Annotated in this window: 40 protein-coding genes, 1 tRNA gene and 4 pseudogenes; 13 read left to right on the top strand and 32 right to left on the bottom strand. The window is 50.1% G+C overall.

Annotated features, from left to right (window positions below):
• The 19 genes from ENTHG_RS25710 to ENTHG_RS15650 form a co-directional block, all read right to left on the bottom strand.
• A partial coding sequence (locus ENTHG_RS25710; RefSeq protein ID WP_044181643.1) for a hypothetical protein occupies positions 1-661 on the bottom strand: 661 nt, incomplete at its 3' end.
• Positions 648-3,191 (bottom strand): TcfC E-set like domain-containing protein, encoded by a 2,544-nt coding sequence (locus ENTHG_RS15735; protein ID WP_044181640.1) that lies wholly within the window; start codon positions 3,189-3,191, stop codon positions 648-650. The genes ENTHG_RS25710 and ENTHG_RS15735, both read right to left, overlap by 14 nt.
• A 17-nt stretch (positions 3,192-3,208) precedes the next feature.
• Complete coding sequence (locus ENTHG_RS15730; RefSeq protein WP_044181637.1) at positions 3,209-3,724, bottom strand: hypothetical protein; 516 nt, start codon at positions 3,722-3,724, stop codon at positions 3,209-3,211.
• A gap of 41 nt (positions 3,725-3,765) precedes the next feature.
• A complete protein-coding gene (locus tag ENTHG_RS15725) occupies positions 3,766-4,308 on the bottom strand; it encodes a hypothetical protein (RefSeq protein ID WP_044181633.1) in 543 nt (180 codons plus the stop codon).
• A 302-nt stretch (positions 4,309-4,610) separates the two neighbouring features.
• Positions 4,611-5,861: a TadE/TadG family type IV pilus assembly protein gene (locus ENTHG_RS15720; protein ID WP_044181631.1), complete on the bottom strand. Its 1,251-nt coding sequence runs from the start codon at positions 5,859-5,861 to the stop codon at positions 4,611-4,613.
• Positions 5,837-6,199 carry a hypothetical protein gene (locus tag ENTHG_RS15715; RefSeq protein WP_052332725.1) on the bottom strand — a complete coding sequence of 121 codons (363 nt, stop codon included), beginning with the start codon at positions 6,197-6,199 and terminating at the stop codon, positions 5,837-5,839. The genes ENTHG_RS15720 and ENTHG_RS15715 overlap by 25 nt, the downstream gene beginning before the upstream one ends.
• A gap of 3 nt (positions 6,200-6,202) precedes the next feature.
• A complete protein-coding gene (gene tadF / locus ENTHG_RS15710) occupies positions 6,203-6,781 on the bottom strand; it encodes a tight adherence pilus pseudopilin TadF (RefSeq protein ID WP_081653638.1) in 579 nt (192 codons plus the stop codon).
• Complete coding sequence (locus ENTHG_RS15705) at positions 6,756-7,247, bottom strand: TadE/TadG family type IV pilus assembly protein (RefSeq protein WP_044181625.1); 492 nt, start codon at positions 7,245-7,247, stop codon at positions 6,756-6,758. Before ENTHG_RS15705 ends, tadF begins: the two co-directional genes overlap by 26 nt.
• Positions 7,244-7,984, bottom strand: coding sequence for a tetratricopeptide repeat protein (locus ENTHG_RS15700; RefSeq protein ID WP_044181623.1), 741 nt, complete (start codon positions 7,982-7,984; stop codon positions 7,244-7,246). Before ENTHG_RS15700 ends, ENTHG_RS15705 begins: the two co-directional genes overlap by 4 nt.
• The gene (locus ENTHG_RS15695; protein ID WP_044181620.1) at positions 7,971-8,810 is read right to left on the bottom strand and encodes a type II secretion system F family protein; all 840 of its coding nucleotides are present in this window, start codon (positions 8,808-8,810) and stop codon (positions 7,971-7,973) included. The genes ENTHG_RS15700 and ENTHG_RS15695 overlap by 14 nt, the downstream gene beginning before the upstream one ends.
• On the bottom strand, positions 8,810-9,682 hold the full coding sequence (locus tag ENTHG_RS15690) for a type II secretion system F family protein (protein ID WP_044181617.1): 873 nt from the start codon (positions 9,680-9,682) through the stop codon (positions 8,810-8,812). The genes ENTHG_RS15695 and ENTHG_RS15690 overlap by 1 nt, the downstream gene beginning before the upstream one ends.
• Positions 9,683-9,684: 2 nt before the next feature.
• Positions 9,685-10,965 carry a TadA family conjugal transfer-associated ATPase gene (locus tag ENTHG_RS15685; RefSeq protein ID WP_044181614.1) on the bottom strand — a complete coding sequence of 427 codons (1,281 nt, stop codon included), beginning with the start codon at positions 10,963-10,965 and terminating at the stop codon, positions 9,685-9,687.
• Entirely contained in the window at positions 10,966-12,072 is a 1,107-nt protein-coding gene (locus ENTHG_RS15680; RefSeq protein ID WP_044181612.1) for a CpaE/TadZ family protein, read from the bottom strand. It abuts the gene before it with no gap.
• Positions 12,073-12,083: 11 nt separating this feature from the next.
• A complete protein-coding gene (locus ENTHG_RS15675; protein ID WP_044181610.1) occupies positions 12,084-12,560 on the bottom strand; it encodes a hypothetical protein in 477 nt (158 codons plus the stop codon).
• Complete coding sequence (locus ENTHG_RS15670) at positions 12,557-13,876, bottom strand: type II and III secretion system protein family protein (RefSeq protein WP_275404611.1); 1,320 nt, start codon at positions 13,874-13,876, stop codon at positions 12,557-12,559. The genes ENTHG_RS15675 and ENTHG_RS15670 overlap by 4 nt, the downstream gene beginning before the upstream one ends.
• Positions 13,877-13,920: 44 nt before the next feature.
• Complete coding sequence (locus ENTHG_RS15665; protein WP_044181604.1) at positions 13,921-14,745, bottom strand: hypothetical protein; 825 nt, start codon at positions 14,743-14,745, stop codon at positions 13,921-13,923.
• 7 nt (positions 14,746-14,752) lie between these two features.
• Positions 14,753-15,181 carry an A24 family peptidase gene (locus ENTHG_RS15660; RefSeq protein ID WP_044182509.1) on the bottom strand — a complete coding sequence of 143 codons (429 nt, stop codon included), beginning with the start codon at positions 15,179-15,181 and terminating at the stop codon, positions 14,753-14,755.
• Positions 15,182-15,264: 83 nt separating this feature from the next.
• The gene (locus ENTHG_RS15655) at positions 15,265-15,495 is read right to left on the bottom strand and encodes a Flp family type IVb pilin (RefSeq protein WP_044181601.1); all 231 of its coding nucleotides are present in this window, start codon (positions 15,493-15,495) and stop codon (positions 15,265-15,267) included.
• Positions 15,496-15,629: 134 nt separating this feature from the next.
• Positions 15,630-16,229: a transcriptional regulator gene (locus ENTHG_RS15650; protein WP_044181598.1), complete on the bottom strand. Its 600-nt coding sequence runs from the start codon at positions 16,227-16,229 to the stop codon at positions 15,630-15,632.
• Between the two features lie 668 nt (positions 16,230-16,897).
• Between ENTHG_RS15650 and ENTHG_RS15645 the strand changes: the two genes are divergently transcribed.
• From ENTHG_RS15645 to ENTHG_RS15625, 5 genes are all read left to right on the top strand, one after another.
• Positions 16,898-17,290, top strand: a complete 393-nt coding sequence (locus ENTHG_RS15645; protein ID WP_044181595.1) for a VOC family protein — start codon at positions 16,898-16,900, stop codon at positions 17,288-17,290.
• Between the two features lie 282 nt (positions 17,291-17,572).
• Positions 17,573-17,830 (top strand): YjhX family toxin, encoded by a 258-nt coding sequence (locus tag ENTHG_RS15640; protein WP_044181592.1) that lies wholly within the window; start codon positions 17,573-17,575, stop codon positions 17,828-17,830.
• Positions 17,831-17,840: 10 nt separating this feature from the next.
• Positions 17,841-18,728: a class I SAM-dependent methyltransferase gene (locus ENTHG_RS15635; RefSeq protein WP_044181589.1), complete on the top strand. Its 888-nt coding sequence runs from the start codon at positions 17,841-17,843 to the stop codon at positions 18,726-18,728.
• Complete coding sequence (locus ENTHG_RS15630; protein ID WP_044181586.1) at positions 18,728-19,474, top strand: SAM-dependent methyltransferase; 747 nt, start codon at positions 18,728-18,730, stop codon at positions 19,472-19,474. Before ENTHG_RS15635 ends, ENTHG_RS15630 begins: the two co-directional genes overlap by 1 nt.
• 146 nt (positions 19,475-19,620) lie before the next feature.
• A complete protein-coding gene (locus ENTHG_RS15625) occupies positions 19,621-20,724 on the top strand; it encodes a DUF8606 domain-containing protein (RefSeq protein ID WP_044181583.1) in 1,104 nt (367 codons plus the stop codon).
• A 179-nt stretch (positions 20,725-20,903) separates the two neighbouring features.
• On the opposite strand, the pseudogene ENTHG_RS26085 reads toward ENTHG_RS15625, so the two are convergent.
• Positions 20,904-21,048, bottom strand: a pseudogene (locus ENTHG_RS26085) (cell surface composition regulator GlgS); the annotation flags it as partial.
• Between the two features lie 458 nt (positions 21,049-21,506).
• Positions 21,507-21,890, bottom strand: a pseudogene (locus ENTHG_RS15620) (restriction endonuclease); the annotation flags it as partial.
• Between the two features lie 74 nt (positions 21,891-21,964).
• On the opposite strand from ENTHG_RS15620, the gene ENTHG_RS15610 reads away from it, so the two are divergent.
• A protein-coding gene (locus tag ENTHG_RS15610) for an IS3 family transposase (protein ID WP_106403288.1) occupies positions 21,965-23,127 on the top strand; the annotation gives its coding sequence in 2 pieces (ribosomal slippage) (positions 21,965-22,223 and positions 22,223-23,127; 1,164 coding nt in all).
• A gap of 152 nt (positions 23,128-23,279) precedes the next feature.
• On the opposite strand, the gene ENTHG_RS24370 is transcribed toward ENTHG_RS15610, so the two are convergent.
• On the bottom strand, positions 23,280-26,795 hold the full coding sequence (locus ENTHG_RS24370) for an AAA domain-containing protein (protein ID WP_071825886.1): 3,516 nt from the start codon (positions 26,793-26,795) through the stop codon (positions 23,280-23,282).
• Between the two features lie 544 nt (positions 26,796-27,339).
• Here ENTHG_RS24370 and dgt point away from each other — a divergent pair.
• From dgt to ENTHG_RS25490, 3 genes are all read left to right on the top strand, one after another.
• On the top strand, positions 27,340-27,984 hold the full coding sequence (dgt, locus tag ENTHG_RS25865) for a dGTP triphosphohydrolase (RefSeq protein WP_202595305.1): 645 nt from the start codon (positions 27,340-27,342) through the stop codon (positions 27,982-27,984).
• Between the two features lie 53 nt (positions 27,985-28,037).
• A complete protein-coding gene (locus ENTHG_RS25860) occupies positions 28,038-28,850 on the top strand; it encodes a hypothetical protein (protein ID WP_202595304.1) in 813 nt (270 codons plus the stop codon).
• Positions 28,851-29,075: 225 nt separating this feature from the next.
• Positions 29,076-29,519 (top strand): primase 1D-like protein, encoded by a 444-nt coding sequence (locus ENTHG_RS25490; protein WP_145973674.1) that lies wholly within the window; start codon positions 29,076-29,078, stop codon positions 29,517-29,519.
• A 287-nt stretch (positions 29,520-29,806) separates the two neighbouring features.
• Here ENTHG_RS25490 and ENTHG_RS15595 read toward each other — a convergent pair whose 3' ends face one another.
• From ENTHG_RS15595 to ENTHG_RS15565, 7 genes and pseudogenes are all read right to left on the bottom strand, one after another.
• Positions 29,807-32,869 (bottom strand): type I restriction endonuclease subunit R, encoded by a 3,063-nt coding sequence (locus ENTHG_RS15595; protein ID WP_044181576.1) that lies wholly within the window; start codon positions 32,867-32,869, stop codon positions 29,807-29,809.
• Positions 32,870-32,871: 2 nt separating this feature from the next.
• A complete protein-coding gene (locus ENTHG_RS23765) occupies positions 32,872-34,056 on the bottom strand; it encodes a restriction endonuclease subunit S (protein ID WP_052332721.1) in 1,185 nt (394 codons plus the stop codon).
• A pseudogene (locus ENTHG_RS15585) lies at positions 34,049-35,532 on the bottom strand (type I restriction-modification system subunit M). The gene ENTHG_RS23765 and the pseudogene ENTHG_RS15585 overlap by 8 nt, the downstream one beginning before the upstream one ends.
• On the bottom strand, positions 35,529-37,028 hold the full coding sequence (locus ENTHG_RS15580) for a type I restriction-modification system subunit M (RefSeq protein ID WP_044181573.1): 1,500 nt from the start codon (positions 37,026-37,028) through the stop codon (positions 35,529-35,531). Before ENTHG_RS15580 ends, ENTHG_RS15585 begins: the two are co-directional and overlap by 4 nt.
• Positions 37,028-37,255 carry a helix-turn-helix domain-containing protein gene (locus tag ENTHG_RS15575; RefSeq protein ID WP_001608810.1) on the bottom strand — a complete coding sequence of 76 codons (228 nt, stop codon included), beginning with the start codon at positions 37,253-37,255 and terminating at the stop codon, positions 37,028-37,030. The genes ENTHG_RS15580 and ENTHG_RS15575 overlap by 1 nt, the downstream gene beginning before the upstream one ends.
• Positions 37,256-37,502: 247 nt before the next feature.
• Positions 37,503-38,748, bottom strand: a pseudogene (locus tag ENTHG_RS15570) (tyrosine-type recombinase/integrase).
• A 201-nt stretch (positions 38,749-38,949) separates the two neighbouring features.
• Positions 38,950-39,034, bottom strand: a tRNA-Leu gene (locus tag ENTHG_RS15565).
• 244 nt (positions 39,035-39,278) lie between these two features.
• On the opposite strand from ENTHG_RS15565, the gene ENTHG_RS15560 reads away from it, so the two are divergent.
• The 3 genes from ENTHG_RS15560 to ahr are packed head-to-tail and all read left to right on the top strand — an operon-like array spanning position 39,279 to position 41,947.
• Entirely contained in the window at positions 39,279-40,292 is a 1,014-nt protein-coding gene (locus tag ENTHG_RS15560; protein ID WP_044181569.1) for an HNH endonuclease, read from the top strand.
• Positions 40,292-40,870 carry a class I SAM-dependent methyltransferase gene (locus tag ENTHG_RS15555; protein ID WP_044181566.1) on the top strand — a complete coding sequence of 193 codons (579 nt, stop codon included), beginning with the start codon at positions 40,292-40,294 and terminating at the stop codon, positions 40,868-40,870. The genes ENTHG_RS15560 and ENTHG_RS15555 overlap by 1 nt, the downstream gene beginning before the upstream one ends.
• A 57-nt stretch (positions 40,871-40,927) precedes the next feature.
• Positions 40,928-41,947 carry an NADPH-dependent aldehyde reductase Ahr gene (gene ahr / locus ENTHG_RS15550; protein WP_044181563.1) on the top strand — a complete coding sequence of 340 codons (1,020 nt, stop codon included), beginning with the start codon at positions 40,928-40,930 and terminating at the stop codon, positions 41,945-41,947.
• Between the two features lie 56 nt (positions 41,948-42,003).
• On the opposite strand, the gene ENTHG_RS15545 is transcribed toward ahr, so the two are convergent.
• The 3 genes from ENTHG_RS15545 to lptF all read right to left on the bottom strand — a co-directional run bounded on the left by ENTHG_RS15545 (position 42,004) and on the right by lptF (position 45,983).
• Positions 42,004-43,644 (bottom strand): dihydroxyacetone kinase subunit DhaK, encoded by a 1,641-nt coding sequence (locus tag ENTHG_RS15545; RefSeq protein WP_044181560.1) that lies wholly within the window; start codon positions 43,642-43,644, stop codon positions 42,004-42,006.
• Between the two features lie 156 nt (positions 43,645-43,800).
• Entirely contained in the window at positions 43,801-44,883 is a 1,083-nt protein-coding gene (gene lptG, locus ENTHG_RS15540; RefSeq protein WP_044181558.1) for an LPS export ABC transporter permease LptG, read from the bottom strand.
• Positions 44,883-45,983, bottom strand: coding sequence for an LPS export ABC transporter permease LptF (gene lptF, locus ENTHG_RS15535; protein WP_044181555.1), 1,101 nt, complete (start codon positions 45,981-45,983; stop codon positions 44,883-44,885). Before lptF ends, lptG begins: the two co-directional genes overlap by 1 nt.
• Positions 45,984-46,251: 268 nt before the next feature.
• Here lptF and pepA point away from each other — a divergent pair, with 268 nt between their 5' ends.
• The gene (gene pepA, locus ENTHG_RS15530; RefSeq protein ID WP_044181552.1) at positions 46,252-47,763 is read left to right on the top strand and encodes a leucyl aminopeptidase; all 1,512 of its coding nucleotides are present in this window, start codon (positions 46,252-46,254) and stop codon (positions 47,761-47,763) included.
• The last annotated feature ends 74 nt before the right edge of the window (positions 47,764-47,837 follow it).

The raw sequence follows: 47,837 nt of genomic DNA, 5'->3' as shown, positions 1-47,837 counted from the left end.
AGGAGAGCCGCTTGTTGACCGTCAGGGTGCGGGTGTTTGTCGGATAGACGTTGAACCGCTGGAGCGCAGGACGCCCGTCCACCACCAGATTGCGTAACTCACTGCGCACATTGCCGGTCGCCTTCAGCGTCCACTGGTTGTTTTGACAGCTCAGCGCAATTCCCTGGGTATGTTTCTCCGAGGGCAGATAACGCAGCAGCACGTCGTAACCCACGGCAAAACGCACCTTGCCTTTCTCCAGCTCCTGCTCCGGATAACTTGGCCGCACGCGTAGCCGGTAGACCTGCTCCTTATCAACGGGCTTAAGCGGCATAATTCGCACCTTTCGCTCTTCGCCATAGGGAATCACTAATTTTGTCGGCGAAAAAACCAGCGTCGGATCGCTTGCCCCTAATTCTTTAATTCTTTCCTCTTTTTGATCGCCCGGATTCGGGACGTGATAAAGTTCCAGCGTGACAAACTCATAAATTTGCTTGCGAGAATCTGTTTCTTCCGACGCAGCATCCTTTCGATACATCGATTTCACGGTAATATAATTTTCACGCGGCGTGTTTTCGCGGATTTCTTTTACCACCGGAAAAACTTCGATTGCGTATGTCTTGCAGGTTGAAAATAATCCCACCGCACAGAGCGACAGCACTCTCCATTTACTGAGCTTCACAATTAACCTCACGTATTTGCATTATTCCCTGGGTCAGTTTGACGTTCTCTTCCAGTAACGGACAAACGTATGCATTCCCCTCTTTTTTTACCGTCAACATCGTCAAACGCTCGTTGGTTTTAAGCGAGAAATCCCCGACAAATAGCCCTTCATCGTCAGACATGGCGTTGCCGCCGACTACCCTGGCATTGGCCAGCGGCGCGCCGTCCAGATAAAGCCGCCCGGTCACCGTCTGGTTTTTGGTCGCGGCGACTTTTACGGTATAAACCTGCCCCGGCGTTGCCCATCCGTTAGACACGGAGGTGCTCAGCTCGTAAAACGCATCCGTTTTGCCGGTGAAAACCTGCTCTATCTGCGGTTCCACTCTCTGGTACGGCGTGACGGTTAAGGTGGTTTTCTTGCCCCCTTTCACCACGACCGGCTCCATATTCTGGTTCCGCGCTTCAAAGTACTGGTCTTCCGGCAGGTCCGTGGCATCAATAATCATTGCCGCCGTGTTGTCGACTTTGCCCCAGGAGAAATCGCCATCGCCGATAGCAAAGCCGCCGCGCTGCGAGAGGTAGTGCTGGCGGTACTCGGAGTCATCCAGCGACTGGGTGATCCCCGCGGAGGTGTAACCGGTCGCGTTATCCATCACCACGCCCATGCTGCCGTTTTTCGAGTCGTTCGGGCCGTGGTTGAGGCTGGCGTTAACCAGATATTTGCCGCCGCGGTCGAATTCCGGGTTATCCACGGTGAGCGAATAGTCGGCGCTATAAATATTGTCGTCGCTGCTGCCGTCGTTAATGCGCGAGCGCAGATATAAAGACTGATAATGGTTATAGCTGCGCTCACGCATGCCTAATGAGAACTGGGCATAGAAACGGTCTTCGTTGCTGCTTTGGCTTGAAGAGTGATAGTCGTAAGTATTCAGGCCATGGTGATAGCCAAGGTCAACCCGCAAATTGAGACTATCGCTGAGCGTAAAATCGCGGTTCAGCGTGATATCCCAGCTTTCAGATTCATTTTTATTATTACGGCCATAATCCTGGTAGAGGGTATTGATGCCATACGTCACCCCCAGACCGACATTCCACGGTAGATAGGTATTGGCGCTAAACTGGAGCGTTGAATAATCATAAGAGGGCACAATCCCGTACTGGCGAAAGCCGTCTTCATCGCCGCGATAGCGGTTATCGCGGTAGTTCAGGTTGAAGCCCAGGCGCTCGTAGTTTTTATTGACCCCCAGCTGATAGCCCATGCTGTCGTCATTGCCGATAAGGCCATCGACGTGCAGCCGCTCAAGCAGCCAGCTGTTAAAGGGAATGTCCATACTCGCCGTCGCGTACAGCGCGCCGTTATCCGTCATCGCGCCGCTGCCAAGCGACAGCGCCGATTCGGTGGTATAGCCAAAAGCGAGTTCGGCAAAATTATTATCGCCGTAGTTTCGCTCGTCGACGCACTGGCTACAGCTACGGGACGACATCTCTCCCTGGAGACGATCGTAGCGACCCAATTGAATGCTGTACTCAATATCCCCCGCGCGAAACTGGCCGCTACGCTTGAAAAAGGGGACGATCTTCTCTTCCTGGCTGCCGTTTGCCAGTTTGGAAACCAGCAGCACGTCATAGCCGCCGCTGGGCCAGCTTGCGGTGTTAAGAGTCTGCATGCCCGCCGGGAACTGCTGAATGTCAATCATCCGGCCATTGCGATAGATCTCGACGGTGCCCGCCTGCGGCAAATAGAGCGAGACCGGCGATGCGGCACCGTCGACGCTACTACGATAGTGATCCGTCATGTAGCCCAGCGAGACGCCATCAAAACTGACGGAATTAAAGAAGCTGTAAGAGGCGGATGGCGTACTGCTAATCAGGTTATCGCTCAGGCGCTGACGCCCCAATTTAAAGCGTGTGGTATCTTTTTCCAGATAAAGCGCCAGTTCGTCGAGGCTAAAATCGATCTCTTTTGCGTAGCTCCACCCCCCCTTGATATAACTGTTGCCCGTCAGGCTCATCGTCTCGGTGGAGGTGACGCTCAGGCTATCGCCCCAGCTGTCGGAAAGATAATTCAGGTTATGGTAATGCACGAACCCTGACTGATTACGCTGAGTAATAAAAGCCCGCTCGTTCGTTTTCTCATTGGCGTCATACATCGACTCGGGGAAAATCAGCCGGATGGTACTGTCAGACTCGATCACGTTGACAATAATGTCATCGCCCGCGAAGCCCTGGCCGTCATTACGACGCAGCGGCTGCGACAGTTTTTGCAAAAGCGCCTGCTGCGTGAGCGACAGTTTCGGCATCCCCGGCGCCATCACCTGCTCGGTAATCAGAGCCGGCGAGACAAACAGAATGTCCTTGTTGTCGTACTCCACCGCCACAGAGCCAATAGACTGGTCAATATAAATAATGTTGAAAATGCCATTCTGCCTGGCTTCAAAAATATCCTCGAATCCCTTCGGCAAAGGAATATTTGCCGCCAGTGAAGGGTGTCCACCAGCGATCAGCGCAACGCCAGATAACAACACCCAGATTTTCTTGTTATTTTTCATTATTCCAGTCCCTGATATCAAATCACCGGCGTCACAATAAGCGTGAAGACGTTGCCATATCTGCCTTTGGTGTAATGTCCGGCAGTAAACTCCGTGGCAAATTTAATTTTTAAACCATTCACCGCCCGGGCCTGTGAGATATCGTCCAGTACCGGCACCTGTAGCGTCTGGCGCGAATCTGTTACCGCGCCCTGGAAAATAAAGCTGCCGATAAGCGGCATTTTGGTATTACCGCCATAGACCTGAGGCAAAACGAATTCGCTGTCTTCAAAGACAAGATCGGCCCGATCGACATTGCCCACCAAAAAGAAGTTCGATGAGGTTTGCTCAATTTTTTGTGATATTCCGTTGACGACTAATGGGAAATCGAGCCCATCAGAGGAGACCGGAATCCCCCTATAATAAAGTGTAACCCTTGCCACCGATTCAGCGGAAATATCAACTGAAAGCTGTGAATTTGGAATACCGTAGCTAAGTGGGCTCCACAAACAGAGCGTGAAGCAGATACAGGTAAAAAGGTTTCTGTTTATCATAAGCAATATGGGGTAGCCCGAAGGCTACCCCTTATCAGTAATTACGGATTTGCAACTACGTTTGCGTAAACAACGCCGGTGTAGTTACCCTGGCCCAGTGCGTCATAGGCTTTGTCAGAGACAAATTTGAAGACGACCGGCATTTCGCCGTGGGTACCGTTTGCGGTCAGAGCGTAGTCTTTAGAGTCGCCAGATTTAGCGAACTGCTGAGAACCCGCAGAGGTGATGGTGCTGATTTTGTAAGTCATGGAGTTCAGGGTACCGCCCTGAGTGCTGTACAGGGTGAAAGCATCGCCTGTTGCAGACTGGCTGTCATCCATCACCAGAGAAACGTCCAGTTTGGTAACATCGTTATTCCACAGCTTCAGCGTGTCGGTCTGTGCTTCCATATAGCCGGAAGCAGCCGGAACCAGCACAACGTCAACGTCGGTTACCGGCTTGCCGCTCGGATCAACGATCATCGCGCTGTCAGGTACGTTAGCGCTGACGTTAAAACGGGTGTCGTAGCTCTGAGGAGTAGCCGCCAGTGCGGAAGCAGACATAACCAGGCCAGCCAGAACTGACAATGCAACTTTAGTTTTCATAAAATAAATCCTTGGATACTAAAAATAGAACACAAATAAAGATATTTGTGTTTCCTTGTTTAAAAACAAACGTGCAATAACAATCGTGTAATAACGGATTCAACATCACATATTACGCAAACAAGGCTAAAGGAAAATTTAAGGTAATACCTGAAACGTTCCCTTAGTTAATCTCAAAAAATTTCACCCATCGGGGCGCGATTATAAAATAAGAAATTTAAAATGCCCGGGTGCAGCGATGCATTGCCGGGCAAAAGACGGTAAAAAGACATTAAAAAACGTGGTGATATCTCAGCGGTGACTTAGTCTTTAAGAATATTATGCCCAACCTCTTCAAAGACCGCGCGGCGTAAATCATCCTCAAGTTCTTTAATATTCTGCGGCAGATAAAAGTTCTTTTCCCCAACACACTGCTTCCAGTCCACGGTAGGCGCATACTTGATACCGATAAAAGCAATCTTACCCACCGATTCATCCGTTGAAATGACCCGACGAATCTTATCGCACATCCCGGCGTTGAGAAGACGCGGTGTCAGCTTAATACGATCCGGGTTGTCAGTTCCGTCGGAAACGATCACCATCACCTTACGCGAAGCGGTACCCGCGGCCAGATAAGGAACGCCGAGCAGTACGCCGGAACTCACCAATGTTCCCCCCTTCGCCGTCATATTCTTAATTTGACTGACCGCAGACATCGAAGAGGTCAAAGGGACTTTCCAGGAGTAACTGGCTATCAGGCACGTTTGCACGTCGTCTACATGATCCAGGGGAATGCGGATATCGTTCACCCTGCGAGGAATAGCCGCAATTGTCGCAGGTACATTCACAATCGCTTCCAGATCTTGCACATTGTCCATATTGAGAGTGTCATTAGGATAAGGGCCATTCGCCACAAACGGGAAATCACAGTACCCCCCTTCTTTCCCTCCCCAGCTGAAAGGAATAAAACCTACCTTATTGTTTATATTGTAGGAAAACAGCTCCCCGGAAAGCTGCAAAACAATCCTTTTTAGCTCATCAAGTTTTGTACTGCCGTCGAAGGGGTCATTCATTGAGCCGGAAAAGTCGGTAACAAAAATAACGTCCATGTTGGAACGATATTTCCGCGCCGCCCCGTTGTCACCCACGATGACTTCCTTATCGAAGCCAGGAAACAGCGAGGAAGAGAACCAGGACTCCTGTAAGGTTTGACCGCTGACCCGGTACTCTACGTAACTCATATTAGCGTTAGTCGCCGAACCGCCGCGCTTGACCACCACCTTTGGGGTGAAGACGTCGATCTCGCGGCGCATATAGGCGCGAAAGTAGTCTTTCGCCAGTGAATAATTTCGCGCGGCCCCTTCGCCATTGTCTTCCGCGGTCAGCGCCAGCGCGGCCTGTTCCATGGCGTCAGACAGCCTGGCGCGCTCGCTGACGAAGCGCGCTCCGTCCAGCCCCAGCGATGCCATCCCCAGTAAAAAACCGGCAAGCATCACAAAACTTATTGCATAAACCCCACGTTCATCCGCGGAGAAACGCTTTAGCAGCGTTAACATCCTTGCGCGCACAGACATAGTTGCTCCTTCTCTTCCAGTTGCATCCTCAGCTTTTCTTCTCGTCCATCGAGGCAAATAAGAAAAGGTAAAACCGGCGGGCGGTATTGCGAGACCCGATTTCCCCCTCGATCCCGGACGTAATTCAACCCGCCGGAGAATCCGGGCCCCTCGCTGTTGATGTCAAAAATTTCGACCTCCAGCAGCGAACGCAGCGTTGGGCTATAAAACAGCATCTCATTGATCGCTTCGGCCAGCCGGGACTGCGAGGCCTCGGCGGAATCAATAAACACCACCGCTTTCGGCTGCGCCATCACCGCCCACGGGCAAAACAAGAGGGCACACAGCATTCGCTTCATGCTCTACCTCGCCATCACGATGGCAAATGACGACAGCTGCGGGTTTTCCGTTGAAGAGGTCGTCAGCCAGGTGTACCAGCTGGTGGTTGGCAGGCAAATCGTCACCTGGTAGAGCGGCACCCAGCGCCCATAGCTCCCCTTCGGCGCCAGCTGCGTCAGCTGGTTCAGCGCCTGCGGCGGCGTACAGCCACCCGCCGATCCGCTCTGCCAGCGGCGATAGAGGTCAATGTCTTTTCGGGTCGACCCGATGCTGGTGATATCTTCAAAGTGCAGCTCTTCAACGACCAGCTGCAGTTTAGAAAGGTCAGCGTCAAGATCCATGTCCGTCAGCATGCGGGCGGCGAGCTTAGCTATCTGATCGACATCGCCCTGATTCAGTTTTTCCCGCGCGTCATACAGCTGGACACGTTCTCGCACTATTCCGGCGACGGAATAGGCAACGCGATCCAGCCGCCCCGTGGTCGCATTGCGGACCACAAGGTCGGTCAGGAAGAACATAAAGACAATCAGCAGCACCGAGATCACCGCAAACTCAACGGCGACGGAGCCGCGCCGGTTAGTACATAAAGCGAGAACGCTCATATTCCTGAACAAAAATCACCTCGCGAGTCAGTAAGTTGTTAGCCCAGAAGCCGGGGAAAGGGAAAAACATCGGATGGTACTGATAGGCCAGCTGATACCGCGCCAGGGGCCGTTGTGAAGCGCGGCCGCCGCCGCCGCTGTCGATCATCTCTTTGATTGTTTCGGCGTAGGAGATGGTGACCTTCACCGCGTCGGCCCGCGTTAGAAAGCCCCACAGCGCGCCACCCTGATCGGTTAGCCGACGCTGAAAGCGGCTTTGATAACCGCCGTCCAGGTCAGATGGCGCATTTTTCGCCTCTTTGGCCGCTTCGGAAACCGCCAGGTCGAGCACCGACGAGACATAGGCCAGCCGCGCGATTTCTGCGACGAACAGCACCATAATGATAAAGACGATCACGGTGATGGAAAATTCGACCGTCGCTACACCCCGCTGGTCGTTACCCAGCTGCCGTGCTGCACGCTTCATTTATGCCCCCCCTTCGCCCGTGGCGAAATCGCCGCCAGCGCGTCAATCAGCTCATCCGGTTTATTCGACAGGTTTTCGCTTTCGATAATATTTTTTGCGTAGCGACGGTCGCCAACCTTCACCAGCGACAGCACCAGATTGTGTAAGATTTGCGACTGCTTCTTGCCGCGCAAATACTGCGGCAGCAGCAGCCCGACGGCATCCTGATAGCGATAATCCAGCATCGCGATCATCGCCAGATTATTGATGGCGACGTCATCGGCGATAAACAGCTGGCGCGACTTATCAATCGCCTGCTGGCCTTCTGCCGCTTTACCGGACAGCGCAAGCGCGACGCCGCGTAAATTCCAGGCTTCGGCATTATTCCCATCCTGCTGCAGCATCTTGTCGGTGACCCTGATCGCCGGGCCGTAATCACCCAGCGCAATCATGTTTTGCGCCTGCAGGATAGAGACCCGAACATCGTTTTTCATATTCAGCGGCTGCAGATAATAAAGCGAAGATTTATAGTCGCCCGCCAGGTAGTAATAGCGTGAGAGTTTGATTCTCGAATCCGCAGTATCATTGTTCTTAAGCCAGCTACGGTACATCGTAATCAGCCCATTATAATTTTTGGCCTTGAGTAAAATATCTTCCTGATAATTGACTTCGGCTTCCGTCTTTGCCGGTCGGTTCGCACACCCTGCCAGCACGACAGAACAGAATGCCAGCAACACGATTTTTTTAGAACAACGCATTTTTTAATATCCTTAAAATACCTGGCGCAGCAATTAATATGGTAATGGGAAACATAATAAACAGAATTAACGGAACGCTCATTTTGGCAGAGAGCTTGCCGATTTTCTCTTCGGAATCGAGTAACTGTAATTCCCTGATATCTTTTGAGAGTTCCATAAGATTTTCATAAAGCGATGTGCCGTAATGCACGCTCTGCTGCAGCGTGGAACAGAACATACGCATCTCGGTCATATCCATCGAGCGGTACAATTCAAGCAGGCCCTCTTCAAGGCCGCTCATCTCGGCGCGCCGAATAAGATATTTCATCAGCGTGGCGAGGTTGTTATCCAACTCATCGGCGTGTTGCGCAATAAATTTAATTGCGCTCTCCACCGTCATACCGGACTGGACGCAAACGGCGATTAAATCGATGAAATAGGGCAACGCATCCATCATCAGCTTAACGCGCGTGGTAATCATCGGTTTTATCATGATGGCGGGCAGAACAATGACGACCACCAGGACAAGCAGCATGCACATCGCCAGCCCTTTCATCTCCATGGTGATAAAGCCCAAAAACCGGCAGAGCAGCAGCACGCCGCCGCATCCCAGCCAGATGCGGATCTTTAGATCAAGGCTGGTTTCAATTTTTTGCAGCAGGCGCAATACATTATTATTTTCGATGATCACCGTTTTATAGTCGAAAATACCGACGGCGCTGTTTTGCAATCCGCTCTCGTTAGCGCTGATGATCTTTCGTTTTTTGCTCCAGTAAAAATTACTGTGGAGAAAAAAGAGGCACATGCCGATGCCAAGGGAGAAAATACCCCAGAAGAAAAATTCCATTACGTCGCCTTTTTCAGCAGGATCCAGATAATAATCATGCCAATGGTTTCGCTTGCGATTACGTAATAAAGCACAAGCTGCCCGGTTGGATCGTGGACAATAAAGTTAAAGTTCTCCGGGCTGAAATATTTCATGCCGCAGAAGAACATTAAAGGGATCGCCGCGACGATCTTGGCCGACGTGCGCGCTTCCGAGGTCATTGCGGCTTTACGTCTGGCCATATTTTTACTGTTGATGATGATGCGCGATAAACGGCCGATAAGTACCCGTAGCTGCCCGCCGCGTTCCAGACTCACCAGCATCACGATCGCGAAGAAGTAAAATTCGCGATAAGGGTACTCTTGCCAGGCGTCCTTAAATACCCGCTCCGGCTCCTCGCCCAAATTGAGCCGACGATCGATGCGTTGAAACGTGCCGCCCAGGCTCCCGTCAACGTTTTCGCCGCAGCGATGCAGCGCCTGGTGAATACTGTTACCGGCGGACACCGCCGCGTTCACCACCGACAGGATCTCCGGAAAGCGGTTCTCAAAATCCCTGCGCAGCAGCGTGCGGCCAATGCGGAGCTGGGCGAAAAAGAGCCCCAAAAGCACTGCCGGAATAAAGACGCTCCACGCTATCTCCAGCCAGTTGAGGTTCAGAAAAAGCAGTACGGCAAACACCACGCCAGCCATAATGAGCCCCTTTGCCCCTTTGACGCTGCCATCGCCCAGCGCATGCCGCCGCCACTCGTCCCACAGTGATAACAACCCGGCGACAGGGGGATATGTCCGGTGCGTTATCGGTTCCTGACTTATCGTTAGCTTAATTTTTTTCCAGCGATACAGGTTAATAAGCAAAATCGCCACGCCGACGATCACTATCCAATAAGACATTTTCACTCCATATTGAATATTTGTTTTAGCTCTGACTCTAAATTAAACATGACGGCATTTTTCATCACCGCCGAGCGCACCAGCATGCCGTGGTTAATAAATTCGCCGGTGATCCTGCCGTTGGTATCGCGCTCGTTGTTGCTTTTAAATGAGAAAATATCCTGCAAAATCACCCGATCGCCCTCAATCCCCATCACTTCACTAATGTTCATGATTTTTCTCGAGCCATCGTTAAGCCTTGAGACCTGAATAATCAGGTTTATCGCGGAGACGATATTGCGACGGATTGATTCAATGGGAATATTCATGCCGGCCATCATGACCATATTCTCAAGACGCGATATGGCATCGCGCGGGCTGTTGGCATGCAGGGTAGACATAGAGCCATCATGACCGGTGTTCATTGCCTGCAGCATTTCAAAGCTCTCTTCGCCGCGGCACTCCCCGACGATAATCCGGTCGGGGCGCATCCTCAGGGAGTTGATTAACAGCGCGCGCATGGTCACAACGCCGGTATTTTCCACCCCGGCCAGCCGCGTCTCCATGCGCAGCACGTGCGGCTGCATCAGACGCAGCTCCGCCGCATCCTCCATGGTGATAATGCGTTCATCAGAGCCAATGTATTTAGACAGGGCATTCAGCAGCGTGGTTTTCCCTGAGCCGGTCCCCCCGGAGATGATAATGTTCATCCGGCAACGCGCGGCGATAATCAGGAAATTGGCCATCTGTCCGTTCATGGCGTCAAAGCGGATCAGATCCGCCAGTTCAATATTACTTTTGCCAAACTTACGAATGGAGATAGAGGTGCCGTCCAGGGCAATGGGCTGCATGGCGACATTGAGTCGACTGCCGTCCGGCAGTCGCGCATCCACCAGCGGCTGCGCGGCGTCGAGACGCCGCCCCACCCGCTGGACAAGCCGCTTGGCGATATCGGTCAACTGCGCGTTATTAATGAAACGACAGTCGGTTAGCTCGAGTTTTCCCCGGCGTTCTACGTAAATTTGCCCGGGACCGTTAACCAGGATATCGCTCACCGTCTCATCTTCCAGCAGCGGACGCAGCGGGCCAAACCCCATGATCTCATCGACCATCATTTCCGCAACGCTGTGCAGCCCCTGGCTATTGAGATAGATATCCTGTTGTTCCGTGACCCTTTCCAGCAGCCGGCTCATCTCCTGCAGCAATTGCCCACGATCGTTGACGAGATGCTCAATCTTATTGATCTCAATATTCTTCAGCACCCCTTCACGCAGTTTTTCCAGGGTTTCAATAGCAATATTCATTTATATTTCTCCTGTTCTCCCGGTTTTAAAGCGTAATTTGAAACTGCGGGTGTTCTCAGGCGCGCCCAGTACGCGTTGGGTTAACGTATCTATCGGCGTGACTTTCTGCTTTAGAGGGAACAAAGAGGCGCGAAGCTGGCTCTTTTGCCAGGGAAATACCACGTCGATTTTGCGATCGATAAGCGACTGCACATCCTTTACGCTAAGCATATCGCCGCTGACCGGCCTGCTGTCGCTGACGCAAACCAGCAACCGGCGCGGCACGCGCTGGGCACGATTAATGGATTCATTAATTTCAATCATCTGCCTGGCGACGCGAATGGAGGACATGGAACGGTCGAGGGTCAATATCAGACAGGAGGAGTGCTCAATAATCTGACGCAGCTGCTCCTTATCCGCGGAGTTCGCCGTTTCCTCATAGATGACGAAATTGTATTTTTCCGTGGTCTCATATTTTAGCTGCGGCAGGGAGCCGTCCTGAGGGCACATCAGGTCCAGATGCTTATTAACAGGCATCAGCTCTTGGTTCATCCGCTTATCAAACAGCAAATCCAGATCGTGCGAGCCGGATTTTCCCTGAATAAAGAGCGTGGGCATCTGGCGTAACTGAATAATTTTATTCACCAGATGATAGGCGATTGTTGTATTGCCCACCCCGCCCTTGCAGCCCAGTACGCTAATATTGACCGCGCGACGGCTCTTTTTAATCGGGTTGCCGGCGGCCACGACCTGAATAAACTCGTCTTCTTCTGCGTCAATATAAAAGTAATGGAGCCCATGGCGGGCATAGGCCTGCGCTAAGGTGATAGCGTCTTTATCACCCACCACGCAGCACCAGATGCCACGGGGCACCAGGGTTTTGATCGCCAGAATCATCTCCTGGGGATCAAGGCTATTGCCAACGTCAATAACAATGCCGCGGGCCTGTGCCGCGAGCGGCAGCGTCTTGATACCTTTTAGCGACTTTGAAATCGGTTCTACGTGGGTAAACCCCGCCAGCCGCAGCATCTGCCCTAGCTTCCCGATGACAGATTCACGCTCTGACAGGATGTAGAAGATTTGCTCGGTGCCGGTTGCTTTCTCATCTTTCTGCGGAAATAACAACATATTCATTTTCCTCAGAAAACATAGTCATTCAGGTTGATGATGGACGAGTTCCGGGCGTTATTCAGCGCACAGCCCTGCGTTTCGTTGTCGCGGAAGCGGTAGTTTTGCGCGGCATAATCGCACTCGGGCATGCGCATCACGATTTGACGGATCCAGACCTCAATGCCCGTCACGGCGTTGCTTTTGTAGCCCCCGCTTTTCGGCGTTAATAGCACCCGCTCAGGCGCAATACCTTTGCCAATTAAGGCTGAGCGCAAAAGTCTGGCGGTCTCGGAGAAGGTGTCGTCAGCCCATACCAGACGAATGGTGCCGCTGAAGTTATCGCCAGCCTGGTTAATAATCTGGTTGACCATGATTTCCAGCGCTACCGGCCCGGTGTTTTTCAACGTCATCTGTTTCTCATCGACCTTGGGTAATCCCCATGTTTCAGCCTGTGAGCAGGGTGTAAGCAATAACATCGTCAGCAGGATCCATACTCGGCCTTTCATTTAATAAACCCTCCCTTTTCAATAAACTCCTCAGCCATTTTGCGATCGCGGCTGTTCAAAATACCGTCAAGTTTAAAGAAACGCGCCCAGGTTGAGGTGCGCTGAAAATCGGGTAATACGACGCGATTCTGGCCAATAGGTTTTACAAGGTTCACCGTGGCGACGACCATCAGCTCGCTGCGGGTGCGCGACGTGGAGGCGTTGCGAAAGAGCGCGCCAAGGATGGGCACGTCGCCGATAAAAGGAACGCGGGCCAGCGCTTCCCGTTCGTTGTTGCTGATCAGCCCGCCGAGCAGAAAACTTTCGCCATCCGCCAGCTCAACCGTTGTGCGCGCTCGCCGCGTTTGCAGCGCCGGGAAGCTATCGCCCCCTTTCGTGCTGTAGGTGCTGTCAATATTGCTGACCTCTTCACCGAGGGTGATGCGGATACGTTTGCTGTTGCTGACCCTGGCGCCCACATTGAGCTTGATGCCGAACTCTTTGTACTGGACGTTAGTACCGTTGTTTGCCGACGTTGTAACGAGGGGAACTTCTCCGCCGACCAGGAACTCGGCCGTCTCGCCGGAGAGTACCGACAGGTTAGGCTCGGCCAGCACGCGGGCGACCGAATCATTGCTGATGGCGTGCACCAGGCTGGTCAGCGTATCCGCGTCGAACTTCACAAAACGAAACGTCCCGGGCGTCGCGCCCGCCGAACTCCAGTCAATCCCGACGTTGTCGGTAAATTCTTTCGTGACCTCGACAACCGACAGCTTCACATTCACCTGGTTTGTGCTTGGGATCTCCAGCTTATTAATCACGCCGATGTAACGTACTTCATCAAGCCAGCTGCTTTCGCTTTCGCTATTGTTGTTGTCTCCGGTAGTGGCGACCTCTTTTTTCGACACTTCACGCTGCGCGCCGACGCCTTCACCCACAATCTGGTAAATTCTGTCGCGGCCCTCTTCCGTGGCGACCGTGCCGCTAATGACATAGCTTTTACCCAGCTTGTCAATTTTCACGACGCTGTCCGGGGCGATTTGTGAAATCTTTTTCTGTATTTCACTGAGTAAGGCATCGACCACTAAGGTACTTTTTGTTATCTCATCGCCGTTTTTATCAAAGATAATAAGATCGGCGCGCCCCTGCGATTTGGCGTAAACCATGACGCTGCGATCGCCAATAATCTCGTAATCCGCCACTTCCGGCGACGAGATAAAAACAGTATCTATATTATCCTGAACCTGAATAACCTGTGAGTCACCCGGTTCCATATACACATCACGCGCGTGTGCATAAGATGTAGTGAGAAATAATAGAAAAACACTGCATGCCATCACAGCTACTCTGTACGCACGCTGCGACATCCTTGTAAGATGTATCACTTACCACCTCGTAATTCTTTGATTGCCCGGAACTGAGGCAATACTTCATCCATTTCAATTTTCTTATTGCTCTGACTACCTTCGGCAGGAAAGAGAATAATTTCCCCGGCTTTTTCTACGACTCTGAGTTCGGCAAGCTGTTGCTGATTCATGCGTAAAACAAGTTTCCCTACCGGTGTATCAGGATCCGTTGTGTAACCTTTTTCTTCTTTCTTTTCCCGCTGCACGTCGAGAATAGTCAAGCCCCCCAGCACGGGTGAGAGCGCATATTTCTTTAACGCCTTACTTGAGTTTTGTTGCCCCTCTTCAACATAATTCACTTCACTTTTTTTCCCTTTTTCGACTTCGGCCACCCGGATAAAAAGAGACACCTTATCGCCAACATTTAGTGATGATAAAAGATACTCCTCCCGGGGCTTCACCATATAGCCATACGGCAGCTCATTCCCTCGTAGACTGTGCATGGCAAATGTCTTACTGGTGGGCGACTCAATTAGCGAAGGGATGATAGCACTTCCCTTAGCGATATTGTTACGAACCAAATAACCATTGAGATTCATTGAGGATAAAGAAGATAAATCACGACCATCATTCCCTTCCTTAGGAGCCTCTACAGTCCTTATTATATAGTCCTTAGCCTCCAGCACGTCGAAAGGTCTCAGTTCCCGGGTAGCCTCAGCGATGGTGATAATCTTCTTATCGGTTGAGATTACGTTCACCATCGGCGTGGTTGATGGAGCCTGGTTACGCTGGATAAAAATGCCGATTATCCCGACAGCAATAACAGTAATTGAGAGAAAAAAAAGCGTTCTGTGATTCATAACGGCCTCAGATCAGCGGTGTGTAGATAAAAATGTAAGCGCAGGAAATTGCCACGCCATAAGGGATACCACGTGTTTTGGTTGTTTTGCGAAAAAAAATCAGACCGATAATGCCAATAGCACCATCGATAAATGCAGTGAGTAAAAGGAAGTCAACGAGCTGCAGCCAGGAGAGGGATAATGACAATACGGCAATCATCTTGACATCGCCCCCGCCAATAATATTGCAGACGAACAGGGGGAAGAAAACCGCAATGACTGCCAGCGCCGCGACAAGATGAGGAAATTGCCATTTTACGGCCAGCAGAGCGACGATCAGGCACAACAGTACCATCAGGCTCTTATTTGAAATGATTCTGAACCGCGAATCTTGCCAGGATATAAATACTAACAGGCCGGCGATTATTAAAAAAATCGTCCAGCCTAACCATTCCATCAGCGATTCCACAAGCAATCTCCGGTTTGCCCGTACTCATTACAGCAAGCAACCTTGCAGCAATGAGTACGGGTATACAAATTTTAAGATTTAGAGATTGTGACGCTCTGAATTGCCTCAGCAATCTTATCAAAGGTATCTTTCAGGGCACCCAGGAAGCCAGAGTTCTGATCGCCAAGAATATATGCTAACAGCGTCGCCATCGCTACGCCAATCAGGGCGTATTCGATCGCCGTTACACCTTTTTGGTCATGGGCGAATTGCTCAAGGCGCAGCTGGGCTTTAACGTAGCATTTAGTAATAAAATTATTCATTAGTAGTTTTCCCGTAGTAATTGTTTTCGTTGTTAACGCAAGGTTGTTTGTTCACACCAGTAAACACCGCTTACTCTAATGATTCGGGTCTCAGGAGTCCTGAACATATTCGTATTATTTTTCAAATTAATTTACTATAAAATAAATAAGAAAACGGCAACGGCTAAGGTAGAGAGCCAACACACGGCCATCACTGCCATAATAGTAATCAAGATGTTCCAGTGTCTGGAATTCATCCACGCTGGCACCGCCGTTTTATGGCTGACGCTTTGGGGGGTTTCCTGAGGAATAACGGCCACTGGATATGTGGGGGGTGGATAATTATCCGGCTGTTCTGTTAGTTCATCTGGCTGGGGTTGTGGCGGGGTGCTCTCGGAGAGATCCTGGACGATCTCAACCTTCCCCATATATTTGACGCCGCGTCTTGGTAACGTTTTAATCACCGAACTGGAAATTCCGACCAAATCCAACGTCTTTCTTAATGAGTAAATCTGCCCATAGTAACTGCTGTCACTTACCGAACCTCTCTGCTCATGCCAGACCTGATTTATAATATTTTGTTTGTCGGTCTCTCCCTTTAACAGCAGCGTCAAAAAACGATAACTGTTTTCTGAAAGGTTGATAACTACCCCAGAATCATCAGAGATACATCTTCTTTCGGGGAAAAATTTCACCCCGTTATCCAGAATGAAAATTATTGAGTCGCTATCATAATTATAGCAATTTTCGTCCATTTGCTGTAACGCCTCCTTCGTAATTAACGTTAGGACCCATCCTAAAATAGTTAGTAAAACATAATTTGTTGCATTTAATAAGTATCATTAATACACATACCCCGTCAAGAGTCTCATTATTTCTCATAAATAACTAATGAGATAATTTAAGATTCCCAGGAAATGCACGCTCTGAGCAGAGCTTGCATAACCGAAGGTTATAACTTAAAGCTTCTGACTCCACTAAATTAATCGTAATTTAAATAAGGATTAAAGATGTCGTTTGATAATCCACAATTGACAACAGTGATACCACACGTAAAAAAAATGCCACCCGGAGGTGGCATAAATAGCTGTAGAGGGGGTGGTACTATCCGGAACCACAGGGTCTGCAGTATTTCGCTCCGTTTTTATTTGTAGCCATATTACCCCCTCGCCCTCCCGATGGACAGATTACAACCCTTTATTATTTTCATTAGTTTTTATGCGCAGAACGAAGAATAACAGTGTACCACGACTGTTAATGATTCATGTCATAATAACGGACGGCGGCATATCCCCGTCGGTACACCGTTCTTCTTTCCCTCATCAGCGCCTGTAAATTCAATTTTCTATTTATGGTTCATATGCTAAAAAAGAGCCTCTCATCCTGACTCAATGAGAGTATTGATAGAGAGTAAGGAGTATTTATGTTTTCTTACGTAATGCTGGGTACTAACGATCTGCAGCGAGCCATCAGGTTCTACGACCCGTTGATGGAATTGCTTGGGCATCCAAAGGCGGGTCGAAATGAAGAAGGCGCATCCTGGGGGACGTTCAGCGATAACCATACCACCGGGTTGTGTGTTGGCAGGCCTTTTGACAGGCAGCGTGCCGGTGTAGGAAATGGCACGATGGTGGCGCTGAATGCCCGCTCGTTTGAACACATCCAGCAGTTGCACGCCCTTGCGCTCAGCCTGGGCGGCACGGATGAAGGCGCGCCGGGGCACAGGCCGCAGTACGGACAGGAATTTTATAGCGCTTACGTACGCGATCCGGACGGGAATAAGCTCGCGTTTGTCTATTACGATTTCGGCAGCTGAGGCAGGCATTTCCCGCCACGTCAATGAGGGAGCCTTCCAGGCTCCCATCAGGATCACACTTTTCACCCTTCGCTATTCACTTACAAAAACCAGGTGTTATTATTCACCTCGTAAATACCTTTCAACTCAACCCGAGGCTTTGATGCTGGAGAATGTCATCATCTGATAATCAGTCCCCCGACCTTTCTCAGGCCGGACTGATTATCAATGCGCCGAAATCGAATGCGGACACCGCAGTGTGTTTGCACGTTTTGCACATGATGATTACACAGGTTTTCCAGTATGAATTTATCCCGTCAGGAACAGCGTACCTTACACGTTCTCGCTAAAGGTGGCCGTATCGTGCACGTCCGCGATGCCTCTGGCCGCGTGACTGCCGTTGAATGCTACAGCCGCGAAGGGCTGCTGCTCACCGACTGCACCCTCGCCGTCTTCAAAAAACTCAAAACCAAAAAGCTGATCAAATCCGTCAACGGTCAGCCCTACCGCATCAATACTACCGGGCTGAATAACGTTCGCGCCCAGCCTGATAATCGTTAAGGAGAAGATAATGGATATTCGCACCCTTATTTTTGCCACCGGCGGCATACAACTGTTACCGGATGAAGACAAAATCCCCTGGAACGAACCCGCTTTCAGCCAGCGGATGCTGGACAACCATCTGTCCCAGGAGCACGACTGGGCCAGCCGCAGGCTGACCGTGATTGAACAGCAGGTGGGCTGGATCGCCCACCAGTTACCGGCAGACGCACGCATTCTGGATCTCGGCTGTGGACCGGGCTTTTATACCCGCCTGCTGGCGGAGCGCGGATATCGCTGCACGGGCGTGGATTTCTCGCCTGCCTCTATTGAGTGGGCCCGCCAGCAGGCTGCAACCGCTGGCCTGCACATTGATTACATTCAGCAGGATGTCCGCACTTACTGCCCGGCCACGCCGTTCGATTTCATCATGATGACGTTCGGCGAACTGAACGTTTTCAGTGCCACCGATGCCCAGGCTCTTATTAACCGCTGCGCGCAGTGGCTGACGCCTGGGGGAAGGCTGCTGATTGAAGTGCATACGTTCGATGAAATCAGGCGTCAGGGCATGGCCCCCGCAAGCTGGCAACGCTGCCCGCAAGGGCTGTTCCTTGCGACGCCTCACCTGCTGCTCACGGAAAACGGTTGGGATGAAGCAACCCAAACCAGCTCAACACGCTTCTGGGCGATAGAAGAGAACGGCCACACGACCCGCTTCGGCAGCCAGATGACCGCCTGGCATGATGACGAGTATGCCAGCCTGCTTAGCAATGCCGGCCTCACCCTACTGCCGCAGCCGGGCAGTAGCGAATGGCCGGTCAGCGAGACGTTTGAGGGCAAGCTTTTCGTTCTGCTGGCTGAAAAATCACTCTCCTCAAAAAGCCCACTGAGTACGTCATTAAAAGGAGACATTAACTAATGGATATCCCACGCATTTTTACTATTAGTGAAAGCGAACACCGTATTCATAACCCGTTCACGCCGGAGAAGTATGCCACGCTGGGCCGCGTGCTGCGCATGAAGCCGGGCGCCCATATTCTCGATCTCGGCAGCGGTTCGGGGGAGATGCTTTGCACCTGGGCGCGCGACCACGGCATTACCGGCACCGGCATCGACATGAGCCCCCTCTTCACCGCGCAGGCCAGGCGGCGGGCAGAGGAGCTTGGCGTCAACGACCAGGTTCATTTCATTCATAACGACGCCGCCGGATACGTGGCAGAAGAAAAATGCGATGTAGCCGCCTGCGTCGGCGCGACCTGGATTGCGGGAGGCGTCGCCGGAACGATGGCTCTGCTGGCAAAAAGCCTTAAACCCGGCGGTATGATGCTCATCGGCGAACCGTACTGGCGCCAGGTTCCGGCAACGGAGGAGATAGCCCAGGCCTGCGGCGTCTCATCCGTGGCAGATTTCCTCACCCTCCCCGACCTTGTCGCCTCTTTTGACGACCGGGGCTATGACCTGTTGGAGATGGTTTTAGCCGATCAGGAAGGCTGGGACCGGTATGAGGCCGCAAAATGGATGACCTTGCGCCGCTGGCTGGAGGAGAACCCCGACGATGACTTTGCGCAGGAGGTGCGGGCGGAGCTGACGGCTGCGCCCAAACGCCATGTCACTTACGCGCGGGAATACTTTGGCTGGGGAGTGTTTGTGTTGATGGGGCGGTGAATGGGGACGGGGGTATAGCAGGGAGGGCTGTGCCTCCGTTGAGGAGTATTAGGCAGGCGAATGCGGTACACTCGATGGCATTCATAGGGGCGATCCTCATCAGGCGGATGCGCTCACAGACACAGCATGCAACTAAGGAACAGATGATGCCGGTTCACCATGCAATCTGGCGGGTTGGGGAAAATCCTCAGCCGCTGGCCATCAGCAAATTGTCCAGCGAGCAGCTGCTGGAGAAGATGATCTTAAATGATCCTACTATCCTTTCTGACCAGTGGATGATCATCGGTCATCAGGAAAACACGCTAGATAAAGGGCGGATCGATCTGCTGGCTATCGCGCCGGATGCTTCGCTGATCCTCATTGAACTAAAACGCGACCGTACGCCGCGTGAAGTGGTAGCGCAGGCGCTGGACTACGCCTCGTGGGTAGATGATTTAACCGCCGATCGCCTGTCTCAGATTTATGAAAAATTCTCCAACGGCGGAAACCTGGGCGAGGCATTCAGACAACGCTTTAATATCGAGCTGGAAGAGGAGTCCCTCAACCAGTCGCATCAGATTATTATCGTGGCGGCAGAACTGGATCCCTCCACCGAGCGGATTGTGGACTATCTGAGCAAGAATGGCATTTCAATAAACGTATTGTTCTTTAAGGTGTTCCAGCACGGTGAAGAGCAGTTCTTAAGCCGCGCCTGGCTTCTCGACCCGAGCGAGACGCAGACCAATGCCGCACAGGCTACAGCCGGAACAAGCGCCAGTGCGAAGGAGCCCTGGAACGGCGAGTTTTATGTCTCGTTCGGCGACCCGCGCAGCCGCAACTGGGAAGAGGCAAGGCGTTATGGGTTTATCAGTGCCGGAGGCGGAAGCTGGTACAGCCAGACCTTAAAGTTGCTGCAGCCTGGCGACAGGGTATGGGTAAAAATCCCGGCCACTGGATACGTCGGCGTCGGGATTGTTCAGAGCGCCGTTGAACCTGCCAACAGCTTCACGATCAACACGGACGACGGTGAAAAGCTGGCGATGGACGTACTTAAGCACGGCGATCTGTATCGCCAGAATGCAGACGATCCGGAGAAGTCAGAGTATTTCGTCCCGGTAAAATGGCTGGAAACCCGTGCCGAACACGAAGCGGTAAACGAGGTGGGTTTCTTCGGTAATCAAAATACGGTCTGCAAGCCAACGGCTGCGAAATGGCGATATACGGTGGATAAACTGAAGCGTTATTTTGGGGATTGGGATAGAGGGCAGTAAAACTGAATTATTGGACATTTAGCGTAAGTTTTACGGCTAACAGCAGACAATGAGACATATTGTCATTGCTTTATACGGACCTGAGTGACCATATTCTTTGTTGAATCAGGCAACGGGCCATCAGGCCGGCTGCCTGTATAGGAGAATGAACACAGTTCAATTACACTCGCCCGCTCAGCCTGCTTTCGGTAGTGTCTGCATCGCTCCCGGAACCATGCTTTCTGTTCATCATTCATGTTGCCGGTGACGGCGTCAATGTCTACTTTCAAAACTGCGCGCCAGAAAATCAAAGGTTTTTTGTACGTGTAAATCCTGTCGGTTCATTAGCATATCCCTCCAGTTATCATTAATGTTCAAGGTGATATGCTTTCTGGGTTCGGTATCAGACTGGAAAAGATTATTTTTTGAGTAGGAAGTGCGTTGGTGGGAGGCGTGTGTTGGGGAGATGGAGTTTGTCACCCCGGAGGAAGATTAATACAAGAAAGTAAAGCGAATGTGTGGTTAAGTTTACGAAGCCTTTTGTTGTAATGGTCGCATCTGTCGTTTTTTTAAAAAGGGTGGTAGGTGATTTTGGCTTGCAAGGATCAGATAGTTTTCAATTGGTGCGAAGGCCGGACTCGAATTTCTTACCTAATAGACTGATATCAATGATGTTTATAAACAGTAATAAATAGTTATACCCGCACTTGTACCCACAGGTTAAAATCCGTACAAAAAATAGACACTACGAGTGGGTATAAAGCCATACCAGTAGAACACCGATATGGCTATCAAAGCAAGATTCAGGCAGGCAGGAACGTTTTCTTCAGAGGTACCAAAAGTTTGGTCTCAATATCCACTTGCTCATAGTTCTCAATAAGCGCACGGACGAGATCATCAAGCGTCCAGAGCGTTAGTGGTATCGTCGAACGGTCGGCTTCATATCGAGCATCTTTCGTAAAACCCCCTGTACTGACATAAAGCCCGCGATCGTCTTTATGGCGACCGCCGATAAAGCTGCGGATCTGTTGGCTTCCCATTTGCTCCCTGCGATGTTTTACCTCAACGATAATACGTGGATTTTCAAAACCGAATCCATCAGGTGAAGCAATGATATCTTTACCCCGATCGGCTCCCGCAGGCGAGACCTGCGTTTTATAGCCCATACTGCGTAAAACTCCGGCAACTGTAGTGGTTTAATGAATTTGGCCACCTGAATAGAGGTGATATCATCGCCTCATAGTCAAAAACAGGTGACATTATGACCGGACGTAACAGACGCAATTTTAGCCCTGAGTTTCGCCTTGAAGCTGCCCAGCTGGTACTCGACCAGCATTACACCGTTGCCGCTGCTGCCACTGCAATGAATGTCGGCAAATCCACGATGGATAAGTGGGTCCGCCAGTTGAAAGAAGAACGAGCGGGAAAATCACCCATAGCTTCACCCATGACACCTGAGCAGATTGAAATACGCGAGTTAAAGAAAAGGCTTCAACGTGTTGAAATGGAAAGAGATATATTAAAAAAGGCTACCGCGCTCTTGATGTCAGACTCCCTGAACAGTTCTCATTAGTTGAGAAACTCAGGGCGCGGTTTCCCGTTGCCGTTGTGTGCAATGTGTTTGGAGTTCATCGCAGCAGCTATAAATACTGGCGGCAACCAAAGAAGCCTGATGCCACACGCGTGGCATTACTCAGTCTTGTTCGTGAAAGTAATGGTTCCGCAGGCGCACGTAATATTGCCGCGATGGTCACAACCAAAGGCATAAAACTGAGTCGCTGGCGGGCAACAAAGCTGATGAAAGAACTTAATCTCATCAGTTGTCAGCAGCCTGGCCATCGATATAAGAAGGCGTCCAGGGAACACGTGGAGATCCCCAATTATCTTGAGCGCCAGTTTGCAGTAACAGAGCCTAATCAGGTCTGGTGTGGCGATGTGACTTATATCTGGACGGGTAAACGCTGGGCTTATTTAGCCGTTGTGCTTGATCTGTTTTCCCGTAAACCGGTTGGCTGGGCGATGTCATTTTTCCCGGATTCAGCACTGACAACGAAAGCGCTGTCCATGGCCTGGGAAGCGCGAGGAAAGCCCGATAATTTACTGTATCATTCGGATCAGGGTAGCCACTATACCAGCAGAAATTTCAGACAGTTACTGTGGAGATATCAGATAAAGCAAAGCCTGAGTCGCCGGGGAAATTGCTGGGATAACAGCCCGATGGAACGTTTTTTCAGAAGCCTGAAAACGGAATGGGTGCCTGTTAATGGATACGCTAATTTTAGCGAGGCCAGTGCAGCGATAACGAACTACATCACGGGATATTACAGCCAGCTCAGACCCCATCAATATAATGGTGGCTTGACGCCGAATGAATCAGAACGATTGTTCTGGAAAAACTCTAAAGCCGTGGCCAGTTTTTGTTGACCACTACATGGTACTATCTAACCTTCTTAAGTGCTGAGCAATTGTAGTCCTATAGCTACAAAATACTGCAGTAAGTAACCACCAAGTAGCATCCCTAAAGCGATATTACCTGGTAGTGTCTCGGCAGTTAACCTAGAAACGATAATTGAGAATTACAACTGACGTTGTTCCAGGCTAGAATATATCGTTTTAATTTCGCTTTTTAAACTTTCGCCACGGTATACCATCGACGTATCGTATCGTTGATATCTCTCATCGCGCGTAGCGCTAAACCAGTTAAAGGAACCGACGCAGAGCAGCCCCTCATCACCAATCACAATCTTACTGTGAACACGATTAACCAGCTTCGTCGTGACGCCCATTTCATTCAACCTTTCCACTGCTTCATTTAGGCGCTGATGTTTTTCTTTGCGCTTTTCAAAATCTGCATGCTCTGTATTAAACGTTTTATCCGTTACTACAGTGATATCAATACCACGGGTGCGCGCCTGAGACATCGATGCCAGAAAACCTGTTTGTTCCAGCTTTTGCCAGGTGAGCCATGGAGAAACGATAGTAATGCTCTGGTTAATGGCGTCAAAAGTCTGATTCAGAAACGCATCATGTTGCTCCACCCCGTGTAGGGTTGAAATCTGCGTTTGTGAGGTACTTAAATCCTGACGCTCCTGAAACTCAAACTGCAATGCATTATCAGTGGAAGCAAACAGGTATTTCGCCAGCAATCCCCGAGGTGACAATCCGGGTTGGATCTCAAACAGATCCATATCACCAAAGACCAGGAAGCTGTCTTTAGCTCGTGAAACGGCGACGTTCAGCATGCTACTGTCGCTGTCAATAAAACTGCCATCTTCATGCTTCGAATATACAGGAGAGAAAAGCACAATCGCCCTTTCCGCCCCCTGCAATAAATGGACAGTACCGACTGTCAGCGAATTTTCATCGCCACTACAATTAATATCCAGCTGACGTAATGACGATTTAATGGTACTGACTTGTGCCGAAAATGGGGTAACAACCCCCACTACTTTATGTAGAGGTTCGCCATAATGGTGCTCGATGTCCTCTTTGTGCGCCGCAAGCCACGCAGCTATCGTCTCAGCTTCAAAGGCGTTATAACGGCTTCCCCCATTGGCCTGCATACCTTTACCATCAATATGCAAATATCCCATTGCTGGAAATATTGTCTCTTTTTCTTCCCCTCGTTTGGGCTGCAACTTACCGTGATAGCAGAGGGTGTTACAGTAGCCAATAATGTTATCGAAGCAACGACGGTGTTCATAAAGGTACATCCCTCTCGCCAGATCCGGATCGTACTGGTAGCGGGAATTAAACTGTGCAACCTTCATAACGCTGCCAGATGCAGCACTTTTTCCAGAGTCACACACCAGGGCATAAGCTTCAGTAAGTTCTTCCTGCGTACCTCCCGGAAGAATGTTCTCCTCAACCATATTGCCGATATCAATACCGGGCAAGCTATTCCAGATAGGCGCAATCTGTTCTGTGTCACCAATCACCAGGGCTTTCTTCGCCAGTGCAAAAGAAGCTGCCGCAACCTCAGGCAACACCTGCCCCGCTTCATCGACAATCAGCAAATCGGCAAAGTTATATAAATAGCCATCATCAAACTTCTTGCCGCCAACATGCTCCCTGATGAGCATATGGTGAGGAAGCATAAAGCAGGTCATCACGACACAAGGGGTTAGTTTCATTCTACGCAGCCAGCGCGCTTTAATGGCCTTCGCCCCTTTAAGACCTTTTTCTTTTTGAAGGTTATCGATAGCAGCCATATCCATCAGCCACCGGCCTTCCCAGTAATGCGTCGCCAGCAGAAACGCCGGGAAACGGAGCTGTGTATCTGCAAGCTCATCGGCTTCATGCAGACTCAACTCTGTTTCGCCCGGATTTCCCAGTGAGTGAGTAATATCGTGCCAGCGTATAGCTGCTTCGCTTTCACGTCGGGAAATGTCCTCAGCAAGATCAATTTGCTGTTGATACCCAGCCTGCTCTTTATGAGCTTGTTCAATCAATCCATCGATAAAGGCGTCAATTCCATCAGGCTGAGATCCCTGGAATGCTGTCATTCTTTCGCCAAACGTAGCCTCCAAAAACAGCTTCATTTTATAGTGACGCTTAGTACGCACGGCAGGAAGCCAGGAGAAGAGAGCGTACATGATCGACTCACCGGCTCGATATTGCTCCCACTGTTTTTTGCCTTGCGTTAATAGCGAGATTTCATTTGTGCTATTGAGCAGTAACGTTCTCTTATCCTGAATATACTGTTCGAGATCGTCACTGATGGCATGCCGCTCCTGACGAATTGCGTTGAGGTCATCCCACGCAGGCTCGATTTGCTCAAGCTCTGCAGAGATTTCAACCAAACGCTGATGCAAGAGATCCACAACCTGTTCAGGTGAATGACATTCCTTACTCGGAAAAGCTGCCCTTGCCTTTTCAAGGAAGAAGCACCGGGCATCTTCAACATATTCAAGGGATTCAACACGGTTAAAAAAATCTTCCGTCTGGTATTTTTTTACCGCCTCGGCTTTTCGGCTTGAAGAAGGGAAGTGAGCACCAAAGCTTTTTACATCAGGTAACCAACGCCCGGCCATAGGCCCAGTGCCGGTAGCAAAATCTTTTCCGAAGGCCTCAATAATATTGGTAACGGCCTGATTGTTGGTTGATGTCGCAATCACCACTGGCGGTTCAGTTTTGTTTACAGCCGCTCTCACCCACTCCGTAGCAATGATGGAGAGTACTAGAGTAGTTTTTCCTGTTCCCGGAGGACCGTTCACGGCAAGAATATCGCCCGGCTGTTGAGTGAGATAATGGCTAAGGGCATCGCGCTGCGCCACAGCCAGCGGAAATTTATCACCGGAATGCCCCAGACGCTCACTGAACATGGCATTACTGGCAAGGAGCTGCTCAACAGGAAACTTATCTTTCGAGGCAAAGCGCGCCAGCAATGGCACCTCTTTTTTGCACGACAGCAGATGATCGTACATAGGCAGGATATGGAGGCTGGCCCCTCCAGGCTGGTTGGCTTTAATAATGTAGCCATATCCAGCTGGTTCATATTGCTCAGGTGATGCGAGCCATCTGCCAGCAACATTTTTTAAAAGTTCATCAGTGTCTTTAAGGTACTTTTGCCACAACTGCTGATAACGAGCATATCGTTCCGTTCGTTTTTCGTCAGTCTCCTCATGCAGCTCATCTTCATTACCGGGACTAAAAGTGATCGAATCATGCGTGGTTTTGTATTTGTCATATTCCGCCATTTCACCAATAGAAAAGGTACCTTTAGGGAGAGGTTCGAGCAGGTCACGGGGAATGGTGGCAGGAGATTTGGGGAACAAAAAGCCTTCACGGTTCAACAGTGCGGAAGTCACCAGAGGCGTAATTATACCTGGTGCGCCTGCCGTACGTTCCTTGCCATGCTTTAACAGGCGGATCCAAACTTGTGGCCGTAGTAGTACCTCAACGGTCTTAACCTGCTCGTCTTCGCCCTCGAAGAACGATTGCACGATATCTTCACCCAACCTTCCCTGTTCAACGTTCATCCATTGCGTGAATGAATCTTCTTCTTTGCGCTCAAATGCCCCTTTTCCAGACTCGGTATCAGCTAAGGTATTACGCCAGTATGAAGTGAATCCTTGAGTATTGCTGTCCATTCCCCGTCCCGTGACTTAAATAAAACTATTGATTTCGTTGATATAAAACCCTCATGGTTAAACATTGTCCACGATGCGAGTACGATCGCAAGGATTTGTTTGTGTTGGGAAATTTTAGTGCATTATGGAAACTGTTGATGGCGATTGGCATCAGCCATTTGCAAGTCAGAATGATATCCTAGATAGCATGACCGCTTACCTTTAAGCGTTTCCTCACAATAAACGAACGCACTGTACCAATATCGTTAAAGCCTAGTGTAGAATCTGAACCAGTCGTGATTAACATATTGATTATGAGTAATATTAGGCAATATTTGATACCCAGCTACTGGCAGGGAACGTTAAAATGCAATTGTCATGTGGTGAGCCCCACATGCAGTTAAAGCAGCCGAGTGGTATCAACGAGCTAAGAGTACAGCATCCTGCATATGATTCGAGGATGAACCTTCAGTACGGCTAGATAAACCTGCGGCGTGTTGGCGTTTTAACGAATGAGTGAAAACGGTTATCGTAGAATAAATATTCTTTTGCTAAGAGGACAAAAATGGAAACCTTAATTTCAACTTCTCGCCACCGAAAATCTAGTGCAAAGCATGACACCATCTTGGCATCTACACAAAGTGATCGTGCAAGATTGATCTACTCTGCTGCGTTCAGAAGATTGCAACAAAAAGCACAGGTTTTTTCCTTAGAAAGTAATTCAGCAGTACGATCTAGACTGACTCACTCTATAGAGGTTTCGCACATTGGTCGCTATATTGTTGCAGCAATTATTGAGAAAATAGCTGAAAGTTCTGATATAGATAATGAAATTAAAGAGTTTTGGCAAAAGAATAGCTTGTCTGTATCAAATATAGTTGAGACTGCATGTCTAATGCATGATATTGGAAACCCACCTTTTGGTCATTTTGGGGAGGCAGCAATTGTTGAGTGGAGTAAATCAGACTCAGTTGAAAACGCATTGAAAACTGCACTTGCTGAAACTTTTTCAAAAAAAATATGTCAAAACTTACTTTCTGATTTTATACATTTTGATGGCAACCCACAGGGTTTAAGAATAATAACAAAATTACAAGGTGATGATGGATATTTCGGACTTAATTTAACCTACACCCAACTTACCGCATTTATAAAATATACTTTTTGCCCAGATGAATTAGATTCAAAAAAACCATTTAGTAAAAAATAGGTTATTTCTCAACTGAAAAAGACGTAATGGAAAGTGCATGGAACACCTTGAAGATGAAGAAAAATTCTCGTCATCCTCTTGGCTTTTTAATGGAGGCATCTGACGATATCTCATATTGCATCAGTGATATAGAGGATGGTATTGAAAAAGGAATAATCACTGTAAAACACTTTAGTGACTTCACATGCAGCCGAATTGAACAACTAAAAATAAACCACAAAGATTTCGAAATCGAATGTGATGAATTAATATCATGCTTAACAAATAATAACCCTGTACCTGTCAGTAATTTTCTTTTCTTTAAAACTTCTTTATCTAATTTTTTAGTGAAAAGAGTTGCAGAAATTTTTGTTAAAGATTACCACCAACTTATAAAGCAAGAACGAAAAGAAGAGATAATATCAAAAGGAAGTTTTGAATATGATCTTTTAGATATTTTAAAAGACTATACGTCAAACTACCTTTTTACATCAGCAGAAGCAGAGTGTATGGAATTGTCCGGCTTTGCTATAATAAAAGGAATACTTGACGAGTATACATCTTTAATAAAATTACCAAAAGATAAATTTTTATCTTTAATTTTAAAGAATAATAAAAAAATTCGCAATAATCATTTGCACATTGAAAGAAGATTATTTAATCGACTGCCAGGAAAACATTTAAAATCATACTCTACCGCAATAGTTGGTATACCGTATAATCACAATGATTATAGCGATGATTTGTTTGTTGAAAAATTTGAGAGTATTTCTCGCGAAAAAGAACTATCGTTAAGAATGCATTTAATTGTTGACTTTGTTTCAGGTATGACTGATCAGTTCTCGATGGAAATGTATCAACTTCTCAAAGGTATCAAGGTGAAGTAATATGGATAAATTCCAGCAGTTTTATACCCATATACAAAAACATCCATTTAGTTTGGTAAAACATCTTATTGGTTTAAGCATCAAAAAAATGAGCTACCACAAGATATTTCGCTGCAATTAAGTAAGTATAGATATACACCGCAGTCTTTTATAGACGATCGTTCAGGCTTAACGCTACCATTCAAACAATTTAATGAAAAAACACTATATGACATAATTGAAGATATGAATGGAAATGAAGAATTGGCATTTCATTCATTAGTCAATAGTTTCGGTAGCTCTTATCATTTTCCATTAATTGATTTTGGTAAAGTTGACAGAGGAGTTATTGATGCAAATCCTTTACGAGAATTATCAGAGCACTGGCAAATGTCATTTTTCGTCTACAATAGCGGAAGATCTTTCCATGCATATGGTAATAGATTAATAAAATCTTCAGATTGGATTGCATTTATGGGGAGTCTGCTTCTGTTGAATAAGCCAAGCGGTTTCAAATTAATTGATGAAAGGTGGATAGGACATCGTTTGATGGCCGGTTATGGGGCACTTAGATGGACTAATAATAGTTCACACTATAAAAAGAACCCAACATTTGTCGGTTACTTAAGTTCTTCCGGATTAGAATGGATGCAACCAGATAAAATATCTTCTTTGTTACCACAATATTGAATCTGATGGTAACAAAAACTCCATCCTCAGGTTTATGATTGAGTAAAATGATTCTTTTATATTAATAATAGAATCATTTTACCCCTCAAAAAGTTCGACTTTTTTAATAAAAGGAAAATTGTAATATAAAACAAAATAAAAATCCTATTAAATTAACCATAAAAAACATAAACCAACATTATTATAGAGATACAGTATCTTTATTCTTTCTATAAACAGGAAAATGAGTGGAAGAGCAACCAATAGCTCTTCCATATAAATTAAAAAATAAATTTATTAAGAAAATTTCAGTAATGCTCTTCTATATACCCATACGCTTTCCGGAATAACTCTTTATCTTTCCCTAGTCCAAACTGAGCCAGAGTCAACAAAAGCGCCTTTTGGATTTCACGCGGGCCACTGTTGGAATTTTGCCAGCCATCAAAGCGGGTAGCTTTCACGATTTTATCAATTTGCTCTACAACATCACCGATTAACTTAGGGGTAGTTTCTGGGCGTGTTTCGAGGAAAAGCTTGGTCAAAGCCTGTTTATTATCAGCTTCAGTTACTGGGCGCTCGCCCGTTTCGCGCTCGGCTTGTACGGTATCTTTCGCAGCATCCAACAGGCCTTTCAACCAGTCGATAGCCTTGATAACACCAGCTTCATAGTCCTGTCGCAGTTTTTCTAAACGCTCGCCCAAAGCCACAAATTTAGGATCATGACTGCCGCGCAAACGCCCCATAAGATCAATCTCCAGGCGTTTGGCGCGTTGTTCCTGCTCTTTAGCGGTCAGGGTAAAAATAGCGTGCTCGTCCATGACCAACTCGTCAATATCATCGCGGATACGATTGATATCAGTATGCTCATGGATCATCTTGATTGTTTCGGGGCCAAGCGCAGCCCAAACAAGCGCACCAGTCTGCCCCACCGGACGCACCGATTCATAAATTTGCGCCAGCCATTTATAGTCTTGACGATAAGGGGTCAAAAAAGGGTCTGGGTTGATAGCTGACCATAACTTGGATAACACACCAAAGCTGGCAGCAAATTCATCACGCTTCTCGTTAGTTGGCAGACATTCTTGCGCGGCCATAATACCTTCAAAACCTTCTATGGAACGATCTATACTAGGGAAGAAGGCCAGACATTTATTCAGTTGTAACGGCAATAGCTCTTTAAATGCCTCAATTCCCTCTACAACCCCTTCAATTTCTTCAGGGTTGTAGGCCAGAGCGGTACGCAGGTTTTCGAAAACGCCAAGGTAGTCGATAATTAATCCCATGTCCTTGCGTACAGCATCGGTTTCGTACAACCGGTTGGTTCGGCACATGGCCTGAAGAAGAGTATGATCGCGTAGAGGCTTATCGAGGTACATGCAGTAGCAAATTGGCGCATCAAAGCCCGTAAGCAGCTTGGCGGTAACGATGATAAGCTGTAACGGATGTTCAGGATCTTTAAAGCATTCAATCAGATCCTTCTGTACCTGCTCTTCCGCATCAATGTGCTGCCAGCGTTCGAAATCGGCTTGTTTAACAGGTAGCTCCAATTCGTCATGCCATTTGAGCCAGTCCTTATTGAGCTTATCTTTTTTGCCACCCTCTTCAACTTTAACCGGAGCCTGGTCAACGTTCATAACCACTTCAACCGCATCAAAACCGAGCTTTTCACCGAGCAAATAATACATCTGCACACAGGCTTCGCGATCGTATACCACAACCATGCCTTTCATCTTTTTCGGCATAACATGGCTGGTAAAATGCTCAACAATGTCATTACTCACCGCAGCCATGCGTCTGGGGGATTTCAGCATGATAGCCAACTTGCCGGCACGTCTGGACAATGCTGCTTTTTCTTCTTCATCCAGATTGTTTTCATTAACGAGTTGCTCGAACTCTTCGTTGATGGCATCACGATCCACTCGGAGTTCCGCCAGCCGAGGTTCGAACTTCACTGGGTTAGTCGCGCCATCACGGATCGATTGCTTATAGCTATAGCGGCTCATATAGCGACCCGGGTCCTCTTCGGCACCGAACAACTTGAATGTATTACGATCAATGCCAGAAATCGGTGTGCCAGTCAGGCCATAGAAGTGGGCGTTGGGCAATGCCCAGCGCATTTTCTCGCCTAACCCACCTTCCTGGGTACGGTGAGCTTCGTCAACCAACACAATGATGTTGTCACGATTGTTCAAGCCATTAGGGTTGCTATCGTCAATTTCGATATCTTTAAATTTAAAGATGGTGGTGATTAAAATGCCACGGCTGTCTTGCTCAATGTATTCGCCCAACTTTTTGCAGCTTTGCACTTTAATCAGATTCTTAACGTCGGCTCCACCAAAGGTCTCGTTAATTTGGCTGTCCAGATCTCGCCGGTCCACAACGATAAGCACTGTCGGGTTTTTTAACGCATTATCGGCACGCAGCATTTTGGCGGCGTAAAGCATCAACAAGGATTTACCTGATCCCTGGAAATGCCAAATAAGACCTTTTTTTGGATAGCCTCTGCGAACACGTTCAACGATTTGTTTTGCTGCTTCAAATTGCGGGTAGCGCGGCAGAATTTTAACGCGTTTAGGTGGAGTATTTTTGCCCGTTTTGACGGTTGAAAATAATGCAAAAGATTCCAGTAACTGCAATAAGGTTTGCGGATTTAACAAACTCTCGCAGCTGTTGAGTACCGATGCTAATCCCGGCAGAATCTCATCACGAAGCTCAGTATTATGCCAGGGCCCCCAGTCTTTAACTCGGGCATTAATTGCGCCATAGGCAAAGGTTTTTCCTTCGCTGGCAAAGCACAGCAAGTTAGGTACAAAGAAAGATTCAACATTTTTCCAATAGTACTTCTTGCCCCCCATGAAGTCGGCGGCGCCGTCTTGCCAGGTCACGCTGGGGCGTGTTGCGGTTTTAACTTCGCCCACTACTAGCGGTATGCCGTTCACATAAAGAACAATATCAAAATAGACTTCAGTGGCCGCGATATAGTGAACCTGCTGCGCCACCACAAAGTGGTTGTTCTCTATATTGTCAAAATCAATCAGATTGATGGTGATATGGTCGCCATTCTCGCCAAAAGGCAAGGTTTTGTCGGCCATCAACCATTCCTGGAAGTTTTCATTAGCCTTTACCAAACCGGTATGGCGGGCTTCTAAAACCACTCCTCGCAACTTGTAGATGACCTCATCGGCATAGTCTGGCTGTCTGCCGATATCAGGGTTTAACGAACAAATCGCGTCTTTTAGCCACTCATCAACAAAGATATCCCGCACTTGTTTAGGCAGGTCTTCGCCATGGCAGAAGGTCCACTTGACTCCGCTTAAACCTTTCAAACGGTCGATAATTCCATTTTCAGTGACGGTTTGTTCGTTAAACATTTTTATCCCATTAGATGATTTAGTACTGATTTGTGTATCTTCCGGTCAAAGCTAATGCCCTCAACCATCGTCAATAAATCCAAAAATTTACGCTGTTTTTCTAAACAAGGCAGATATACGACTAATTTTCTGAAGTCTGCTAAAGTGAGCTTTGGTCTAGTTTGCCCAGCAGTTATCATTCGAACTTGTTGTCGAAAAAAACGTGAATTAACAATATAGGAAAGATATTCAGGCTCAACCAGTTCTAAATTTGGTCTCAGCCTGATAATATCGGCCGTTATAATTCCATCATTGAAATTCTGAGGATATACAGCTGAAATACCAGGAGGCAATCCCATTTTTGTAAATATCACATCACCAGCTTCAACTTTATGAGCGGCTAATTTTTCGAACTTAGCATCACTCACGAAGGTGTTGCTTACCCAATCCAGTCTATTTGGCTTTATATCTCTTACAAAAATGACAGGATGTCCGCTATTTTTAAAATCGCTAACTACTAAATCGCTACCAAATGGCCCAATTACAAAGCTATTCTTAGTGTTTACCGCCAAATCTGACAGAGTATATTGAGACCACCCTTGGGGAACTTCAATTTCTCTTGCTTGCTTTAAACTACGAATTTCGTGATTAGACTGTGTATTGTGGAGGACCAACATATCGAGCAATCTAGACAATGATTTTTTGCACAATACAGACATATTTTCTATTTCAAAAGATTTATTAAGTAAATTCTCTTGTTCTATCTGTACCGATTCATCTACTAGCTCGAATCCATAGTCTGCTAAAGATTTAAACTTTGTCCGAGGTGACAAAGAACCAGAAGATGTTCTAATTGCCCACTCCCAGAAAGAATCAGATTGTATTAAGTAAGAAAGCAATCCTTTTCTTATCCCTTTTTTATTTTCGAGAACAATAATATCTCCGGAACATACCCCATCAAACTCAGCAATTGCAGCTTTTTTAAGATAAGGACGTCGTTTACCAAATAAGATATGCCCTTTTTTGAAAACACGTGTAAAACTAGGATTATCCTCTTTGATAATTCCCCAGCGTTTTATCTTTAACGATCCTGAATCTAAATGCTCTAAACCAATATACCGTTCATAGCCATCAGAAAGTGGATCTTTAGTACTAATTTTTACCTCTCGGCAAATATCACCAAATTTAATAGATTGCTTATTAGTCATTATCTTCCACCTCATAACCCAACTGCGTGAGGCTATTGAATAATTTCTTTGTTTGTTTCTTTAATTGTAAACGGCTGACTTTCCATGCCTCAATAGCATGCTGAATGTCCTCAGCTTCGCCATTACTTTGTGTTTTTACATACAGCGGAATTGACAGGTTAAAGAGATTATCTTTAATGGCATCGATATCCACTAATGCAGTTATATCGCTTTGTTTTTCAGGTGTAACATAAGCCTCATACAACACCGTTAAATCGATATCCGATAAGCGACTATAGGCGCGTTCGCGGGTAACATGTTCCACACCGTTAATAAACAAGACTTTATTTTTCGCCCAGCATGCTTATTGCAATTAAGCACCACCACACAAGACTCCATCGGAGAGTTGTAAAAAAGGTTAGGCCCCAAACCAATCACCGCTTCAATAATGTCAGATTCAATCACCTGTCTACGAATGGTCTGCTCAGAATCGCGGAACAGCACACCATGTGGCCAGAGCATGGCGGCGCGACCAGTCTCAGGCTTCAGGCTTTTAATGATATGGGTGTAAAATGCATAATCGGCACAGCCCTGCGGTGGCACGCCATAAAGATTACGACCATATGGATCGGCAGCAAATTTGTCACGATTCCATTTTTTGATGGAGTAAGGCGGATTAGCAAAAATTACATCAAACTGCTTGAGCCGATCGTTTTCAATAAACTTTGGTTCGGCCAGAGTATCGCCACGCAGCACATCAAACTCTTCGATATCGTGCAGAAACATATTCATACGAGCAATGGCGGAGGTAAGCAGATTCACTTCCTGTCCATAAAGGTGCACAGAGCGCCACTCTTCACCTCTTGCACGAAGATCCATTACTGCATTTAGCAACATCCCACCAGTACCGCACGTTGGATCATAGGCTGTTTCCCCCGGTTTTAAGTCCATAATACGCGTCATTAAATGCACGACTGTTCGGTTGGTGTAGAACTCCGCTGCCGTATGACCGGAATCATCAGCGAACTTTTTAATCAGGTATTCGTAGGCTTCACCAAGATCATCCTGGGCAACAGATTTAATGCCCAGCGGAATTTTACTGAAATGTTCAATCAGATCAGTCAGCAGGTGATCGGGCAGGCGCTCTTTATTAGTCCACTGTGCATCACCGAAGACACCATGTAAACGCGGGTTATTGGCCTCAACTAGTCGAAGCGCATTCTGGATCGCTTCACCAATGTTTTTACTGGTATTGCGTACCTTTTCCCAAGCTGCCTCAGAGGGAATGTTGAAACGGTGAAACATCGGCATGGCGGCGTATTCAGCATCACCTTCATGGAGTTCCAGCGCTTCGTTATATTCTTCCAGATAGACATCTGACAGGCGTTTATAAAACAGCAAAGGGAAGACATACTGCTTGTAGTCTGATGCGTCGATTTGGCCACGAAGAAACTCAGCAGCTCCCCAGAGCAATTCTTCCAGCTTTTTATTACTCATACCTCGAACCCTTTTTTGATAAGCAGGGCTTCCAGCTCCTCTTCTGCTTTTTCCAGCTCAGCCAGCTTCCGTTGAAAATCCTTGAGCGCTTCTTCCACAGTGATGGTTTCTTCTTCGAGAGATTTTTGCACATAACGAGCAATATTAAGATTGAAGTCATTCTCTTCAATCTCCTTCAGAGGAACCCAGCGCGCAACGCCTTCAATTTCTTTTGCATCTGGCCCCAGTTGCGCCTGGTTATGATAGATTTGGTATATGTCATCAGCCTGCTTGTTGGACAGCGTATTCTGCGCACGCCCCTTGGTATAGATTTCTTCAGCATTGATGATCAATACATGATCTTTATGCGTTGCCGGACGTGATTTTCGCAGCACCAAAATACACGCAGGAATCCCAGTCCCATAGAACAGGTTGGAAGCGACACCAATAATCGCAACAATGCGATTTTCTTGCAGCAATTTGGTTCGAATTACTCCCTCAGCTCCGCCACGAAATAGCACACCATGAGGTAACACGACAGCCATACGCCCATTGTCGTTAAGTGAGGCAAACATATGCTGTACCCAGGCAAAATCACCGTTTGTTTTAGGCGCCAAGCCATATTGCTTACGGCCATAGGGATCGTTCGACCACAGATCGTATCCCCATTCCTTCAAGCTAAATGGTGGGTTGGCAACAACGCAGTCGAAAGTTTCTAAACGGTCGCTTTGCAAAAACTTAGGTTCACGCAGCGTATCCCCGCGAACAATATCAAAATCCTCCTGACCATGCAGGAACAGGTTCATTCGCGCAATGGCTTCGGTGGTCAGGTTTTTTTCCTGACCTTTAATTTTTAGCAAGCGCGGATCACCACCGTTTTCTTTTACATGGTGGATAGTCTCAAGCAGCATACCACCAGTACCACAGGCGGGATCGTAAACGCTCTCACCGGCTTTTGGATCAAGAATATTAACCATCAAGCGAACAATAGTTCTTGGGGTGTAGAACTCACCAGCTTTCTTGTTAGCTTTATCAGCAAAACGTTTGATCAGGTACTCGTATGCGCGCCCCATGTCATCGTCACGGACACTGGCAACGCCGAGATTCACCTTGTTGAAATGATTAAGTAACGTAGCCAGTAACTCATCAGAAAGGCGTTCTTTATTGATCCAGCTGGCATCGCCAAAAATACCATGCAGTTTAGAGTTTGCCAGTTCTATACCACGGAAGGAGTCTTTTAAGGCCTGACCGATGTCTTTGGTCTCAGCGAAAACATCGCGCCAATGACAATTCTCTGGTATCTGAATGCGGTGAAACATCTTACCCTTGGCAAGCTCTGCATCCCCAACGCTCTCCATCGCATCGGCAAATTCTTCGTCATATACGTCACAAATGCGCTTGAAGAACAGGATTGGGAATATGTACGTTTTGTAATCTGACGCATCAATAGGCCCAGTGATAATATGGGCTGCATGCCAAAGATGGGCCTCGAGATCCTTTAGGTTAATCAGTGTCATTAATTTTTCTCTGTACGATTCTGCGAAGCAGGAACCTTTTGCAGTAAATCGTGTATTTCACAGTCAAAAAGCACGCAAAGCCTTTCTAATGTATCCAGGTCAACCTTCTGAGCCGTCTCTTTGTAAAGCAAAGTGATAGTGTTGCGACTCAGGCCAGTTTCCCTGACAACATCGGCTATTCGCATCTTATGTTCGCCCATGAGCCGAGCAAGATGGCAACGGATCATAATGGTCCTTATCGTTGTGCTTAACGATGCAAATCGTATCCCAAAATGCGAAAAAAACAAAAAAATTCAAGCTGAAATGAAATTACATCAGTTGGGAAAACATTGAACGTATGGACAGTAAAACATGCATATTCAACATGTTTAAATTCAGGATACATGTCGGTCATAAATACCCGACATAGGTTCCAGTGAGGTCATATGCCAATTAGCGACACTTTGGCCTGCAGGAACTTATAACTAATCATTGCTATCGTTTTTTGTCTTTAGAGTAATCAAAAGGACTTATCCCCTTCTCCCGATTGGCATCAAGATAATCAGCCCACCACTGCAGCATCAGCCTACGCTCACCCAGATGCTCCGCCTTATGGATGTAAGCTGCCCGAACAGAACTACGCTCCTGATGGCTCATCTGCCTCTCTACCGCATCCCTCGACCACAATCCTGATTCAATCAAAGAACTACACGCCATTGTCCTGAACCCATGTCCACAAACTTCCGTTTTCGTGTCATAGCCCATCACTCGCAGAGCTTTATTCACTGTGTTCTCACTCATTGGTTTACGGGGATCATGATCGCCTACAAAAATCAGTTCTCGATTCCCGCTCATTCTTTTGATCTTTTTCAGAATGGCGAGAGCCTGCCGCGATAAGGGTACAAGATGGGGAGTTCGCATCTTCGAACCTCGCTGAGAATGTTTAACACCTTCCAGTGGCTCACGCTCGCCCGGAATCGTCCACATAGCCGTTTCAAAATCCACTTCTGTCCAGCGAGCAAAACGTAACTCGCTCGAACAGATGAAAACCAGTAACGTCAAATCCACAGCTAACCGCGTTAATGGTCTGCCGGTGTAGTTGTCAATACGATGGAGTAACTCAGGAATGCGGTTGAGATCTAGCGCAGCGCGATGCTTTCGTTTAGCTGTTGCGATCGCACCAGCGATCTCTTGTGCAGGATTGTAATCAATTAAGCCGTTCTGTACCGCAAAGCGCATTATTGCCGTTGTTCGCTGTTGAAGACGCGCAGCCACTTCAAGGCGTCCTGACTTTTCCACTGCTTTAATTGGGACCAGTAAGTCACGAGTACCAATATCTTTGATATTTCGCTTCCCAACTGAAGCAAATAAATTGTCTTCGAGGCTTTTCAATACACGAGCTCTATGCGATGCAGACCACTTCTGATTGCTGGCGTGCCAGTCTCTGGCAACCACTTCAAACGTTATCGCATCTTGTTCCTGCTCTACTTTAACGGCTTTCTTGTTCTCACTGGGATCGACGCTGTTTGCTAACAGCTTACGGGCTTCATCCCGGCGTGCCCTGGCATCCGCCAGCGAGACTTCGGGGTATTTCCCCAGCGCCAGCATCTTCTCTTTGCCACCAAACCGATAACGCAGTCGCCAATATTTTGAACCGTTAGGGTGACCATGCCTTCACAGTCAGTTTATAGGCTTTTGCTTCAGGCTTAGCCGAACGAACCTTCACATCACTCAGAGCCATGATGAGTATCCTTTCAAGGGTTCTGTGTGGATACAAACCTTATCGAACCGGGATATACCCGCAGATGTACCTGCATCAGTAAGTTGATGTGGATTGAATCAGGTTAACTTAGGTTGAGCGAAAAATCGTGGAAAACCTTGCGGATACTGAATTCCAGACACAAAAAAAGCCGCCCTCAGGCGACTTCATTTTTGCATCTTTTGGTGCCGAAGGCCGGACTCGAACCGGCACGTATTTCTACGGTTGATTTTGAATCAACTGCGTCTACCGATTTCGCCACTCCGGCACGGAAGGGGATGCAGATAGCGGGTTGCATTATACCTGTTGCAGATCCCCACGCAAGGTTTCAGCCTCCCTCCTTCTGCTGAATGCCGAAAAAACAACACCCTCTCCCTGCCCTCGCGGCAAATCTGGAAGGCTCCTCGCAAAACGCTGCAACGTGACGGCGGCGGTTTACATTTATCGCGTCTTGTTATCTGATCCTGTTACGGGTTCTACCCATTCCCCATCTCTCTAAATCAGGACAAGACATGCGTTTCTACCAGGTTGAGCCCACGCTGGAGAACTACTGGCGCGGCATAATCCTCTTTGGCAAAAATGTCGCTTCCTATAAATTCGCGCTGGCTCACGCGTTGTACGAGGTGAAGCGCGACGGCAGCGACCTGATCCTGCTGGAAGATCTCGCGGTGCCGTTCAGCCAGCACCTTTGCCGCCATATGGCGCAGGCACCGAAGCAAATCACCTCCGCCAGAAGCCAGTACCTTGACGCCTGCCGCGGGTTTAATGCGCATGAGATCGATCAGGATGCGCTAACGGCCGCCACGGTGCGCTTTGGCTTTAACAACGTGATCGACGCCTTTCACAACGTCAATCAGGGCGAAATCGAAAAACGCTTTTTTATCGACGAGCGCAAAACCCACAAAGGCATCCGCCTCACCTCGCACTTTTACCAGCTTACCGAGCGCGAACAGTATCAGAACCTGATGTTCGAAACGGACGCGCGCTGGAACCTGGTCGAGCAAGGCTGGGCGATGGGCGTATCGCGCAACCTCATCGCCGTGGAGCATGACGAGCAGAACAACATGCTGTTCAGCATCCAGAATAACCGCCGCATCACCATCACCAGCTGCCGCGACAGCCTCAACGGCTATCAGAAAGGACGCTGCTTTTACTGCTTCGCGCCCATCAGCGTAGAGCCGGGAGACGCGAGGCTTGCGGATGTTGACCACTTTATTCCCTGGCGGCTGCGCGACCAGGTGCAGAACGTCAACGGCGTCTGGAACCTAGTGCTGGCCTGTAAAAGTTGCAACCGGGGCAAACAGGGAAAATTTGCTCACGTCCCCTCACTGAAACTGCTACAGCGTCTGCACGATCGTAACGAGTACTTCATTACCAGCCACCTCCCGCTGCGTGAAACCCTGATCCGCCAGACCGGCGGCAGCACCGCAAAACGGCATGATTTTCTGGCAAATGTCTGGAACACTGCTCACGTAACCTTACTTCACCAATGGGAGCCGAAGGCCGCCGGGCCGGATATTTTCTGATGACCATTAACTACTACCAAAACCACGCGCAGCGCTTTTTTGCCGACACCATCAACGTTGACATGGCGTCGCTGTACGCCCCTTTTATTGCCCATCTTCCCCCTGGGGCGCGGGTGCTGGACGCGGGCTGCGGCTCCGGGCGCGACGCCCGTGCGTTTGCTGAAATGGGCTATCAGGTCGAGGCATTCGACGCCTCATCCGAGATGGTCAGGCTGGCGACGCAGCACAGCGGGCTGGCGGTAAAACAGATGACGTTCAGCGATGTTGATGCCACAGATCGCTACGACGGCATCTGGTGCTGCGCCTCGCTGCTGCACGTGGAGGCGCACGCCCTGCCGCAGGCGATGCGCACGCTGGCGCAGGCGCTTAAACCCGGCGGTATCTGGTACGTGTCGTTTAAATATGGCGAGCAGGAGCGGGAAAAAGAGGGGCGGCACTTTAGTGATTTCACCGAATCCACATTAACCGCGCTGGTCAACGGGCTGGCGAACGTGCAGGTGGCGTCGATGTGGACAACGCAGGATAAACGCCCGGATCGTGACGAAACCTGGCTTAATGCCTTGTTACGCAAAGTCTGAGTAGCTCGCTTTTACTATCTTCTACACTCAAATCTCACACCATCATGAGGAAAGGCGATGTCGACAATCAAAAGCTATGCCGCGAAAGAAGCCGGGGCCGACCTGGAGCTGTACGAGTACGATGCGGGAGAGTTGGGTCAGGAAGATGTGGAAGTACAGGTGGATTACTGTGGCATCTGCCACTCCGACCTGTCGATGATCGACAACGAATGGGGCTTCTCGCAGTATCCGCTGGTCGCCGGGCATGAAGTGATTGGCCGCGTGGTGGCGCTGGGCGCTGCGGCGCAGGATAAAGGGCTGAAAGTGGGCCAGCGGGTTGGCATCGGCTGGACGGCGAAAAGCTGTGGCCACTGCGACGCCTGTATCAACGGCGACCACATTAACTGCCACGAGGGCGCGGTGCCGACCATCCTCAACCGCGGCGGCTTTGCCGACAAGATCCGCGCGGGCTGGCAATGGGTGATCCCCCTGCCGGACAGCATCGATATCGAAACCGCCGGGCCGCTGCTCTGCGGCGGCATCACCGTCTTCAAACCGCTGCTGATGCACCATATCACCGCCACCAGCCGCGTTGGGGTAATCGGCATTGGCGGGCTGGGCCATATCGCCATCAAACTGCTGCGGGCGATGGGCTGCGAGGTAACGGCATTCAGCTCAAACCCGGCGAAAGAGGCCGAAGTGCGGCTAATGGGCGCGGATTATGTGGTGAACAGCCGCGATCCCGAGGCCTTAAAAGCGCTGGCGGGCCAGTTCGATCTGATTATCAACACCGTCAACGTCGATTTGCAGTGGCAGCCCTACTTTGAGGCGCTGGCCCACGGCGGCGCGTTCCACACCGTCGGCGCGGTGCTGAAACCGCTGGAAGTCCCCGCCTTTACCCTGATTGGCGGCGACAGAAGCATCGCCGGTTCCGCGACCGGTACGCCGTTCGAACTGCGTAAGCTGATGAAGTTTGCCGGGCGGGCTAAGGTTGCGCCGACCACCGAAATGTTCCCGATGTCGCAGATTAACGAGGCGTTGCAGCATGTGCGTGACGGCAAGGCCCGCTACCGCGTGGTGCTGAAAGCCGATTTCTGATGTGTCCCTCTCCCTTTCGGGGAGAGGGAAAACCGCCCCTCACCTTGTGAGGGGTATTACCCCTTCGCTATTGCCGCAAACACTTCCGCAATCGCCACCGCGCCGGGGTCTGTCACCCCTTCCAGGTTCTGGCTGTTCACATAAGAGGAACGCCCCGCCCCCGCTTTTTGCATCGTAGCGGTATCCGCCGCCCCTTTCTTCGCGGCAGCAACGGCAGCCTCCAGCCCCTGTGCCTGCAACGCCTCCAGCGCCGGTTGCAGCGCGTCGATCAGCGTCCGGTCGCCCAAGTCAGCGCCACCGTAGTGTTTCATCTGCTTAAGACCGCGCAGCAGCGCGTCCGGCAGCGGCTTGCCGTCATGCACCGCCTGGCCTGCCACGGTGAAGAAGATGGACATCAGCACGCCGCTGGAGCCGCCCATCACCGTGGCCAGGCGCTCGCCTATCAGCTGCAATAGCTGCGCCGTATTATTGAGCGGCAGTTTACCCTGCTCCAGCAGGCGGGCAATCTCCCGCGCCCCTTCGGCGAAGGTAGAGCCGGTATCGCCGTCGCCGACTTTCGCATCCAGCGCGTTAAGGCGGTTCTCCAGGCCAGTCAGCGTCTGCACCGCAGCCAGGACCACCGCTTTCACCTGCGGGTTGTCAGAAGGCTCAATCTCCAGCTGGGTGTAAACCGGGCTGTGGCGCTGGGTTTTTATCGGCGCGAACGGCACCGGTTTTTGCCAGCCGACGGTCTGCACATCGGCGTTGATGGCCTTCTCGAAGGTTTCGTTCAGGCGCAGCAGCGAGAGGGAGAACCCCTTCATATCGAGGGAGCTCACCAGCGGCGCGGGGCCAATCAGGTAAGCAATCTGATCCTTAAGCGACGAGTGGGCCAGCTCTTTGGTGAGCAGCGCCATCTCCAGCGCCGAGACGCCGCCCAGGTTATTGATTAATACGGCGACGCGATCATTACCGGCCTGCGCTTTCAGCGGCGCGACCAGCGTTTCGATCAGCCGCTGGCTGTTGTGGGAATCGACGGTGCTTGCCCCCGGCTCGCCGTGAATGCCCAAGCCCAGCTCCACCTGCCCGTGCTGAATACGGCCTTCGTCGTCCTCGCTGCCCGGCAGGTTGCAGGTCTCCATCGCCAGCCCCAGGCTCCAGACGCTGTCGCACGCCTGGCGCGCAATCTCGTGCACTTCACTTAAGGATTTACCCTGCTCGGCGGCGTAGCCGGCGATTTTATGCACCAGCGCCGTTCCGGCAATGCCGCGCGGCTGTTTGTTGTCCGGCAGGGCGATGTCATCGGCGACGATCACCATCTCGACTTTCAGGCCGTAGCGTTTGGCTTTTTCTGCCGCCAGGCCGAAGTTCAGCCGATCGCCGGTGTAGTTTTTAACGATCAGCAGACAGCCGCGATCGCCGGTCACCGCGACAATGGCGTTGAGGACGGCGTCCACGCTCGGGGAGGCAAAAACATCGCCGCAGACGGCGGCAGTGAGCATTCCCTTACCCACGAAGCCAGCGTGGGCGGGCTCATGGCCGGAGCCGCCGCCGGAGATAACCGCGACGCGGGATTTATCCCAGTCGGCACGGGCGACGATTCGTATAGCGGGGTCGATGTCGAGACGGACAAGGTTGCCGTGGGGAGCGGAAATCACCATTCCTTCAATGGCGTCATTGACCAGCTGTTTGCGGTCATTGAAAAAGAATCTGGACATAGCTTCCTGAATTTTTGTGAACCGTAAGGAAAGCGTAGCCAGGATAAGGCAAAGTGTAGCCAGGAAAAAGGGTGAGTTTCGTGCGGTCTGCTACCCTCTCCCGCAGGAAAGGGTAGGCCCGGATAAGGCGACGCCGCATCCGGGAAAAGAACAGACCTAGCTCTTACGCATCAGCAGCCAGAGGCTAATCAGGAAGAAGGAGGCGCTTGGCAGCAGCGCGCCGATAATCGGCGGAATGCCGTATACCAGCGTCAGCGGGCCGAATATCTGATCGAGCACGTAGAAGATAAAGCCGAAGCTGATGCCCGTTACCACGCGCACCCCCATCGGCACGCTACGCAGCGGGCCAAAGATAAACGACAGCGCCATCAGCATCATCACCGCCACCGACAGCGGCTGGAAGAGCTTGCTCCACATCTGCAATTGATAACGCCCGGAGTCCTGGCCGCTCGATTTCAGATACTTCACGTAGTTATAAAGGCCGCTGATAGAGAGCGCCTCCGGGTCCAGCGCCACCACGCCGAGCTTGTCCGGCGTGAGGTTGGTCTTCCAGGTGCCGGTCAGCGTCTGGGTGCCGGTGACTTGTTTCGGATCGCTGAGGTTGGACTCGTCCACCTGCGACAGCCGCCAAAGCTTGTGATCTTTATCGAAAGTCGCCGTCGCCGCGTAACGCACCGACTGCAGGCGACGCTGGTCGTTGAAAGAGTAAATACTCACTCCGCCCAGCTCTTCTTCGCCTTTCACCCGCTCGATATAGACAAAGCTGTTGCCGTCTTTCGCCCACAGCCCCTGCTGGGTCGAGAGCAGCGAACCGCCGTACATCGACTGGGCGCGCTGGTTACGCGCCATCTGCTCACCCTGCGGGGCGACCCATTCGCCAATCGCCATGGTCAGCAGCACCAGCGGAATAGCGGTTTTCATCACCGACAGCGCCACCTGCATACGGGTGTAGCCGGAGGCCTGCATCACCACCAGTTCACTGCGCTGCGCCAGCATCCCAAGGCCCAGCAGCGCCCCAAGCAGCGCCGCCATCGGGAAGAAGATCTGGATATCTTTCGGCACGCTGAGCAGGGTGTAGATACCCGCGCCCAGCGCGTCGTAGCTCCCCTGCCCGGCCTTTTTCAGCTGGTCGACAAACTTGATGATGCCGGAGAGCGACACCAGCATGAACAGCGTCATCATGATGGTGGTAAAAATGGTTTTACCGATATAGCGGTCTAGTACGCCAAACGCCTGCATTATACCGCTCCTCTACCCATCACGCGGGCCCGTATCCGGCGCATCGGCACCGTGTCCCACAGATTCAGGCCTATCGCCAGCGCCAGATACAACAGGTTCACCGCCCACATCCAGATCATCGGATCGAGACGGCCTTTCGCGCCGTTAGATTTCAGGGAGGTCTGCAACAGGAAGAACACCAGATAGAGCAGCATCGCCGGCAGCATCGACAGCACGCGCCCCTGACGCGGGTTGACCACGCTCAGCGGCACCACCATCAGCGCCATCATAAAGACGGTGAAGACCAGCGTGAAACGCCAGTGCAGCTCCGCATGGGCGCGCGGCGTGTCGGTGTGCCACAGCGTGCGCATGTTCATCTGTTCGGTGTCGTCCGGGTCCAGCGCCACCGCCTGATGGCCGACGATCGCCTGATAATCCTGGAAGTCGGTTATGCGGAAATCGCGCAGCAGCGCAGTGCCTTCAAAACGTGTCCCCTGGTTGAGTGTGACCACCTGCGAACCGTCTTTACGCTGGGAGAGATGGCCGGAATCCGCCACCACCACCGACGGGCGCGCATTGCCTTTCGGGCGAAGCTGAGCAAGGAACACATCGTGGAACTGGTTGCCGTCCACGCTCTCAATAAACAGCACGGAGTTGCCGTCGGAGGCCTGCTGGAACTGACCCTGCGCCAGCGCCGCCAGCCCTGGGTTGGCTTTCGCGTCCGCCAGCACCTCATCCTGGTGACGGGAAGACCACGGCCCGGCCCACATCACGTTGACCGCCGCCACGATACCGGTCAGCAGCGCCAGAATCATCGCCGCTTTCACCAGCACCGCCCGGCTCAGGCCGCAGGCGTGCATCACCGTAATTTCACTTTCTGTATAAAGTTTGCCCAGCGTCATTAGCAGGCCAAGGAACAGACTCAGCGGCAGGATAAGTTGCGCCATTTCAGGCACGCCAAGACCCAGCAGCGAGAGCACCAGATTCGTGGGGATTTCGCCATCCACCGCCGCGCCCAAAATCCTGACCAATTTCTGACAGAAGAAAATCAGAAGCAGGATGAAGAGGATCGCAAGCTGGCTTTTAAGCGTCTCCCGCGCAAGATATCTTATGATTATCACTTTATATTAGGCCCGTAAAAACCAGTCTTTTTACTGGAAAATCGCTTGTTTCGTGGCTTAAACGTCATTTATGCTCTTGAGTCGTCGAAATCATCGCTAAGAGTTATATACTCAGCGGTTGAACGTTTCAGACCCGGATCTGACGTGCCGAAACCTAAGTATCGTTAAGATTAACACGAAGTCACCGCAACAGCGGAAACGAGTTACGAAAGCTTGCAATTCTATCCGTAGCCGCCGCCGTTGTCTTTAAGATTCAGGAGCGTAGTGCATGGAGTTCAGTGTAAAAAGCGGTAGCCCGGAGAAACAGCGGAGCGCCTGCATCGTTGTGGGAGTTTTCGAGCCGCGTCGCCTCTCTCCCATCGCCGAACAACTCGATAAAATCAGCGACGGCTACATCAGCGCGCTGCTGCGTCGCGGGGAGCTGGAAGGAAAGCCTGGGCAAACCTTATTGCTGCATCACGTTCCCAACGTCCTGTCCGAGCGTATTCTGCTGATTGGCTGCGGTAAAGAGCGTGAGCTGGACGAACGCCAGTATAAGCAGGTCATCCAGAAAACCATTAATACCCTGAATGATACTGGCTCGATGGAAGCGGTCTGCTTTCTGACCGAACTGCACGTCAAAGGCCGCAACACCTACTGGAAAGTACGCCAGGCGGTGGAAACCGCCAAAGAGACCCTCTACAGCTTCGACCAGTTGAAAACCACCAAAAGCGAGCCGCGTCGCCCGCTGCGTAAAATGGTCTTCAACGTGCCGACCCGACGCGAGCTGACCAGCGGCGAGCGCGCCATCCAGCACGGTCTGGCCATTGCCGCAGGCATCAAGGCGGCGAAAGATCTCGGCAATATGCCGCCAAACATCTGTAACGCCGCTTACCTGGCCTCCCAGGCGCGCCAGCTGGCGGACAGCTACAGCAAAAACGTTATCACCCGCGTTATCGGCGAACAGCAGATGCGCGAACTGGGCATGCACGCCTATCTGGCGGTCGGCGCGGGTTCGCAGAACGAATCGCTGATGTCGGTGATTGAGTACAAAGGCAACCCGTCCGACGAGGCGCGCCCGATCGTGCTGGTGGGTAAAGGGCTGACCTTCGACTCCGGCGGCATCTCCATTAAGCCATCCGAAGGGATGGACGAAATGAAGTACGACATGTGCGGCGCGGCGGCGGTGTACGGCGTGATGCGCATGGTCGCGGAACTGCAGCTGCCGATTAACGTCATCGGCGTGCTGGCGGGCTGTGAAAACATGCCGGGCGGGCGCGCCTACCGTCCGGGCGACGTGCTGACCACCATGTCCGGCCAGACCGTCGAAGTGCTCAACACCGACGCCGAAGGCCGCCTGGTGCTGTGCGACGTGCTGACCTATGTGGAACGTTTCGAGCCGGAAGCCGTCATCGACGTCGCCACCCTGACCGGCGCCTGCGTGATTGCGCTGGGCCACCACATCACCGGCCTGCTGTCGAACCACAATCCGCTGGCCCATGAACTGATTGGCGCATCCGAACAGGCGGGAGACCGCGCATGGCGTCTGCCGATGAGCGATGAGTATCAGGAGCAGCTGGAGACCAACTTCGCCGATATGGCCAATATCGGTGGCCGTCCTGGCGGGGCGATCACCGCAGGCTGCTTCCTGGCGCGCTTTACCCGCAAGTACAACTGGGCGCACCTGGATATCGCCGGTACCGCATGGCGCTCCGGCAAGGCCAAAGGTGCTACCGGCCGTCCGGTGGCGATGCTGTCGCAGTTCCTGCTCAACCGTGCGGGTTTTAACGGCGAAGAGTAAGGCATACCCCCCTCACCCTAACCCTCTCCCCACAGGGGCGAGGGGATGGTTTGCTCCCTCTCCCTTGAGGGAGA

Source organism: Phytobacter massiliensis JC163, assembly GCF_000321045.1.
GTDB lineage: Bacteria > Pseudomonadota > Gammaproteobacteria > Enterobacterales > Enterobacteriaceae > Phytobacter_A > Phytobacter_A massiliensis.
The sequence above is the reverse complement of the archived record's forward strand: the minus strand, read 5'-3'. Positions and strand labels throughout refer to the sequence as shown.

Bases quoted from the DNA above. Each gene is read 5' to 3' on its own strand.
- ENTHG_RS15735 (WP_044181640.1), bottom strand. From the start codon at position 3,191: ATGAAAAATAACAAGAAAATCTGGGTGTTGTTATCTGGCGTTGCGCTG.
- ENTHG_RS15730 (WP_044181637.1), bottom strand. From the start codon at position 3,724: ATGATAAACAGAAACCTTTTTACCTGTATCTGCTTCACGCTCTGTTTG.
- ENTHG_RS15725 (WP_044181633.1), bottom strand. From the start codon at position 4,308: ATGAAAACTAAAGTTGCATTGTCAGTTCTGGCTGGCCTGGTTATGTCT.
- ENTHG_RS15720 (WP_044181631.1), bottom strand. From the start codon at position 5,861: ATGTCTGTGCGCGCAAGGATGTTAACGCTGCTAAAGCGTTTCTCCGCG.
- ENTHG_RS15715 (WP_052332725.1), bottom strand. From the start codon at position 6,199: ATGAAGCGAATGCTGTGTGCCCTCTTGTTTTGCCCGTGGGCGGTGATG.
- tadF (WP_081653638.1), bottom strand. From the start codon at position 6,781: ATGAGCGTTCTCGCTTTATGTACTAACCGGCGCGGCTCCGTCGCCGTT.
- ENTHG_RS15705 (WP_044181625.1), bottom strand. From the start codon at position 7,247: ATGAAGCGTGCAGCACGGCAGCTGGGTAACGACCAGCGGGGTGTAGCG.
- ENTHG_RS15700 (WP_044181623.1), bottom strand. From the start codon at position 7,984: ATGCGTTGTTCTAAAAAAATCGTGTTGCTGGCATTCTGTTCTGTCGTG.
- ENTHG_RS15695 (WP_044181620.1), bottom strand. From the start codon at position 8,810: ATGGAATTTTTCTTCTGGGGTATTTTCTCCCTTGGCATCGGCATGTGC.
- ENTHG_RS15690 (WP_044181617.1), bottom strand. From the start codon at position 9,682: ATGTCTTATTGGATAGTGATCGTCGGCGTGGCGATTTTGCTTATTAAC.
- ENTHG_RS15685 (WP_044181614.1), bottom strand. From the start codon at position 10,965: ATGAATATTGCTATTGAAACCCTGGAAAAACTGCGTGAAGGGGTGCTG.
- ENTHG_RS15680 (WP_044181612.1), bottom strand. From the start codon at position 12,072: ATGTTGTTATTTCCGCAGAAAGATGAGAAAGCAACCGGCACCGAGCAA.
- ENTHG_RS15675 (WP_044181610.1), bottom strand. From the start codon at position 12,560: ATGAAAGGCCGAGTATGGATCCTGCTGACGATGTTATTGCTTACACCC.
- ENTHG_RS15670 (WP_275404611.1), bottom strand. From the start codon at position 13,876: ATGGCATGCAGTGTTTTTCTATTATTTCTCACTACATCTTATGCACAC.
- ENTHG_RS15665 (WP_044181604.1), bottom strand. From the start codon at position 14,745: ATGAATCACAGAACGCTTTTTTTTCTCTCAATTACTGTTATTGCTGTC.
- ENTHG_RS15660 (WP_044182509.1), bottom strand. From the start codon at position 15,181: ATGGAATGGTTAGGCTGGACGATTTTTTTAATAATCGCCGGCCTGTTA.
- ENTHG_RS15655 (WP_044181601.1), bottom strand. From the start codon at position 15,495: ATGAATAATTTTATTACTAAATGCTACGTTAAAGCCCAGCTGCGCCTT.
- ENTHG_RS15650 (WP_044181598.1), bottom strand. From the start codon at position 16,229: ATGGACGAAAATTGCTATAATTATGATAGCGACTCAATAATTTTCATT.
- ENTHG_RS15645 (WP_044181595.1), top strand. From the start codon at position 16,898: ATGTTTTCTTACGTAATGCTGGGTACTAACGATCTGCAGCGAGCCATC.
- ENTHG_RS15640 (WP_044181592.1), top strand. From the start codon at position 17,573: ATGAATTTATCCCGTCAGGAACAGCGTACCTTACACGTTCTCGCTAAA.
- ENTHG_RS15635 (WP_044181589.1), top strand. From the start codon at position 17,841: ATGGATATTCGCACCCTTATTTTTGCCACCGGCGGCATACAACTGTTA.
- ENTHG_RS15630 (WP_044181586.1), top strand. From the start codon at position 18,728: ATGGATATCCCACGCATTTTTACTATTAGTGAAAGCGAACACCGTATT.
- ENTHG_RS15625 (WP_044181583.1), top strand. From the start codon at position 19,621: ATGCCGGTTCACCATGCAATCTGGCGGGTTGGGGAAAATCCTCAGCCG.
- ENTHG_RS24370 (WP_071825886.1), bottom strand. From the start codon at position 26,795: ATGGACAGCAATACTCAAGGATTCACTTCATACTGGCGTAATACCTTA.
- dgt (WP_202595305.1), top strand. From the start codon at position 27,340: ATGGAAACCTTAATTTCAACTTCTCGCCACCGAAAATCTAGTGCAAAG.
- ENTHG_RS25860 (WP_202595304.1), top strand. From the start codon at position 28,038: ATGAAGAAAAATTCTCGTCATCCTCTTGGCTTTTTAATGGAGGCATCT.
- ENTHG_RS25490 (WP_145973674.1), top strand. From the start codon at position 29,076: ATGAATGGAAATGAAGAATTGGCATTTCATTCATTAGTCAATAGTTTC.
- ENTHG_RS15595 (WP_044181576.1), bottom strand. From the start codon at position 32,869: ATGTTTAACGAACAAACCGTCACTGAAAATGGAATTATCGACCGTTTG.
- ENTHG_RS23765 (WP_052332721.1), bottom strand. From the start codon at position 34,056: ATGACTAATAAGCAATCTATTAAATTTGGTGATATTTGCCGAGAGGTA.
- ENTHG_RS15580 (WP_044181573.1), bottom strand. From the start codon at position 37,028: ATGACACTGATTAACCTAAAGGATCTCGAGGCCCATCTTTGGCATGCA.
- ENTHG_RS15575 (WP_001608810.1), bottom strand. From the start codon at position 37,255: ATGATCCGTTGCCATCTTGCTCGGCTCATGGGCGAACATAAGATGCGA.
- ENTHG_RS15560 (WP_044181569.1), top strand. From the start codon at position 39,279: ATGCGTTTCTACCAGGTTGAGCCCACGCTGGAGAACTACTGGCGCGGC.
- ENTHG_RS15555 (WP_044181566.1), top strand. From the start codon at position 40,292: ATGACCATTAACTACTACCAAAACCACGCGCAGCGCTTTTTTGCCGAC.
- ahr (WP_044181563.1), top strand. From the start codon at position 40,928: ATGTCGACAATCAAAAGCTATGCCGCGAAAGAAGCCGGGGCCGACCTG.
- ENTHG_RS15545 (WP_044181560.1), bottom strand. From the start codon at position 43,644: ATGTCCAGATTCTTTTTCAATGACCGCAAACAGCTGGTCAATGACGCC.
- lptG (WP_044181558.1), bottom strand. From the start codon at position 44,883: ATGCAGGCGTTTGGCGTACTAGACCGCTATATCGGTAAAACCATTTTT.
- pepA (WP_044181552.1), top strand. From the start codon at position 46,252: ATGGAGTTCAGTGTAAAAAGCGGTAGCCCGGAGAAACAGCGGAGCGCC.